The 57,671-nt window shown below is 66.4% G+C and carries 42 protein-coding genes and 3 pseudogenes (1 of these 45 running past the window's edge); 10 read left to right on the top strand and 35 right to left on the bottom strand.

The window, feature by feature from the left end; translation table 11 throughout:
* On the top strand, positions 1-486 hold the 3' portion of the coding sequence (locus IX761_RS21760) for a tellurite resistance TerB family protein (protein ID WP_194791571.1). 234 nt of this gene lie to the left of the window's left edge; 486 of the gene's 720 nt are visible here — the last part of the coding sequence; its start codon lies beyond the left edge, outside the window; it ends in the stop codon at positions 484-486.
* A 7-nt stretch (positions 487-493) separates the two neighbouring features.
* Here IX761_RS21760 and IX761_RS21755 read toward each other — a convergent pair whose 3' ends face one another.
* Entirely contained in the window at positions 494-1,294 is an 801-nt protein-coding gene (locus IX761_RS21755; protein ID WP_194791570.1) for a transporter, read from the bottom strand.
* 191 nt (positions 1,295-1,485) lie between these two features.
* Between IX761_RS21755 and IX761_RS21750 the strand changes: the two genes are divergently transcribed.
* Both IX761_RS21750 and IX761_RS27360 read left to right on the top strand, forming a co-directional pair.
* Complete coding sequence (locus IX761_RS21750) at positions 1,486-1,641, top strand: DUF1214 domain-containing protein (protein ID WP_194791610.1); 156 nt, start codon at positions 1,486-1,488, stop codon at positions 1,639-1,641.
* Positions 1,642-1,764: 123 nt separating this feature from the next.
* Positions 1,765-1,893 (top strand): hypothetical protein, encoded by a 129-nt coding sequence (locus IX761_RS27360; RefSeq protein ID WP_267241138.1) that lies wholly within the window; start codon positions 1,765-1,767, stop codon positions 1,891-1,893.
* 113 nt (positions 1,894-2,006) lie between these two features.
* Here the strand turns inward: IX761_RS27360 and IX761_RS21745 are convergent.
* The 14 genes and pseudogenes from IX761_RS21745 to speB form a co-directional block, all read right to left on the bottom strand.
* Positions 2,007-3,017 (bottom strand): annotated as a pseudogene (locus tag IX761_RS21745) (chitinase); the annotation flags it as partial.
* Between the two features lie 36 nt (positions 3,018-3,053).
* Positions 3,054-3,689 carry a lytic polysaccharide monooxygenase auxiliary activity family 9 protein gene (locus IX761_RS21740; protein WP_194791568.1) on the bottom strand — a complete coding sequence of 212 codons (636 nt, stop codon included), beginning with the start codon at positions 3,687-3,689 and terminating at the stop codon, positions 3,054-3,056.
* A gap of 231 nt (positions 3,690-3,920) precedes the next feature.
* Positions 3,921-4,892 carry a lipoyl synthase gene (gene lipA, locus IX761_RS21735; protein ID WP_194791567.1) on the bottom strand — a complete coding sequence of 324 codons (972 nt, stop codon included), beginning with the start codon at positions 4,890-4,892 and terminating at the stop codon, positions 3,921-3,923.
* A 14-nt stretch (positions 4,893-4,906) separates the two neighbouring features.
* Positions 4,907-6,031, bottom strand: a complete 1,125-nt coding sequence (gene gcvT, locus IX761_RS21730; protein ID WP_194791566.1) for a glycine cleavage system aminomethyltransferase GcvT — start codon at positions 6,029-6,031, stop codon at positions 4,907-4,909.
* Between the two features lie 25 nt (positions 6,032-6,056).
* A pseudogene (gene glyA / locus IX761_RS21725) lies at positions 6,057-7,314 on the bottom strand (serine hydroxymethyltransferase).
* Between the two features lie 197 nt (positions 7,315-7,511).
* The gene (gcvP, locus tag IX761_RS21720) at positions 7,512-10,379 is read right to left on the bottom strand and encodes an aminomethyl-transferring glycine dehydrogenase (RefSeq protein ID WP_194791565.1); all 2,868 of its coding nucleotides are present in this window, start codon (positions 10,377-10,379) and stop codon (positions 7,512-7,514) included.
* A 14-nt stretch (positions 10,380-10,393) separates the two neighbouring features.
* The gene (gene gcvH / locus IX761_RS21715; protein WP_194791564.1) at positions 10,394-10,771 is read right to left on the bottom strand and encodes a glycine cleavage system protein GcvH; all 378 of its coding nucleotides are present in this window, start codon (positions 10,769-10,771) and stop codon (positions 10,394-10,396) included.
* A gap of 259 nt (positions 10,772-11,030) precedes the next feature.
* Positions 11,031-12,563 carry a sigma-54-dependent transcriptional regulator gene (locus IX761_RS21710; protein ID WP_194791563.1) on the bottom strand — a complete coding sequence of 511 codons (1,533 nt, stop codon included), beginning with the start codon at positions 12,561-12,563 and terminating at the stop codon, positions 11,031-11,033.
* A gap of 81 nt (positions 12,564-12,644) precedes the next feature.
* Positions 12,645-14,069: a D-serine/D-alanine/glycine transporter gene (gene cycA / locus IX761_RS21705; RefSeq protein WP_194791562.1), complete on the bottom strand. Its 1,425-nt coding sequence runs from the start codon at positions 14,067-14,069 to the stop codon at positions 12,645-12,647.
* Positions 14,070-14,628: 559 nt separating this feature from the next.
* Entirely contained in the window at positions 14,629-16,314 is a 1,686-nt protein-coding gene (betA, locus tag IX761_RS21700; protein WP_194791561.1) for a choline dehydrogenase, read from the bottom strand.
* A gap of 3 nt (positions 16,315-16,317) precedes the next feature.
* The gene (locus IX761_RS21695; RefSeq protein WP_194791560.1) at positions 16,318-17,787 is read right to left on the bottom strand and encodes a purine-cytosine permease family protein; all 1,470 of its coding nucleotides are present in this window, start codon (positions 17,785-17,787) and stop codon (positions 16,318-16,320) included.
* Positions 17,784-17,963, bottom strand: a complete 180-nt coding sequence (locus IX761_RS21690) for a hypothetical protein (RefSeq protein WP_194791559.1) — start codon at positions 17,961-17,963, stop codon at positions 17,784-17,786. The genes IX761_RS21695 and IX761_RS21690 overlap by 4 nt, the downstream gene beginning before the upstream one ends.
* A gap of 92 nt (positions 17,964-18,055) precedes the next feature.
* Complete coding sequence (locus IX761_RS21685) at positions 18,056-19,564, bottom strand: aldehyde dehydrogenase family protein (protein WP_194791558.1); 1,509 nt, start codon at positions 19,562-19,564, stop codon at positions 18,056-18,058.
* A gap of 15 nt (positions 19,565-19,579) precedes the next feature.
* On the bottom strand, positions 19,580-20,551 hold the full coding sequence (speB, locus tag IX761_RS21680; RefSeq protein WP_194791557.1) for an agmatinase: 972 nt from the start codon (positions 20,549-20,551) through the stop codon (positions 19,580-19,582).
* A gap of 265 nt (positions 20,552-20,816) precedes the next feature.
* Here speB and IX761_RS21675 point away from each other — a divergent pair, with 265 nt between their 5' ends.
* Positions 20,817-21,731 (top strand): LysR family transcriptional regulator, encoded by a 915-nt coding sequence (locus IX761_RS21675; protein WP_194791556.1) that lies wholly within the window; start codon positions 20,817-20,819, stop codon positions 21,729-21,731.
* Between the two features lie 63 nt (positions 21,732-21,794).
* On the opposite strand, the gene IX761_RS21670 is transcribed toward IX761_RS21675, so the two are convergent.
* The 9 genes from IX761_RS21670 to IX761_RS21630 all read right to left on the bottom strand — a co-directional run bounded on the left by IX761_RS21670 (position 21,795) and on the right by IX761_RS21630 (position 32,687).
* Complete coding sequence (locus IX761_RS21670) at positions 21,795-22,427, bottom strand: response regulator (protein ID WP_194791555.1); 633 nt, start codon at positions 22,425-22,427, stop codon at positions 21,795-21,797.
* Between the two features lie 31 nt (positions 22,428-22,458).
* A complete protein-coding gene (locus tag IX761_RS21665) occupies positions 22,459-23,805 on the bottom strand; it encodes a cache domain-containing protein (protein ID WP_194791554.1) in 1,347 nt (448 codons plus the stop codon).
* Between the two features lie 127 nt (positions 23,806-23,932).
* The gene (locus tag IX761_RS21660) at positions 23,933-24,136 is read right to left on the bottom strand and encodes a YbdD/YjiX family protein (protein WP_194791553.1); all 204 of its coding nucleotides are present in this window, start codon (positions 24,134-24,136) and stop codon (positions 23,933-23,935) included.
* Positions 24,137-24,144: 8 nt separating this feature from the next.
* On the bottom strand, positions 24,145-26,202 hold the full coding sequence (locus IX761_RS21655) for a carbon starvation CstA family protein (protein WP_194791552.1): 2,058 nt from the start codon (positions 26,200-26,202) through the stop codon (positions 24,145-24,147).
* 180 nt (positions 26,203-26,382) lie between these two features.
* Positions 26,383-29,256, bottom strand: coding sequence for an HD domain-containing phosphohydrolase (locus tag IX761_RS21650; protein WP_194791551.1), 2,874 nt, complete (start codon positions 29,254-29,256; stop codon positions 26,383-26,385).
* A 9-nt stretch (positions 29,257-29,265) separates the two neighbouring features.
* Positions 29,266-29,802, bottom strand: a complete 537-nt coding sequence (locus IX761_RS21645; protein ID WP_194791550.1) for a PqiC family protein — start codon at positions 29,800-29,802, stop codon at positions 29,266-29,268.
* A gap of 23 nt (positions 29,803-29,825) precedes the next feature.
* Positions 29,826-31,466, bottom strand: coding sequence for an intermembrane transport protein PqiB (locus IX761_RS21640; protein WP_194791549.1), 1,641 nt, complete (start codon positions 31,464-31,466; stop codon positions 29,826-29,828).
* Positions 31,456-32,094, bottom strand: coding sequence for a paraquat-inducible protein A (locus IX761_RS21635; RefSeq protein WP_194791548.1), 639 nt, complete (start codon positions 32,092-32,094; stop codon positions 31,456-31,458). Before IX761_RS21635 ends, IX761_RS21640 begins: the two co-directional genes overlap by 11 nt.
* Positions 32,091-32,687, bottom strand: a complete 597-nt coding sequence (locus IX761_RS21630) for a paraquat-inducible protein A (RefSeq protein ID WP_194791547.1) — start codon at positions 32,685-32,687, stop codon at positions 32,091-32,093. Before IX761_RS21630 ends, IX761_RS21635 begins: the two co-directional genes overlap by 4 nt.
* Positions 32,688-32,875: 188 nt before the next feature.
* On the opposite strand from IX761_RS21630, the gene aspT reads away from it, so the two are divergent.
* The 4 genes from aspT to IX761_RS21610 all read left to right on the top strand — a co-directional run bounded on the left by aspT (position 32,876) and on the right by IX761_RS21610 (position 37,907).
* Positions 32,876-34,558: an aspartate-alanine antiporter gene (gene aspT / locus IX761_RS21625; RefSeq protein ID WP_194791546.1), complete on the top strand. Its 1,683-nt coding sequence runs from the start codon at positions 32,876-32,878 to the stop codon at positions 34,556-34,558.
* A 260-nt stretch (positions 34,559-34,818) separates the two neighbouring features.
* Positions 34,819-36,096, top strand: a complete 1,278-nt coding sequence (locus IX761_RS21620; RefSeq protein ID WP_194791545.1) for an OmpP1/FadL family transporter — start codon at positions 34,819-34,821, stop codon at positions 36,094-36,096.
* 49 nt (positions 36,097-36,145) lie between these two features.
* Entirely contained in the window at positions 36,146-36,814 is a 669-nt protein-coding gene (locus IX761_RS21615; RefSeq protein WP_194791544.1) for a DUF3313 domain-containing protein, read from the top strand.
* Positions 36,815-36,893: 79 nt separating this feature from the next.
* Positions 36,894-37,907, top strand: a complete 1,014-nt coding sequence (locus IX761_RS21610; protein WP_194791609.1) for an AraC family transcriptional regulator — start codon at positions 36,894-36,896, stop codon at positions 37,905-37,907.
* A gap of 165 nt (positions 37,908-38,072) precedes the next feature.
* Here the strand turns inward: IX761_RS21610 and IX761_RS21605 are convergent.
* The 11 genes and pseudogenes from IX761_RS21605 to IX761_RS21555 all read right to left on the bottom strand — a co-directional run.
* Positions 38,073-39,671 (bottom strand): annotated as a pseudogene (locus IX761_RS21605) (mechanosensitive ion channel family protein); the annotation flags it as partial.
* Positions 39,672-39,726: 55 nt separating this feature from the next.
* The gene (locus IX761_RS21600; RefSeq protein WP_194791543.1) at positions 39,727-42,255 is read right to left on the bottom strand and encodes a fused MFS/spermidine synthase; all 2,529 of its coding nucleotides are present in this window, start codon (positions 42,253-42,255) and stop codon (positions 39,727-39,729) included.
* Positions 42,256-42,656: 401 nt separating this feature from the next.
* A complete protein-coding gene (locus tag IX761_RS21595; RefSeq protein WP_194791542.1) occupies positions 42,657-44,225 on the bottom strand; it encodes an arylsulfatase in 1,569 nt (522 codons plus the stop codon).
* A 106-nt stretch (positions 44,226-44,331) separates the two neighbouring features.
* Positions 44,332-45,336: an HAD family hydrolase gene (locus IX761_RS21590; protein WP_194791541.1), complete on the bottom strand. Its 1,005-nt coding sequence runs from the start codon at positions 45,334-45,336 to the stop codon at positions 44,332-44,334.
* A 3-nt stretch (positions 45,337-45,339) separates the two neighbouring features.
* Positions 45,340-46,662 (bottom strand): BatD family protein, encoded by a 1,323-nt coding sequence (locus IX761_RS21585; RefSeq protein WP_194791540.1) that lies wholly within the window; start codon positions 46,660-46,662, stop codon positions 45,340-45,342.
* Positions 46,659-48,260, bottom strand: a complete 1,602-nt coding sequence (locus tag IX761_RS21580) for a VWA domain-containing protein (protein WP_194791539.1) — start codon at positions 48,258-48,260, stop codon at positions 46,659-46,661. Before IX761_RS21580 ends, IX761_RS21585 begins: the two co-directional genes overlap by 4 nt.
* A complete protein-coding gene (locus tag IX761_RS21575; protein ID WP_194791538.1) occupies positions 48,257-49,258 on the bottom strand; it encodes a vWA domain-containing protein in 1,002 nt (333 codons plus the stop codon). The genes IX761_RS21580 and IX761_RS21575 overlap by 4 nt, the downstream gene beginning before the upstream one ends.
* Complete coding sequence (locus IX761_RS21570; protein WP_194791537.1) at positions 49,245-49,742, bottom strand: DUF4381 domain-containing protein; 498 nt, start codon at positions 49,740-49,742, stop codon at positions 49,245-49,247. The genes IX761_RS21575 and IX761_RS21570 overlap by 14 nt, the downstream gene beginning before the upstream one ends.
* Entirely contained in the window at positions 49,739-50,689 is a 951-nt protein-coding gene (locus tag IX761_RS21565) for a DUF58 domain-containing protein (protein WP_194791536.1), read from the bottom strand. Before IX761_RS21565 ends, IX761_RS21570 begins: the two co-directional genes overlap by 4 nt.
* An 11-nt stretch (positions 50,690-50,700) precedes the next feature.
* The gene (locus IX761_RS21560) at positions 50,701-51,675 is read right to left on the bottom strand and encodes an AAA family ATPase (protein ID WP_194791535.1); all 975 of its coding nucleotides are present in this window, start codon (positions 51,673-51,675) and stop codon (positions 50,701-50,703) included.
* Positions 51,676-51,974: 299 nt separating this feature from the next.
* Positions 51,975-54,281: a tetratricopeptide repeat protein gene (locus IX761_RS21555; protein ID WP_194791534.1), complete on the bottom strand. Its 2,307-nt coding sequence runs from the start codon at positions 54,279-54,281 to the stop codon at positions 51,975-51,977.
* A gap of 188 nt (positions 54,282-54,469) precedes the next feature.
* Between IX761_RS21555 and IX761_RS21550 the strand changes: the two genes are divergently transcribed.
* Both IX761_RS21550 and IX761_RS21545 read left to right on the top strand, forming a co-directional pair.
* A complete protein-coding gene (locus tag IX761_RS21550; protein WP_194791533.1) occupies positions 54,470-55,396 on the top strand; it encodes a cation diffusion facilitator family transporter in 927 nt (308 codons plus the stop codon).
* Between the two features lie 303 nt (positions 55,397-55,699).
* Complete coding sequence (locus tag IX761_RS21545; protein WP_194791532.1) at positions 55,700-57,070, top strand: APC family permease; 1,371 nt, start codon at positions 55,700-55,702, stop codon at positions 57,068-57,070.
* Positions 57,071-57,671 lie beyond the last annotated feature (601 nt).

Raw genomic sequence — 57,671 nt, 5'->3', positions numbered from 1 at the left:
GGCGGCACCAACTACGCGGCCCTGGCATCGTTGGGCATGATGGCGTTCCAGGCCTATCAAAGCTGGCAGCGCAGCCAGGCGGCCGCTGCGCAACCGGCGATGCGCACGGTCGATCAATTGTCCGGCGCCGAAGCCGATGAACACAGCCATGCCATCCTGCGTGCGCTGATTGCGGCGGCCAAGGCGGACGGTCGCATCGACAAGCAGGAAGAACAGTTGATCTACGCCGAAATCAAACGCCAGACCAACGACCCGCAACTGCAGCAATGGCTGGATGAGGAAGTCAGCAAGCCACTCGATGCCGCCGAGGTGGCGCAGTCGGCTCGGGACCCGGCCATGGCCGCGGAAATGTACCTGGCCAGCGTGATGCTGGTGGATGACCAACAGGACGCAGAGCGAGCCTACCTCGACGAACTGGCCGGCGCATTGCAACTCGACCCAACATTGCAGGTGCACCTGGAGCAGCAGGCCAAGGGCGCCGCCTGACGGGCGGCTATCGCGGGAACAGCAACGTCAGCGCCACTCGAAAACCCCAGCCTTCGGGGCCGTTTTCCGTACTGTCCAGCCAATAGCGTGGGCCGGCCTGAACCGTCAGGGGCTGGCCGCCCAGCTTGAACAGCTGGGTGACCGTGAGGTTGACCGGCACCGACCACTCCTTGGCCTGCCAATCGTAGGTCGACTCGCTGTTGATGCCCCAAGTGGTCAGGCTCGCCGTGGTGTACGAGAGGAACGGTTGCACGAAGCTCTGGTTGACCTTCTCCTTGTCGTCCGCCGGGCTGCCTTCCAGCCCCCAGAGGTGGTTGGCCAGCACGCCACGGGTCCAGCCGTTGGACTGCTTCAGGGCCACCACCGTCGGCCCGGCCCCCCATTGCTCGGCACTGAGGCGCTCGTCACTGCCCACCGGGATCAGCAGCACCGGGCCCGCGCCCAGGATCCAGCCGTTGGCGGTGGGGTTCTTGGGCGAGAAGAAAAAACTCTGGGTGATGTCACCAACGCCCTCCTTGTCTGCTGCACCAAGCCCGTGCTGATCGATGAACGGCAGGATGGTACGGGAGATCAGGTTCCAGTCTTCGTTCAGGGAGAACGGCAGTACCGGTTGCAGGTTGGTCAGGCTGCGCTTGCCGTCGTTGCCAGGGCCCAGCTTTTGGTCCCAGTTGTACTGCACCGGCAGGCTGTACATCGCGGCGACGGGGTTGAGGGCTTTCTTGGCCAGCTCCGCCGCGTCTTCGGCCTGGGCCTGGCTAGCCATGCACAAGGCCGCAGCCAATGTGGGTAACCCATAGCGTGCCTTCATTGCGATAACCCTCTGCCAGGACGAATGCCAGTGACAGCCATGAAGCATAGGCAAAACCGACGGGAATTCATCCGCTCCGCGCGCCTGCGCGCGTAACGCGAACACCGCCCCGCACTGTCGTGAAAAGCCAATAGCCGAACCTGCCGTACCACCTAGACTCGGTGCATCCTGCATGAGCGAAGGGCGTGAAGATGCATGTCGGCCCGACCTCACCCGGCAAGGACAAAGAGAGCAACTGGCTGCCTTCGCCCAAGGAGCCGATCTCGTTGTATATCCGTGCCTACTGGGGCGAGCAGCCGATCCTCGGCGGCAGTTGGAAACCGCCGGTGATCAAGCGGCTCGACTGATGCGGTGGTTCCCGAGGCTGCCTTGCAGCCCTTCGCGGGTGAACCCGCTCCCACAGCATCGCGCAAAACCTGAGCCCAGCGCTGTACCTGTGGGAGCGGGTTTACCCGCGAAGGGCCGCAGAGGTGGCTGACGCTGCCTTCATCCAGACCCTTCCCGGCCGCCATTTCCTGGTCGCCCTGCGCCTGTATGGCAGCGAGGATGCCTTCTATGACCAGACCTGGAAACCGGATGACGTGGTGAAGGTGAAGTAACCGGCGCCAGGCAAAAAAATCCGATGCCTCGCGGCATCGGATTTTCATTGCAGGCCTGGAACGACTCAGCGGGCAGCGTGCGCCTGAGCCTCATCCAGCGCCAAGGAGGCCGACTGGCCGCCGTGGATCAACGGCCCATAGCGCCGGCTGAACTCCAGGTTGTAGGGCACGTGGTCCTTGTTGAGCCCCTTGTCCCAGTTGACCGACCAGGTCATCAGCCCCTTGATCGACAAGCCTTTGGCCTGCAGGCGCTTGAACGCATTGGCCACCGCCGCCGGGTCGATCACATAGCCGGTGGCTGCGGCATCGACGTTGGCCGGCAGGCCGATGACGAACTTATCGGCCGGTATGCGGGTAAATCCACGGGTACCGCTGACCAGGCTTTCAGTCAGGTAGTAGAGGAAGTCCTCTTTCAGGGCATCGTTGTTCTGCGCAATCCACGCCCCTTTGCCGTTGTTGGCCTGCTCCACCCACAAGCCGTCACCGCCCTGGTTGTAGAACTGCGGGGCGATGAAGTCGTAGTAGCCTTCCAGCGCCTTGAGGTAGTCGACGTACTTGCCGGCGGCGGTCAGATACGGGAACTCCGGCGCCATGCTGATGATGAAGTGCTTGCCTTCACGGGCGTAGTGGTCCTTGACCAGTTTAAGCGCGGCGGGCAGCACGGTCTTGTTGCTGGCGAAATCGATCGCGCTCTGCTCAAGGTCGATGTCCAGCCCATCGAAACCGTAGGTTTCCACCAGCCGGATGATCTCGTTGGCCAGCGGCTGCTCCTGGCCTTGGTTCAACGCGATATGGGCGTCGGCCCCGCCCAGGGACATCAGCACCGCCCTGCCCTGGCCGTTGAGCACGCCCACCTGGCGGCGGAACTCGGCGTCGGACAGGTTGTACGGCTTGAACGTCGGGATACCGCTGCCCTTCATGAATGCCACGACCACCACGTTGTAGTCGCGGGGCACCTCCTCCAGGCTCATGTTGGCGAATTGCCCACGCTGGTAGCCGTCCGCAGGGCCGGCCGGCCAGTTGTGCCAGTAGCCCATGAGGATGTTCTTGCCCGCAAGGCTCGGCATCTGCGATGCGGCATCGTCCTGCTGGGTTTTCAGTTGGGTGAAATCAAAATTTGCCATGTTCTAATCCTTCAGAACGTGTGGTTGATGCGCCGCTTACTGGAAGTCGACGTCGAAGGCTTGATAGAAGGCGTTGCCGGTGTTGGCCACGATCCACATCAGCACGATCACGTGACGGCCATGCTTGTTGGCTGGCAGTTTCACTTCATGCTCGACCTTGGCCTTCAGTTCGTTGGCGTGGCTGTAGTAAGGCACCTGCGGGTAGAAGTCCTCGGCGAAGGGTTGCGCCTCCAGTTGCGCGCGGCTGATGCGTTGCTGCGGGTCCCAGCCGTCCTTGGTGATCAGCCAGCGGTAGCCACGGGTGGTGTGCGGAGCGGTGTAGTTCCAGGTCACCCTGAAGATCTGCCCTGGATCGACGCTCAGCAATGGCCAGATGAATGCGCGGCCCAGCTTGGTGCTCATTTCCTGCTCGGTGAAGTTGACGCAGTCACGGGCATCGGCCTTGCCGCCGCTTAGGATGAAACCGTCAGCCGGGGGCGTGACGCTGGGGTTGTCGGTTTCGAAGGGCGGTGGGAACGGGCCTGCCGCCAGGGCCGGGAAGTTCTTGCCGCCTTCCATCTCGTTGACCTGCCAGCCGCCAAGCAGGCCAAGGTCGATGGCGACGGCGCCGCGGGAGGATGGGGTGATGACGCGGCCGTGGCGCAGCGGGTTCTGGGTTTGTGGTTGGTTCATGGGTAGTGCTCCATTTGATTTGAGAACTCTCCCTTTCCAAAGGAGAGGCCTTCAAACTAACCGAGCAGGATTTTCTGTCCACGTGCCCCATTTTCGTTGCTCACCCCGTCAGCAGATGAATCGCCCAACAAATACTGGATATGCAACCAGTAATAATGAGCTTCTCGTACCCGCATTGACGCAAAACACCTACACGCCCAGGTGACACATGCCCCCGCCTGCGCCGTGGCCTCACCCCACCCGCACCACCTGCTGCTCGGCATGGTAGGACGAGCGCACCAGCGGCCCCGATGCCACATTCGCAAAGCCCATCGCCCGGGCCTGCTCGGCCAGCCAGGCGAAGCTGTCCAGGTGCACGAAGCGCTGCACCGGCAGGTGGCTGCGCGACGGCTGCAGGTACTGCCCCAACGTCAGCATGTCGACCTGATGTTCACGCAGGCGCTGCATCACCTCGATCACTTCTTCATCCGTTTCGCCCAAACCGAGCATCAAGCCGGACTTGGTCGGCACCCCCGGCACGCGCTGCTTGAAGCGCTCCAGCAAATCCAGCGACCACTCGAAGTCCGAGCCTGGCCGGGCCGCCTTGTACAGGCGCGGCACGGTTTCCAGGTTATGGTTGAACACATCCGGTGGCTCCTGGGCGGTGATGGCCAGGGCCACGTCCATACGGCCCCGGTAATCCGGCACCAGGGTTTCCAACTGGATGCCCGGCGACAATCTGCGGATCTCGCGCAGGCAGTCGACGAAATGCTGGGCACCGCCATCACGCAGGTCGTCGCGGTCCACCGAGGTGATCACTACGTACCTCAGGCGCAGATCCGCGATGGCGATGGCCAGGTTCTTCGGTTCATCGACGTCCAGCGGACGTGGCCGGCCATGGCCGACGTCGCAGAACGGACAACGACGGGTACAGATGTCGCCCATGATCATGAAGGTCGCCGTACCGCCGGCGAAGCATTCACCCAGGTTCGGGCAGGCGGCCTCTTCGCAGACGCTGTGCAGCTTGTGCTTGCGCAGCAGCGCCTTGACCCGCGCCACCTCGGGTGAGGTGGCGATCTCCACGCGGATCCACTCGGGTTTGCGCGGGATGTCCTCGGTGGGCAGGATCTTCACCGGGATGCGCGCCACCTTCTCGGCGCCGCGCAGTTTTACCCCGACCTGCAGGGGCTGGGGTTTGTTCTCGACAGCCTGGGGCTGGGTCATGGGCAGGCTCCTGTTCAACCGCGGTAGTAACGGGGAGCGACGAAAGGTGTACGCACCACCTGCATCGGCACCAACTTGCCACGCACCTGGGCGAAGACCTCGGTCTCCAACGCCGTGTACTCGCTCTGCACGTAGCCCATCGCCAGCGGCCCGCCCAGGCTTGGGCCGAAGCCACCGCTGGTGACCCGACCGATCACCGCCTCCTGGGCATTGACGATCAACGCCCCTTCACGCACCGGCACCCGCTCGCGTGGCAGCAGGCCCACCCGCTTGCTGGCCACGCCTTCGCGCTGCTGGGCCAGGATATGCGCGGCCCCCGGGAAGCCACCGGCGCGCTCGCCGTCGGCACGCCGGGCCTTGGAGATCGCCCAGGCCAGGCTGGCCTCGATCGGCGTGGTGCGCGCCTCCATGTCATGGCCATACAGGCACAGGCCGGCCTCCAGGCGCAGCGAGTCGCGAGCCCCCAGGCCGATGGCCTCGACCTCGGGTTCGGCCAGCAGGGTGCGGGCCAGCAGCGCCGCCGCCTCCACCGGCACCGAGATTTCATAACCGTCCTCACCGGTGTAGCCCGAGCGGCTGACATAGCAATCGACACCCAGCAACTTGACGCTGGCGAACTGCATGAAGGTCATGCCACCCACCTGCGAGGCCAGGCGCCCGAGCACCTTGGCTGCCGCCGGCCCTTGCAGGGCCAGCAGGGCGCGGCTGGCGAACAGCGACTCGACCTCGCACTGGCCCTCCAGCTGCTGGCGCAGGTGGGCCAGGTCCTGCTGCTTGCAGCCAGCGTTGACCACCAGCAGCAGTTCGTCGCTGGCCAATTTGGCCACCATCAGATCATCGAGGATGCCGCCATCGGTGTTGGTGAACAGCGCATAGCGCTGCATGCCCACCGGCAGGTCGATGATGTCGACCGGCACCAGCGCTTCCAGGGCCTGGCCGGCATTGGCGCCGCGCAGGCGGATCTGGCCCATGTGCGAAACATCGAACAGGCCGGCCTGCTCGCGGGTGTGCAGGTGCTCCTTGAGCACCCCCAGCGGGTACTGCACCGGCATGGCGTAGCCGGCGAAGGGCACCATGCGCGCGCCCAGTTGCAGGTGCAGGGCGTGCAGCGGGGTGTGTTGGAGTTCTTGTGTGGACATGGGTGACTCCTTGGGTTCTAGGGGTTCAGGCCGGGTACACCGGGAAGCGCTGGCACAGCGCGCCGACCTGGCGCGCCACCTGGGCCTCGACGTCGGCATCGCCGAGGTGTTCGAGGATGTCGCAGATCCAGGTGGCCAGGGCGCGGCATTCCTCGACCTTGAAGCCACGGGTGGTCACCGCCGGCGTGCCGATACGCAGGCCTGAGGTCACGAATGGCGACTGCGGGTCATTGGGCACGGCGTTCTTGTTCACCGTGATTTGCGCCCGGCCCAATGCGGCGTCGGCGTCCTTGCCGGTGATGCCCTGGCGGATCAGGCTGAGCAGGAACAGGTGGTTGTCGGTGCCGCCGGAGACCACGTCGAAACCGCGCTGCATGAACACCTGGGCCATGGCCCGGGCGTTGTCGATGACCTGCTGCTGGTAAACCTTGAAGCCAGGTTCCAGCGCCTCTTTGAAGCACACCGCCTTGGCCGCGATCACATGCATCAGCNCCCACAAGACCCTGCCCGCCCGGGAACACCGCCGAATTGAGTTTCTTTTCAAGCGCCGGGTCGGCCTTGGCCAGGATCAGGCCACCACGCGGGCCGCGCAGGGTCTTGTGGGTGGTGGTGGTGACCACATCGGCGTAAGGCAGCGGGTTGGGGTACAAGCCTGCGGCCACCAGGCCTGCGACGTGGGCCATGTCGACGAACAGGTAGGCGCCAACCTGGTCGGCGATCTGCCGGAAGCGCGCGAAGTCCAGGGTCTTGGAGTAGGCCGAGAAGCCGGCGACGATCATTTTCGGCTTGTGCTCCAGGGCCAGGCGCTCGACCTCGGCGTAGTCGATCAGGCCATCGGCATCGATGCCGTACTGCACGGCGTTGTACAGCTTGCCCGAGGACGACACCTTGGCGCCGTGGGTCAGGTGGCCGCCGTGGGCCAGGCTCATGCCCAGAATGGTGTCGCCGGCCTGCAGCAGCGCCAGGTACACCGCCGCGTTAGCCTGGGAGCCGGAGTGCGGCTGGACGTTGGCGTAACCGGCGCCGAACAGCTGGCGGGCACGGTCGATGGCCAGTTGCTCGACCACATCGACGTGCTCGCAGCCACCGTAGTAGCGCTTGCCTGGGTAGCCTTCGGCGTACTTGTTGGTCAGCTCGCTGCCCTGGGCCTGCATCACCTGGGGGCTGGTGTAGTTTTCCGAGGCGATCAGCTCGATGTGGTCTTCCTGGCGTTGCGCCTCGCGCTGCAGGGCGACGCAGAGTGCTGGGTCGAAATCGGAGAGGGTCAGGCTTTTGTGGAACATGGTTTTTTCCTTGTTATTCGTGTTTGACCGCGTACCTGTAGGAGCGGGCTTGCCCGCGAAGCAGGCGACTCGGTGGCTGGCACCGGCTTTGCCGGTGTTCGCGGGCAAGCCCGCTCCCACAGGTACAGCGCAGGCCTTAAGCGAGGCGCAATCCCTGTGGGAGCCGGCTTGCCGGCGATACAGGCGACACAGGGTTATCAGGCGTCCTGGTAGCTCGACAGCGGCGGGCAGGCGCAGGCCAGGTTGCGGTCGCCGTAGACGTTGTCCACGCGCCCCACCGGCGGCCAGTACTTGCTTTCGCGCAGGGTCGCCAGCGGGTACACCGCCAGGTCCCGGCTGTAGCCGTGGCGCCATTCGCCGACCAGTTCGAAGGCGGTGTGCGGGGCGTTCTTCAGCGGGTTGTCGAGTGTGTCCAGGGCGCCGTTCTCCACCGCGCGGATCTCTTCACGGATGCAGATCATGGCGTCGCAGAAGCGGTCCAGCTCCTCCTTCGACTCGCTCTCGGTCGGCTCGACCATCAAGGTGCCGGCCACCGGGAAGGACATGGTCGGGGCGTGGAAGCCGAAATCGATCAGGCGCTTGGCCACGTCTTCGACGCTGATGCCGCTGCTGTCCTTGAGCGGGCGCAGGTCGAGGATGCACTCGTGGGCCACCAGGCCGTTGTCGCCGGTGTACAGCACCGGGTAGTGCTCCTCCAGGCGCCGGGCGATGTAGTTGGCGCTGAGGATCGCCAACTGCGAGGCGCGCTTGAGCCCTGCCCCGCCCATCATGCGCATGTACATCCAGGTGATCGGCAAGATGCTCGCGCTGCCATAGGGCGCGGCACTGACCGCGCCGTGCTTGTTGGCCATATGCCCGTGGCCGGGCAGGAACGGCGCCAGGTGCGCCTTGACGCCGATCGGGCCGACGCCGGGGCCACCACCACCGTGGGGGATGCAGAAGGTCTTGTGCAGGTTCAGGTGCGACACGTCGCCGCCAAACTTGCCCGGCGCGCACAGGCCGACCATGGCGTTCATGTTGGCGCCGTCCAGGTACACCTGGCCGCCGTGTTCATGAATGATCGCGCAGATGCGGCTGATGCCGTCCTCGAACACCCCATGGGTCGAGGGGTAGGTGATCATCAGCGCGGCCAGCTGCGTCGCGTGCTGCTCGGCTTTGCGCTGCAAGTCGGCGACATCGACGTTGCCCCGCGCATCGCAGTCGACCACCACCACACGCAGGCCGGCCATCTGCGCCGTGGCCGGGTTGGTGCCGTGGGCCGAGGACGGGATCAGGCACACATCGCGGCCCGCCTGGCCACGGCTGGCGTGGTAGGCGCGGATGGCCAGCAAGCCTGCGTACTCGCCCTGGGAACCGGCGTTGGGCTGCAGTGACATGGCGTCGTAACCGGTGGCCGCGCAGAGCATGGCCTCCAGCTCATCGGTCAGTTGCCGGTAGCCCTGGGTCTGCTCGGCCGGGGCGAACGGATGCAGCGCACCGAACTCGGGCCAGGTGATCGGGATCATCTCGCTGGCGGCGTTGAGCTTCATGGTGCACGAACCCAGCGCGATCATGGTTCGATCCAGGGCCAGGTCCTTGTCGGCCAGGCTGCGCAGGTAACGCATCAGCCCGGTTTCGGAGTGATGGCGGTTGAACACCGGGTGCTGCAAGAAGACTGATTCGCGCAGCAGCGCGGCCGGCAGGCAGTCGCCCGCGTCGGCGGCCAGGGCGCAGAAGTCCGGCAGTGCCTGATCCTGCGCTGCGAACACCTGCCACAGAGCCTCGACGCTGGCCTGCTCGCAGGTTTCATCCAGCGACACGCCCACCCGCACCTCATCGATCAGCCGCAGGTTCAGGCGTGCGCCCTTGGCGGCGGCCAGTACCTCGGCCACGGGCTGCGCGGTCAGCACACTGACGGTGTCGAAGAAGTGCTGCTGCTCGACCTGATGCCCGAGCTGTTGCAGCCCGCGCACCAGGATCGCGGTCAGGCGGTGCACCCGCCGGGCGATCTGGGTCAGGCCGTGGGGGCCGTGGTAGACCGCGTACATGCTGGCGATGTTGGCCAGCAGTACCTGCGCGGTGCAGATGTTGCTGGTGGCCTTCTCGCGGCGGATGTGCTGCTCGCGGGTTTGCATGGCCAGGCGCAGGGCCGGTTTGCCGAAGCGGTCGATGGACACCCCGACCAGGCGCCCGGGCATGTCGCGCTTGAACTGATCGCGGGTGGCGAAATACGCCGCATGCGGGCCACCGAAGCCCAGCGGCACGCCGAAGCGCTGGGCGCTGCCCAGCACCACGTCGGCATCGAACTCGCCCGGCGGGGTCAGCAGGGTCAGCGCCAGCAGGTCGGCGGCCACCGCCACCAGCGCACCGGCGGCGTGGGCACGCTGCACCAGGCTGCGCGGGTCGCTGATGGCGCCGGTACTGGCCGGGTATTGCAGCAGCACGCCGAAGTAGCCGTCCAGCGGCTGGTCGTGCAGCGCTGCTTCGTCACCGATCACCACTTCGATGCCCAAGGGCTCGGCGCGGGTGCGCAGCACGTCGAGGGTTTGCGGGTGGCAGTGCTGCGAGGCGAAGAAGGCCGGGGCCTTGTTCTTCGCCAGGCGCTTGCAGAAGGTCATCGCTTCGGCGGCGGCGGTGGCTTCATCGAGCAACGAGGCGTTGGCGATCTCCATGCCGGTAAGGTCGCTGACCAGAGTCTGGAAGTTCAGCAGCGCTTCCAGACGGCCCTGGGAAATTTCCGGCTGGTACGGCGTGTACGCGGTGTACCAGGCCGGGTTTTCCAGCAGGTTGCGCAGGATCACCGTCGGCGTGTGGCAGGGGTAGTAGCCCTGGCCGATATGGTTGCGGAACAGCTGGTTGGTGCCAGCAATGGCCTTGAGTGCGGCCAGGGCCTCGGCTTCACCCTGCCCTTTGCTCAGTTCGAGCACACTGCTGCCCTTGATGCTGGCGGGGATGACGCTGTCGATCAGGGCGTCCAGCGCGTCATGGCCGGTGAGCGCCAGCATGGCGTCGATATCGGCCTGGCGCGGGCCGATATGCCGGGGGATGAACTCGTTGTCGGTGCCCAGTGGGAGGGTGTTGATCATGTCGGCACCCAGGTTCAGGCGTTGTCGGCCAGGAAGCGGTCGTAACCGTCCTGGTCCATCAGGCTGTCGAGGTCTGTCAGGTCGCGTGCCTGGATGCGGAAGAACCAGCCATCCTGCATGGGCGAGGCGTTGACCAGTTCGGGGTCGTCGGCCAGGGCCTGGTTGACCGCCACCACCGTGCCGTTGAGCGGCATGCCGATGTTGCTGGCGGCCTTCACCGACTCCAGCACCGCCACTTCACTGCCCTCGTCGTACGCGCCGGGTTCGGGCAACTGCACGAACACCACATCACCCAGGGCCTGCTGGGCGTAGCTGGTGATACCTACGGTCAGCTCGCCGCTCGCTTCCAGACGCAGCCATTCGTGTTCGGGGGTAAAACGCAGAGTGGTCATGGATGTTCCTTTCTTGTTATCAGATGGGTCCCGGGACAGGACTACCAGTAACAGAGCAAGGGCAATGCCAACTCAATAAAACCGTTATCTTTCAATTCGTTATCGATATTTAATCGATATCAACCGGCCTGTGCAGCGGAGCGAAATCACTCCGTCTCAAGTGCCCGTCTGCCACCGTTGGGCTGGCGGGCCAATGAACCCGGAGTTCAGGCCCGGCTGGAGCACAAACACTCCAGTGGAGCGAAGCGGCTCCAGCCTTCTACAAAGCCCGGCTGGCAATGCCGTACTTGCGCAGGCGCTGGCCGATGGCCGTGTGCGAAGTTTGCAGGCGCAGGGCCAATTGCCGGGTCGAGGGATAGATGGCGTACAGCTTCTCCAGCAGGTCCTTTTCGAACCCCTGCACTGCCGCCTCCAGGCTGACCACCTCCTGGGCGTCGGGTTGCTGGTTGTTCAGGGCGGTGCCGGCCAGCTCCAGGTCATCGCAGTCGATCACCTCGCCCTCGCAAATAGCCGCCGCGCGGAACAGCACGTTCTGCAACTGCCGCACGTTGCCCGCCCAGCGGTTGCCCAGCAGCAATGGCTGGGTGGCCAGCGCCAGCCGGCACGGCGGGCGCTGGATCTGCGCGCAGGCCTGGCGCAGGAAGTGCTCGGCCAGCAGCAGGATGTCCTTGCCGCGCTCGCGCAGCGGCGGCACTTTCAGGTTGAGCACGTTGAGGCGGTAGTACAGGTCTTCGCGGAAACTGCCTTCGACTACCATGGCCTCCAAATGGCGGTGGGTGGCGCAGACCACCCGCACATTGACCCGCACCTCACCGCCGCCACCGACCCGGCGGAAGCTGCCGTCATTGAGAAAACGCAGCAGCTTGGCCTGCAGGTAGGGCGACATCTCGCCCACTTCATCGAGGAACACCGTGCCGCCGTCGCCCAGTTCCAGCAGGCCCGGCTTGCCGCCGCGCTGGGCACCGGTGAAGGCCCCGGCGGCGTAGCCGAACAGTTCGCTCTCGGCCAGGCTCTCGGGCAAGGCCGCACAGTTGAGCGCCAGGAACGACGCATCGCGCCGGGCGCTGAGGGCATGGCAGGCACGCGCCACCAGTTCCTTGCCGGTGCCGGTTTCGCCCTGGATCAGCAGCGGCGCCTCAAGGCCAGCCACTTTGTGCAGGCGCACCTTGAGTTCCTTGAGCGGCGTCGACTCCCCCAGCAGCGCCTCCAGCCCGTCGGTGGAATCATGCAGCAACGACGCCAGGCGCTCGCCGATGCGGCTGGGCGGGTACAGGGTCAGCAGGCCACCCACCAGGCCATCGGCCCCGCCGCTGATGGGCGTCGCTTCGAGCAGCAGCGCCTGGCCCTGGAACTCCACCTCGCACATGGGCAGGCGAAAGCCCTTGGCGATCAGGCCCTTGGCCAGGTCAGGCGCGGCGAACAGCCGCGACAACGGTTCACCGGCCGGTTCACGACCGATAAGGCTGACCAGGGTGGGGTTGGCCAGCAGCACATGGCCGCTCGGGTCCACCGCCAGCACCGGGTCGCTCATCGCCGCCAGCAGCGCCTCCAGTTGCAGGCGCCGGCGGTGGCCGGGCAGGAAGTCGACCAGTTCGACCGCCTGCACGCCGTCCAGGCCCAGCAATGCCGCGTGGAGTTCGTCCAGCACTGCCTGCGACAGCGCCGGGGCATCGATATAGACGTTGGGCGGAACCATTTCCACCGCGTCCAGGTTGAGGTTGCGCGCCCCCAGCAGTGCCAGGATCTCTTGGGTGATGCCGACGCGGTCGACGAAGGTGACGTGGATTCTCATCGCAACTCCCTGCTTGGCAAACGACAACAGGGGGACGGCGCACGGCGCGCTGCCCCCCTGGCTAAGACGTGAACGTGAAGATCAATCGCTATCGAGGGACAACTGCCCGTTCTCCTGGCGTTTCTGCCGCAGGGAGCGGTAGGCCAGGCCCAGCACGGCAAACCACACCGGCACGGCGTACAGCGCCAGGCGGGTGTCCGCCTCCAGGGCCAGCAGGCCGAGGATGAACACGAAGAACGCCAGGCATACCCAGCACATCAGCGTGCCGCCGGGCATCTTGTACTTCGAAGCCTGGTGCAGGTGAGCCCGCTGTTTGCGGTAAGCCAGGTACGACAGCAGGATCATCGACCAGACGAACATGAACAGGATCGCCGACACCGTGGTGATCAAGGTGAAGGCATCGAGCATGTTCGGCACCAGGTAGATCACCAGCGCCCCCGCCGTCAGGCAGACACAGGAGAAGATCAGGCCATTGGACGGCACCGCGCGGCTGGACAGCGCACCGAACCTGCCGGGCGCATCGCCGTCCACCGCCAGGCCGTAGAGCATGCGGCTGGTGGAGAACACGCCGCTGTTGGCCGAGGACGCCGCCGAGGTCAGCACCACGAAGTTGATGATCCCCGCTGCCGCCGGCAGCCCGGCCAGCACGAACAGCTCGACAAACGGGCTCTTGTTGGCCACCACTTCGCGCCAGGGGGTCACGGCCATGATGGCGACCAACGCCAACACGTAGAAGATGATGATACGCAGCGGGATCGAGTTGATCGCCCGTGGCAGGTTGCGTTCCGGGTTCTTGGTTTCGGCGGCGGTGGTGCCCACCAGCTCGATGCCGACGAAGGCGAACACAGCGATCTGGAAGCCGGCGAAGAAGCCCATGGCGCCATGGGGGAACATGCCGCCGTCATTCCACAGGTTGGCCAGCGAAGCGACGTTGCCGGCCGGCGACTGGTAGGCCGCCGCCACCATGTACAGCCCGGTGCACACCAACGCGCAGATGGCCACGATCTTGATCATGGCGAACCAGAATTCCATCTCGCCGAACAGCTTCACGGTCATCAGGTTGAGCGACAGCAGCACCCCGACGCAGGCCAGCGCCGGCAGCCACAGGGGAATATCCGGGAACCAGAACTGTGAATAGGCGGCGATCGCGATCACATCGGCAATACCGGTGACGATCCAGCAGAACCAGTAGGTCCAGCCGGTGAAAAAACCAGCCCAGGGCCCCAGCAGATCGGCGGAGAAATCGATGAAGGATTTGTACTTCAAGTTGGACAGCAATAACTCGCCCATCGCCCGCATGACAAAGAACAGCATGAAGCCGATGATCATGTAGACGAAGATGATCGACGGGCCGGCCAAACTGATGGTCTTGCCCGAGCCCATGAACAGGCCGGTGCCGATGGCACCGCCGATGGCGATCAACTGGATATGGCGATTGGACAGGCTGCGCTGCAGTTCGTGGCCTTCAGCCTCGGGCGGGCGTTGGCCATGTGGCAAGTTGTTCATTATTTTTACCTTGCTAGTTTAATTGTTTTTATAACGTCACAAGTTCAACTTTCCGAGCCGGGCTTTTGGTCTGAAAGTCCGGCCGAACGCAAGGGAAAGAGCAAGGTATGTGCCAAGGGCCAGAGGCCGCTGGATTCGGTGTTTGTTATCGGTTTCGCACTAGTGTTCCGTAATGAAGTCACTCCAATAAAACCGGTTTATTCACCTTTCAATTGCTGTGAAGGCGTAGTAAACCCTGCCCTCACCCGCCCTGTAGCGATATCGCTACAATGGAGCGCATTCGGTCCGCGCCATTGGCAGCACCTCATGCTGCTTGTACTGGCCTCATCGCTGGCAAGCCAGCTCCCACCCCGACCGCATAACCCCAGGCCATGCGCTAACCCTGTGGGAGCCAGCACCTTTTGTTGCTTGTACCGGTCTCATCGCCGGCAAGTCGCAGCGGCGAACCGCGCCTCCCACAGGAATCGCACAGGCCTTGGGCTTATGCGGTCAAGGTGGGAGCTGGCTTGCCAGCGATGAGGCCCGGACTGGCAANCCACAAAGTCATCCCTACCCTGCTTCAGGCACCGACCTTGCGCACCGGCGCACGGCTGCGCTGCTGCTGCTCCCAATCCCCCACCAACCCCACCGGCATATCGCTCGGCGCCAGCGGCTCACGCCCGCGCACCAGGTCGGCGGCGCGTTCTGCCAGCATGATGGTCGGGGCGTTGAGGTTGCCGTTGGGCTCGGTCGGGAACACCGACGAGTCGATCACCCGCAGCCCCTGCAAGCCATGCACCCGTAGCGTCGAGTCAACCACCGCCATGTCATCCTCGCCCATGCGGCACGAGCCGCAGGGGTGCATGGTGCTTTCCATGTTGGCGCGCACGAAGGCGTCGATCTGTTCGTCGGTCTGCACCTGCGGCCCGGGCGCCAGCTCCTCGCCGCGGAAGCGGTCCATGGCCGGCTGGGCAAGGATCTCGCGGGTCAGCCGTACGCAGCGGCGGAAGCCCTCGCGGTCCTCTTCGCTTTCCAGGTAGTTGAAGCGGATTTCCGGGTGCTGGTACGGGTCGGCCGACAGCGCCCGCACATGGCCACGGCTCTTGGGTTTGTTCGGCCCGGTCAGCACCATGAAGCCGTGGCCCTTGAACGGCTTGTCACCGTCGTAGCGCATGGCCGCCGGCAGGAAGTGGAACTGGATGTCCGGCCAGCGCAGCCCTTTGGAGGAGCGGATGAAACCGCCGGCCTCGAAGTGGTTGCTGGCGCCCAGGCCATCCTTGAACAGCAACCAGCGCAGGCCGATCATCGCCTTGCCCAGCAGGCTCATCTTGCCGTTGAGGGTGATCGGCTGCTTGCAGGCGTACTGGATGTAGATTTCCGAGTGGTCCTGCAGGTTTTCGCCCACGCCCGGCAGGTGATGGCGCACCTCGATACCGGCCTCTTTCAACACCGCCTCGGGGCCGATGCCGGAGCGCTGCAACAGGTGCGGCGAGCCGATCGGGCCGGATGCGACCAGCACCTCACGGTTGCACAGCACCTTGTGGGTCTGCCCGCCTTCGTCGTACTCCACCCCCACCGCGCGCTTGCCGTCGAGCAGGATGCGCCGGGTCATGGCGTGGGTGACCACGGTCAGGTTGGGCCGGCTCATGGCCGGGCGCAGGTAGGCGTTGGCGGTGGACCAGCGCACGCCGTCCTTGACCGTCATGTGCATGGCACCGAAGCCTTCCTGCATGTAGCCGTTGCAGTCGTCGGTCTTGATGTAGCCGGCTTCGGCACCGGCCTCGACCCAGGCGCCATACAGCGGGTTCTGCATGTTGTTGCCATTGTTGGTGGCCAGCGGCCCGGCGCCGCCACGGTAGTCATCGCCGCCGAACTTGAAGTTTTCGGCGCGTTTGAAGTACGGCAGGCAATTGCGGTAGCTCCAGTTTTTCGCGCCCAGGCTTTCCCATTCGTCGAAGTCGCAGGCATGGCCACGGATGTAGACCAGGCCATTGATCGACGACGAACCACCCAGCACCTTGCCTCGCGGGCAGTGCAGGCGCCGACCGTCCAGGTGCGGCTCGGCCACGGTCTCGTAGCGCCAGTTGTACTTCTTGGTGTTCATCGGCAGGGAGAACGCGCTGGGCATCTGGATCAGCACGCTGCGGTCGCTGCCGCCGAATTCCAGGACCAGCACCGAAGTACCGGCGTCCTCGGTCAGGCGGTTGGCCAGGACGCAGCCGGCCGAGCCCGCACCGATGATGATGTAGTCGTATCGCTTGTTCATGGTTCAGTCCTGTACGCGAAGGCCGGCGGCCTGATCGTGGTGTTGATTGCCCTTGGGGTAGCCGCCCCAGCCCAGGCGCGCCGCCAGCAGGCGGGTCAGGCCGTAGTGCACGAGCCCGGCCAGCAGGCAGGACGGCAACGAGGCGGTGGCGAAGGTGAAGAAGCTGGTGTGGGCCAGGGTTTGCGGGTTGAACACCACCACGTAGATGGCGAAACCCGCCACCAGTGCCAGCAGCGCGATGGGGTTGAAGCCCTTGCAGAAGCGCAGTGGCGAGCCGCTTTGCTCGGCATAGAGGTGGCGCAGGTTGACCCGCTGGCGGCGAAGGAAGAAGTAATCGGCGATGCCGATGCCGGCCAGGGCGCTGTTCAGTGCCGAGGTCCACACCAGGAAGATGAAGAAGCCGTCATAGATCCCCGGCAGCAGCACCACGATGGCCACCGGGATGATGCAGAACAGCCCGATCAACACTGCCCAGCCCAGGCTGCGCAGGCGCTCCCCGGCCAGCTGGCGCAAACCGATCACCGCGGTGTAGAGGATGTTGACCATGCCGGTGAGGTTGGCCAGGGCCAGAAAGCCCAGGGCGATCACCCCGAAGGCCATGCCACCGGCCACGCGCATCCAGGCGGTGGGGTCGCTGCTGCCCAGGGTGGTGGCGGCGAACAGGCTGACCGATTCGCCCAGCACCGCGGCGCCGAAGATGCCCACCAGGTTCGGCCAGAAGGCCGTGCGCTGGTTGCTGCACAGGCGCGACAGGTTGCCGATGTAGGGCCACCAGGAGAAGCCGGCGGCGATGTTGATTTCCACCGCGATCATGAAGTTGACGTGGGGGTTCTCGAACGGTGGCTGCAAGGGCGGCATGGCCAGCAGTTCGGCGAGGCTGTGGCTGCGCAGGATGAAGTACATCAGCGCCAGCATGATCAGGATCAGGCTGGGTGCGATCAGCGCGCTCAGCAGGCGGATCATGTCCGGCCCGCGAATGGCCACCAGCGCCGCCAGCACAATCGCCAGCAGGGCCCCGGCGGTCACCAGCCAGCCATCGCCGTCGGGCTGGGCGTGCTGTACCAGGGTTTCCAGGTTGTCCAGCGCCCGCCCGCACATCAGCCCGAGTACCGCCAGCCAGCCCATGGTCAGCACCACCACCGAGAGGAAGTACACCAGGCGGCTGCCATTGAGGCCGAACATGCTGCGCAGGTAGGTGAACTGCTCGACGCCGTACTTGCCGCACGGCAGGCAGGTGGACGCCGAGGCCAGCACCACCCCGAGAATATTGCCGATGACGATCGCGGCAATGCCCTGCAGCGGGCCGACGAACAGCGCGGTGGCACCGCCGATCAGGAACACCCAGGTAGCCACTGCCAGCGCCGAGTTGGCGTAGGCGTAGCCCCAGAAGCCCCAGACCCGCTCATTGGGCAACAACGGCGTGTCGCCACGTTCGGCGGCCAGGCGAAACTCCTGTTGCCGAGACCCGCTCATGGCTGGCCACCGAGCAGGTAGGCGCCGGCAACCATCACCAGCGTCAGCAGGGCCAGGGCGACCACATCACGGGCGGTCAGTGCACCGGGCCAGTCCGCCCGCTTCTCCATCTCCTCGTAGGCGCGCAGGCGCCGTTCCAGATCTTGTTCACGCTCGACATCCACTTGGCTGTTCATTGGGCATCACCTCGACAGGTTCTTATTGTTGAAATTCGATGCGTTGATGAACCTGCGCCACACGCCAGGCGACGCAGGCCGGCCTTGCTACCTCAAGGCAAGGTGATCCAGACCGCCTTGGTCTCCAGGAAGAACTCCAGTTGCTCGGCGCCCATGTCCTTGCCATAACCGGACTGCTTGTAGCCACCGAACGGCATGGACGGGTCCAGGGTGCTGTGGGCATTGACGTACACCGTGCCGGCGCGCAGGCGCGGGATCAGCCCGTGGACCTTGCCCAGGTCGTTGCTGTACAGCGCCGCCGCCAGGCCGTACTCGGTGTCGTTGGCCAGCGCCAGGGCCTGCTCCGGGGTGTCGAACGGCGCGGTCACCAGCACCGGGCCGAAGATCTCCTCGCGCACGATGCGCATGCGGTTGTCGCAGTTGGCGAAGATCGTCGGCTGCACGTAGTAGCCCGGGCCTTCGACCGGCTCGCCGCCGTAGTACACCTGCGCCCCTTCGGCCTTGCCCAGGGCGATGTAGTCCAGCACCCGTTGCTGTTGCTGGCGCGACACCATGGGGCTGATGAAGCAGTCCGGGTCCAGGCCGGGGGCGATCTTCAGGGTCGCCGTGTAACGGGCCAATGCTTCGAGGAAGGCTGGGTACACGCTGCGCTCGACATAGGCGCGGGTACCGGCATCGCACACCTGCCCTGAGTTGAAGAATACGCCGTTGGCCACCGCTTCGGCGGCGGCCTCGATGTCGGCGTCGGCAAACACGATCACCGGCGACTTGCCGCCCAGCTCCAGGGTCAGGCGCTTCATCTGGTCCATCGCCGCCTTGCCCACCGAGCAGCCCACGGGGGTGGAGCCGGTGAAGCTCAGCTTGTCGATGCCTGGGTGGCGCGACATCGCCTCACCGACCACGCTGCCGCGCCCGGTGACGATGTTGATCACCCCATCGGGGATGCCCGACTGCTGGACCAGCTCGGCAAAGCGCAGGGCCGACAGCGAGGTCAGCTCCGCCGGCTTGACCACCACCGTGCAACCGGTGGCCAGGGCCGCGCCGAGCTTCCAGGCCATGGTTTGCAGCGGGAAGTTCCACGGCACGATGGCGCCCACTACACCAACCGCCTCCTTGCGGGTGTAGGCCAGGTAGTTGCCGGGCAGCGACGGTTCGACGGTACGGCCGTGCAGCTTGCTGGCCCAGCCGGCGAAATAGCGCAACGTATCGACCGTGCCCTGGATATCCACGGCGCGGGCCTGGGCCACCGACTTGCCCATGTCGATCGACTCGATCTGCGCCAACTCCTCGCCATGGGCTTCGATCAGGTCGGCCAGGCGATGGATCAGGCGCTCGCGCTCCAGCGGTTTGAGCTGGCTCCAGGGGCCGCCATCGAACTGTGCGCGGGCAGCCTGCACCGCGCGGTCGAGGTCATCGGCGGTGCCCATGGGAAGGCGTGTGAGCACGCCCTCGGTGGACGGTTCGATGACCTCGGCGCTGGCGCCGTCGCTGGCTTCGAGCCACTCACCGCCGATGAACATGCGCTGCGCTTTGCACAGGAATCGCTGGGTGGCCTCGCTAACGCCAAAGGCCTGCAGGTAGGATTTGACCTTGTTGTCCACTGTCGAAGCTCCGGGTCAGCGCGCCTTGGCGCGGGCATGGAAGATGAAGCCGAGGCTGTTCATCAGCAATTGCGCGGCGAGGATCGAGGTGACGCCGGCCGGGTCGTACGCTGGGGCCACTTCCACCAGGTCCATGCCGACGACGCGCCCCTGGCTGCGCCGGGCCAGTGCCTGGATGATCTCCAGCACTTCGTAGTACTGGAAGCCGCCATGGCTGGGGGTGCCGGTGCCCGGGGCAATGGACGGGTCGAAGCCGTCGATGTCGATGGTGATGTAGTAGTCACGGCCCTCGGGGATTTTCGCCAGCACGCCTTCGCAGCCCAGGCGGCGCACATCGCGCACCGAGAGGATCTGCGAGCCGGCGTCGCGGGCGGCGTCGTAGTCGTCGCGGTTGGACGACGACACGTTGCGGATGCCCAGCTGGGTCATGCCGACGATGTGGTCCAGCTCCGAGGCGCGGCGCAGCGGGCTGCCGTGGCCGTAGCGCACGCCGTGGCGTTCGTCGACGAAGTCGAGGTGGGCGTCGAAATGCACGATATGGATCGGCCCGCGGCCCTCGAAGGCCTTGATCACCGGCGCGTGGATCGAGTGGTCGCCACCCAGCACCACCGGCATGGCACCGGCCGCGAGGATCTGGCGCACGGCCGACTCGATGTTGGCGTTGCTGGTGGCCATGTCGGTGTGGACGATATCGGCGTCGCCGACATCGACCATGCGCAGCTGGTCTTCGGTCAGGTAGGTGGCGTCGTCTTCGAAGTCGTAGGCGCCGGAATGGCCGAATGAGAACAGCGTCGATGCCTCACGAATGCCGCGCGGCCCGAAGCGTGCGCCGGAGCGCCATTGGGTGCCCATGTCGTTGGGCGCGCCGAGGATCGCCACATCGGCATCGATGGCCGCCCAGTCGGTGCAGATGGGCGCCTTGGCGAAGGTGCAATGGCCCACGAAGGGCAGGTTCAGGCGGCCGGATTCATAACCGTGCTTAGCCATGTGCGGGTTTCTCCACTTATTGTTCTGGTCAGGAGACGGCGTGCCTGGGCACCGCCGTTGCAGCCACTATGGCGCCAGGCGGAACCTGGAAAAATGCGCAAGTGCAGATGCATACATCGCCGCAGCCGAAGTATCTGCCGGCAGGCCGCTGCCCGACGCCCCAGGCATTGCGGTGATCAGCCGCACATGGTTAGCTGCGCAAAAAAACAGTGCGCGGACACTCATATCAGCCTCGGCGATGTGAGCAACCGCCCAGGAGGCCAGGGTGATCCAGCTCCACGATGTCGATCTGAAGCTTCTTAGGGTATTCACCACCATCGTCAGGTGCGGCGGATTTTCCGCAGCGCAAGCCGCGCTCAACGCCGGCCAGTCGACCATCAGCGAACAGATGACCCACCTGGAAACCCGCCTGGGGGTCAAGCTCTGCCAGCGCGGGCGCAGTGGCTTTCGCCTGACCGAGCAAGGGGTGGCCATCCATGAGGCCACCCTGCGCCTGCTCAGCGCCGTGGAAAGCTTCTGCCTGGACGCCGACGTGCTCAAACAGCACATCAGCGGCAAGCTCAACCTGGGCATCATCGACTCGACCCTGACCGACACCGCCTCGCCGCTGCCGCGCACCACCCAGCGCTTCGTCTCGCGCGGGCACGACGCCCACCTGCACATCTACATCGGCGCCCCGGCGGAGCTTGAGGAGCGGGTGCTGGACAGCCGGCTGCACCTGGCCATCGGCCACTTCCCCCTGCGGGTGCCGGGGCTGTCCTACCTGCCGCTCTACGATGAGGCCCTGGGGCTGTACTGTGGCCGGCGCCACCCGCTGTATGGGAGCAAGGCGGCCAGTGGCCGGCTGCTGGAAGAGGTGCGGGGCTGCCATATCGTCGTGCGCGGCTACATGCAGCAGTACGACCTGGCGCAACTGGGCGTGAGCAAGGCCGCCGCCACCGTGGAGAACATCGAGGCGGCGGCGATCCTGATCATTTCCGGCGCCTACATCGGTTTCTTGCCGGTGCACTTCGCCGAACAGTGGGTGAAGACCGGCGACATGCGCCGCCTGGGCGCCAGCAGCCTGGACCTGACCTCGCCGTTCGACGTCGTCACCCGCCGCGGGGTGTCGCCACCGCCGATCCTGCAGGCGTTTCTCGAAGACCTGAACGCCTGCCTGCATCAGCCCGGGCTGGGCTAGTTCAGCGCACGAACACGATCCGCTCGGCAGCACTGCGTTGCTTGCTCAACAGCCCCATGGGCCTCAGATCGAAACCAACCCCTGCTCGATCGCATACTTGACCAGCGCCGCCGGCGTATCGATGTTCAGCTTGCGCCGAATGCTCAGCCGATAGGTTTCCACCGTGCGCACGCTGATCCCCAGCTCGCGGGCCATCTCCTTGTTGTTCGCGCCCTTGGCGATCATCGACAGCACCTGCACCTCGCGCGGCGTGAGTTCGGCCTCTTCACGCGGGTTGCTGACCAGCTTGCGGGTGATTTCCGGGCTGTAGAAACTGCCGCCGGCCGCAATCGCCTCGATGGCGGCGATCAACTCGGTGGAGGGGGCGTTCTTCAACACATACCCCAGGGCTCCCGCGTTGATCGAGGTACGCACGTACTCCTGGTTGTCGTACATGCTCAACATCAGGATCTTGATCCCCGGGTACAGCGCCCGCAGCCTGCGGGTCAGCTCCAGGCCGTTGATGTCCTGCAAGCCCACATCCACCAGCAGGATGTCCAGTTCGATGGCCGCCACCAGCTCCAGGGTCTGGGCGCCGGACTCGGCCTGGCCGACCACCTGGAACTGCGGCATCGCGTTGAGCAACGACTTGACGCCATCGCGCACCAGGGCGTGGTCATCGACCAGGGCGATGCGGATGGGAGGGCTAAGGCTCATGGGCAGTCTCGAAACAGGGGATTGGGGGCGTTTAAACGCGGCGGATCGGGATCTGCACCTGCAACTCCGTACGGCCGTTGCTCGATGCAATGCTGAAGCTACCACTGTGGTGGTCGACACGCTCGCGGATGTTGCGTAAGCCAATGCCATGGCTCTCGTCGGCGGCACCCGGGTCGAAGCCGACGCCGTCATCCTGCACCCGCAGCAGGATCTGCCCGCGGTGCACCGCCAGCGCAATGAACGCGGTGCTGGCCTGGGCATGCCGTTCGATGTTCGCCAACGCCTCCTGGATGATGCGGAACAGGGTGAGCGACAGGTCCGCGTCCACTTCAATGTCGTGCAGGTTGCAGGTGCAGTGGGTCCGCACACCCGTGCGCTGTTCGAACTCGCGCACATGCTGGTCGATGGCCGGCGACAGCCCAAGGGTGTCGAGCAACGACGGGCGCAGGTCGTGGGAAATACGCCGGATCTCACCAATGGCGGCGCCCAGCCGCGCGGTGCCCTTGTGCAGGTTCTCCAGGCCCTGGTCGAGGCCGTTGGCCAGCTCCATCGCCGCCAGCTCGAACTGGAACTTGATCGACACCAGCAACTGACTGATGCCGTCGTGCAACTCGCGTGACACCCGCGAGCGCTCCTCCTCCTGGAGGTTGACGATGCGTTGGTTGAGCGCCGACAACTTGCCGTCGGCCAGGCGATGCTCGCTGACATTGAGCATCAGGCCACCGGCGAAGATCACCAGCACCGCCAGCAGCGAGAACGAAGCGATGGCCAGCACCGTGGTCAGCACGCCCGACGCCACCTCCTGGCGCGACTTCAGCGTGGCCACCTCGACATCATCGATGTAGATGCCGGTCCCCAGCATCCAGCCCCAGCGTTCGAGCATCACCACGTAGGCCAGCTTGCCGGTGACCTGCCCGCTGGAGGGCTTCTGCCAGGCGTACAGCTGGTAGCCGTCGCCCTGCTCGGCGCTCTTGAGCAAGGCCTGGATCACCGGCAGGCCGTTGATGTCGGTCATGCCGATCAGCTCCTTGCCGACCAGCTCGGCCTGGCGCGGGTGCATCAGGTTCTTGCCGTTGCGGTCATAGACGAAGAAATAGCCGTCCATGCCGAAACTGGCGTGGGACAGGATCTGCAACGCCTGTTGGCGGGTCTGTTGATCATCGGCGCCACTGCCGTACAACGGCGCGATCAGGCTCATGGCCAGTTGCAGGTAGTTCTTCAGCTCCGCCTTCTTGGCGGCCATGATGCTGCTTTCCACCAGCCGGGCCTGCTCTTCCTCGAGCTTGCGGCTCTGGGCGAACACCAGGACGCAAATGAACAGCACCGACACCAGCAGCGGCAGGACGCTGAGGGTGACGATCTTGTGTTTGAGTTGCATGGTCGTTTCCGCGGAATGGAAAAGGGGCCGCTGCACGCCCCATCGTCAGCTCGCCCCGCTCCCTGTGGGAGCGGGCTTGCCCGCGATGGGCCGCAAGGCGGCCCCGCTTTATGCCACGTTCAACCGCTCAGCAGCAACGCACCGGGCGACCGCTGCCGCCCCCATAGCGCGCATCCTGCCGCTCGCGGAAAAACACCTCGTAGCTCATCACCGGCTGGTCCGGATGCTTGGCCTGCATGTGCTCGACGTAGTAGTCATAGTCGGGCATGCCCACCAGCATCCGCGCGGCCTGGCCGAGGTACTTGCCCATCTTGCTCAGGTCATTGAACATCAGCCACCTCAGGCATCAGGAATGGGCTGGAACGGCGACTCGCGGTCGGTACGCTCCGGCTTGACCCAGGCCCGACGCCCCACCTGAATGGCGAAGAACAGCACGCTCAGCACCACGAACAGGAACAGCACGGTCAGCGTGGCGTTGGTGTAGGCGTTGAAGATCACGTGCTGCATCTGCCCCAGGTCCTTGGCCGGGGCCAGGATCTGGCCGGCGTCCAGGGCGGTGCTGTACTTCTTGGCCAGGGCCAGGAAGCCGACCGCAGGGTTCGGGTCGAACAGCTTGATCAAGCCGGCGGTGGTGGTGCAGATCAGCAGCCACACCGCAGGCAGCAAGGTGACCCAGACATAGCGCTGGCGCTTCATCTTGATCAGCACCACGGTGCCGAGCATCAGGGCGATACCGGCCAGCATCTGGTTGGAAATGCCGAACAGCGGCCAGAGGGTGTTGATGCCGCCCAGCGGGTCGATCACACCTTGATAGAGCAGGTAACCCCAGAGGGTCACGCAGCCCGCGGTGGCCAACAGGTTGGCGCCCCACGACTCGGTACGCTTGAGCGCCGGCACGAAGCTGCCCAGCAGGTCCTGCAGCATGAAGCGCCCGGCACGGGTACCGGCGTCCACTGCGGTGAGGATGAACAGCGCCTCGAACAGGATCGCGAAGTGGTACCAGAACGCCATGGTGTTCTCACCCGGCAGCACCTGGTGGAGGATCTGCGCGATACCGACGGCCAAGGTCGGGGCACCACCGGCGCGGGCCAGGATGGTGTGCTCGCCGATGTCCTTGGCCACCGCTTCGAGCTGCTCGGGGGTGATCAGGAAGCCCCAGCTGCTGACGGTGTTCGCCACCGACACCACGTCGGCGCCGACCACGGCGGCCGGGCTGTTCATGGCGAAGTACACGCCCGGCTCGATCACCGAAGCGGCGACCATGGCCATGATGGCGACGAACGACTCCATCAGCATGCCGCCGTAGCCGATGTAACGGGCGTTGGTTTCGTTGTCCAGCAGCTTGGGCGTGGTCCCCGAGGAGATCAGCGCGTGGAAGCCGGACACCGCGCCGCAGGCGATGGTGATGAACAGGAACGGGAACAGGGTGCCCTTCCATACCGGGCCGGTGCCGTCGGTGAATTGCGTGAGCGCCGGCATTTTCAGCTCGGGCGCGAGGATCAGGATGCCGATGGCCAAGCCGACGATGGTGCCGATCTTGAGGAAGGTCGACAGGTAGTCACGCGGCGCCAGCACCAGCCATACCGGCAGCACGGCAGCGACGAAACCGTAGCCCACCAGCATCCAGGTGATCTGCACGCCGGTGAAGGTGAACGCCGGGCCCCACACAGGGTCCGCCGCAACCAGGCCACCGGCCCAGATCGACAGCAGCAACAGCACCACGCCGATCACCGAGATCTCGCCGATACGGCCCGGGCGGATATAGCGCATGTACACGCCCATGAACATCGCGATCGGGATGGTCGCCATCACCGTGAACATGCCCCACGGGCTCTCGGCCAGGGCCTTGACCACGATCAGCGCCAGCACCGCGAGGATGATGATCATGATCAGGAAGCAGCCGAACAGGGCGATGGTGCCGGGGATGCGGCCCATTTCCTCACGCACCATGTCGCCCAGCGAGCGGCCGTTGCGGCGGGTGGAGAGGAACAGCACCATGAAGTCCTGCACCGCGCCGGCCAGCACCACACCGGCGATCAGCCACAGGGTGCCGGGCAGGTAGCCCATCTGCGCGGCGAGCACCGGACCCACCAGTGGGCCGGCGCCGGCGATGGCGGCGAAGTGGTGGCCGAAGAGGATGTGCTTGTTGGTCGGCACGTAGTCCAGGCCGTCGTTGTTGAGCACGGCCGGCGTGGCGCGAAGGGGGTCGAGCTGCATCACCTTGGTGGCGATGAACAGGCTGTAGTAACGGTAGGCAACGAGGTAGAGGGCGACGGCGGCGGTCACGATCCACAGGGCATTGATCGCTTCGCCCCGGCGCAAGGCCAGGGTGCCCAGCGCGAAGGCGCCAAGCAATGCAACGGCGAACCAGGCAATTCGGGTAGCCAGTTTGGACATTGGAGGGTCTCCTGCCACGGGCGGATGGCCTGCGGCGGTTTTTGTTGTTGTGTGCGCCCGGGTAGGACGTTGCACACTTTCGGCTCAGTCCGCCACGGAAAACAGTCGCAGTACTACGCGCAAGGACTAAGTAGTACTACGTAGAAACCAGCACCGCCGACGCAGAGCTCGCCGCGTCAGTCAGCGTCCTTGAGCGGCCATTGTGCAGCCAGCGCCCAGTTGCCCCAGCCAATACCCCACATCCACCTCATCGATCTGCTCCGGGCGCAGGAAGCGCTCGGCATACTGGCGGTACACCCCGCTTTCGAGGAACAGCCCCAGCAACTGCCCGTCGATGTGCTGGTCACGGGCCATGGCCACCATGATCTTCACCGACTCGGACAAGGTCTTGGCCGGTTTGTAGGGCCGGTCGGCGGCGGTCAGTGCCTCGAAGATGTCGGCGATCGCCATCACCCGCTCGGCAATGCCCAGGTCGTCCCGGCCCAACCTGCGCGGGTAGCCGGTGCCGTCGAGCTTCTCGTGGTGGTTGCCGGCGATGGCCGGCACCCGGCGCAACGGGCGCGGGAACGGCAGCGCGCTGAGCATGACGATGGTCTGCACGATGTGCTCGTTGATCTTGAAACGCTCCTCGTCGTTGAGCGTGCCGCGGCGGATCGACAGGTTGTACAGCTCGCCGAAGTCGCTGGCGTGGGCCGGCAGGCGCATGTCGAAACCCCAGACGTTGCGCGGATCGTCCCGTGCCACCGGTGGCTTGCGCGCGCCCCAGGGCACCCGGTGCTCGGGGCGGTCGGCCAGCAGCGGCTCGGCCACCGGCAAGGTGGGCGCAGGCATGCCGGCATAGCGCTCCTGCTCGTCACGGGAGATCCCCAGGCGGTTGTCGAAATGCCGCAGCCAGCGGCGCTGGGCGATGCGCTGCAAGCGCTCGACAGCGTCGTCGCCCATGAACTCGCCACCGATATTGGCCTTGGCGACGAAGGCGAATTCCGCTTGCAGTTCAGCGCGACACTGTTCCAGGGTGCGCTGCAACGGCCCCTGCGGCGCACCGTCGGCCAGGCCCTGCCAGTAACTGATCTCGGCATCGCGCCACAGCACCTCGAAGCGCATCCGCACCTCGTGGATGCGGTTGTACAGGGTCTCCAGCTTGGTCGCCTTGTCCACCACGTACTCGGGGCTGGTGACCTTGCCGCAGTCATGCAGCCAGGCGGCGACGCGAAACTCGTAGCGCTCGGCCGCGCTCAGGGTGAAGTCGGCATAGGGGCCGCTGTCGGCCTGCACCGCCTGGTCCAACAGCATCTGCGCCAGTTGCGGCACCCGTTCGCAATGGCCGCCGGTGTAGGGGCTCTTGGCGTCGATGGCATCGGCCAGCAGCTTGATCATGGCGTCCAGCAGGCGCTGCTGGGCCTCGACCAGCTGGCGCGTCTCGATGGCCACGGCGGCCGCACCCGACAACTCCTCGACGAAACGGCGAAACGGCTCGCCCCCCTGCCCCTCGTCCGCCAATTGCAACACCAGGATGCCCAGCAGCGCCTGGCCGCGGTCGTCAAGCTGCACCGCCAGGCTGCGTTCGCCCAGTGCCAGGGCCCGGGTCACGACGCCCGGCAGGTCTGCACGGGCCTGGTCATCGACCGCCAGCTCAGTGGGATAGTCCCGGCGCCGGCAGGAGGCGGCCAGGCGCAACCGCCCGTGCGCTTCTTCGTACAGGTACACCGCGCCGCCAGCGACCCCGGCGGCCTCCACCAGGTGCCCCAGCACGCCGTCGAGCATGCGCTCCAGGTGGTTTTCACGGCTGAGCGTGAGGGTGATCGCCTGGAAACTGCGGATCGTCCCGGACATGCGCCCGAGCACCCGGCTCAGTTCGCGCACCTCCGACACCCGCGAACGCACCCCCACTTCGCGGCTGAAATCGAAGGCGGCCAGGCCACGCACCTGGTCGGCGAGCTGGCGCAACGGCCGGCCGATGCGCTGGCCGAGCATCGCGCCGAGCAACAGCAGCACGGCCATCAACCCGGCGGTGAACAGCAACTGCTCGAACAACACCTTGCGCGCCCCGGCCAGCAGTTCATGGGCCGGCACCGCGATCAGCACTTGCAGGTCTTGCCCGGCCAGATTGGTCAACTGCACCCGCATGCCGTACCAGGCCTGCCCTTGCACCTCGTAGCGCTGCGGCTGGCCGCCGGCAGGCATGTCGGTGTGGATGCGCGCCAGGCTGGGTACGCCCAGTTCGGCAAGGCGCGACAGGCGCACCGCCTCCCCGTCGCGAACGATCACCCGCGCCAGGTCCGGGTAGGCCACCACGCTGCCCTGGTCATCGACCACGGCGATTTCGGTACCAGGGGTCATGCGCAGGCCGCGGCTTTCGCTGGCCAGGTCGTCGACCGAGACGTCCATGCCCACCACGGCCGCGCCGTCGGCGCTGCGCTGGGCCATGGTCAGGCCGATCTCGCGGGTGGTGAAGAACACGTAGGGGTGGGTCAGCACGGTGGTGGCCTGCGCCGAGGCCTCGACGAACCAGGGGCGCTGGCGTGGATCGTAGTGATAGTCGGGCCGCGGCTCGACCTTGAGCAGGGTCAGCGCCTGGTCGTAGAAGCGCCACTGGCCGAGCATCGCGCCGTCTGCGCCCAGGCTCATGCTCTGCACCAGCAAAGCGCTGCCGGCTGGCGCGGCGAAGCGTTGCCGCATCTGCCCGTCGCGCAACGGCCGCACCAGCAGGAACTCGCCATTGGCGTAGCCCATGTAGGCGGCGCTGAGCATGGGGTTGGCGTTCAGGCTTTCGACCAGTTGCCCAAGCTGGGCAAGGCGCAGGTCCAGGTTGCCGGCGGCCGGGTTGACGGCGAGCAGGCGCAGGCTGCTGTGCACCGGGTCGACCAGGCGCCTGGCACGTTCCTCGATGGTCCTGCCGGCCTGCTGGGCGGTATCGCCGGCAGCGGCCACCAGGGTCTGGCGCAGGCCGGCGTAGCCTTGCCAGGCCAGTGCCACGCCGAGCACCAGCATGCCCAGCACGATGGCCAGCGCTACCAGCAGTTGCAGGGAGATGCCCCGGCCCGGGTTGTTCATGGCGGCGCCTCAGCCACGACTGGCAGGGCAACCTGCGCGGCTGCCGCGCACGGCGTCGGCGAGCTTGCGCAGGTTGGCCTGCTGGGCCTCCACCAGGCTGGCCACACTGTTCTGTGCCGGGGTCTGCACCGAGGTGCGGCAGGTCAGTTCGGCCTGGCCTGGGCGGGCCAGCCGCCACACCGCCTCCAGCAGTGCGTACTGGCCCGGCACCGAGTCGAAGCGTTGCACGTCCACCCGCAGCACGGCCCGCTGCTTGCCGCCGACCGGGCCGCCCAGTAGGTCCTGCAAGGCGCTGCGCAGCTCGTCCACCAGGCTGGCACCCCACCATTCGGTCTCCAGGATCACCAGGCCGCTGGTGCCCTGGCGCACCACCAGTTGCGGGCGGTCCACCTGCGGCGGCAGGCTGACCCGCTCCACCAATATCGCCTCGCCGCCATCGCGCACCGGCTGTGGGGCGACCAGGGTGTGGTAGGTGTTCGGCGTACTGCGACAGCCCAGCGTCAGCGCCACCAGCGTGCCCAGCAACAGGAAATGCAGCGTACGCATCGGCGCTTGCTCCTTGGCCGTGTTCAGGGTTGCACGTCGTCCGCGCCGGCGGCCTTCGGCCGGCCACGGATCAGCGATTCAGGGTGGCGGCCCAGGTAGTCGGCCAGGTCGCGCAGCGAGCGCGACATGCGCTCCAGTTCCTGCAGGGTGTCGCCGAGCTTCTCCCGTTGCGGCGAGTCTTCGGCAATCGCCGAATTGGCCGTGCGCAGCGTGGTCTGCACCTGCTCCAGGGTGGCCTTGACCCCCGGCAACGTCTGCCCGTCGAAGCGTTTGAGGGTGACGCGCAGCTCGCGCAGGGTGCCGTCGAGGTTGCCGGCGATGCTCTCCAGCGGCAGCTTGCCGATACGCTCGACCACATGCTGCAACTGCTCCTGGAGTTTCTCCAGGCTGCCCGGCACGGTGGGAATGACGATGGGCTCAAGGCTGGGGTCGAAGGCGACTTTCGGCGCCTCGGGGTAGAAGTCCAGCAAGACGAACATCTGCCCGGTGATCAGGTTGCCGCTGCGGGCCTGGGCACGCAGGCCGTGGTCGACGAAGGTACCGATCAAGCGGCGGGTGCCGGCGTCGTCATCTGGGCTGTGGTGGAAGGCCTGCAGCATCTTCTGGTGCACCGGCCCCAGCCGCTGCGGGTAGATCACCGCATCGACCACCACCGGGAAGGTTTGTTTTTTAGCGTCGTAGTCGAGGGTGACGGCAATCACCTTGCCGAACTCCACGCCCTTGAATTCCACCGGTGCCCCCGGCGACAGGCCGCGCATCGACTGCTCGAAGCGCAGGCGCAGGTACTGGGACTTGCCGGTCGGCGGCGCCAGGGCCGCGTCGCGATCGACGAACAATTCGAAGGCCTGCTGGTCGGCGGCGGGCGCGGTGGCCACCGCATAGTCCGGCGTGCCGAAGGCCAGCCCGCCCATCAGGATCGACGACAGCGACTGGGTCTCGACCTTGAGCCCATTGGCGCCGAGCTGCATGTCGATGCCGCTGGCATTCCAGAAGCGCGTGTCGGTGGTGACGAAGGCGTCGTACGGGGCCTGTACGAATACATCGATGTCGACGCCCTGGCCGTCTTCCTTCAGCGCATAGGACACCACCTCACCCACCGCAATGCGCCGGTAGTAGATCGACGAGCCGATATCCAGCGAACCCAGGTCACTGGCGCTCAGCACGAAACGCTTGCCCTTCTCGCCATAGGTGATCGCGGGGGGCGCTTCGAGGCCGACGAAGGTCTTCTCGGGGCTTTTCGACTCGCCCGCATCGGCGCCGATAAAGGCCCCCGACAGCAGCGTATCGACCCCGGACACCCCGCCAGCGCCGATGCGCGGGCGCACCACCCAGAAGCGCGCGCCCTGGGTGGCGAACGATTCCGCCTCCTTGGACAGCTCGACCTTGGCCACCACGCTCTTGCGGTCCGCGGCCAGCTCCACCGAGCTGACCTCGCCAATGGTCACGCTGCGGTAGCGCACCTGGGTCTTGTGCGCCACCAGCCCTTCCCCGGTGCGGAACGAAATCGAGATCACCGGCCCTTGTTCCATCCAGTTGCGCACCACCAGCGAGGCGCCGACCAGCAGTGCCAGGATCGGCACGATCCACACCAGCGAGACGTTCAGGCGCCGTGTGCGTACCTGGGCCTGCCCCGGTTCGCCAGGGGTCTGGGTTTCATGCGCCATCGCGGTGCTCCCGGTCGTGTGGAGTGTCATCCCAGATCAGCCGGGGGTCGAAGCTCATGGCCGCGAACATGGTCAATACCACCACCAGGCCAAAGAACAGGATCCCCGGACGCGGCTCGATGGTGCCCAGCCCCCGCAACTGCACCAGCGCGGCCACCAGCGCCACCACCATGACGTCGAGCATCGACCAGTAGCCGATCAGCTCGACGAAGCGAAACAGCTGCGAGCGCTGGCGCCGCGCCCACTGGCTACGGCGCTGGGCGGTGAGCAGCAGCAGGCCGAGCGACAGGAACTTGATTGCCGGCACACCAATGCTGGCGATGAAGATGATCAGCGCGATATCCCACGCCCCCGCCTCCCAGAACTCCAGCACCCCACCACCGATGGTGCTGTCGCTGCCCTGGCCGAGCATCTCGGTACGCATCACCGGCAGCACGTTGGCCGGTACATAGAAGATCAGCGCGGCGCACAGGAACGCCCAGCCCCGGGCGATGGGGTTGGCCTTGCGCCGATGCAGCGGTGCGCCACAGCGGCCACACTGATGCCGGTCGTGGGCCAGCTCGCAGGCCTGGCCACAGCCATGGCACAGGCACAGGTGCAGGTCGTCGGCCAACGTGGGCGTACTCATAGCTGCCCCCAGAGGTCGCGAATATCCTTGCCGGCAATGAAGATCAGCAACAGGCTCAGGGCCGCCAGGGCGATCAGGCCGATACCCGGGATCACGTCGAGCAGCCCCGCCAGCTTGATCACCGCCACCATGGCGCCGAGCAGGCACACCTCGAGCATGCTCCAGGGCCGCAACCCTTCCAGCGCGCGCATGCAGCGGGCAAAGCCCGGCGCGCGCCGGCCGCCCAGGGCGAAGCCCAGCACCCAGGCCAGCAGGGTGATCTGCAACACCGGGGCGAAGATGATCGCCAGGGCCAGCACCAGGGCGATGAAGGTGATGCTGCCGCTGCTCAAGATCAGCACCGAGTCCCACAGGGTGGCCGAATTGCTCAGGCCGCGCATGCTGATGGTCATCACCGGGTAGGCGTTGGCGAACACCAGCAGCACTGCGCCGGTCACGCACAGCGCCAGGCGCTGCTGCACGCTCAAGGGGTTGTGCCGATACAGCACGCCGCCACAGCGGGTGCACAGGGCACTCTGGTGACGGTGCAGGGGCGAGCGCCGGTAGACGGCGTCGCAGTACTCGCAAATGATCAGGTTGTCCGCCTGGGCCATGGGTATTCCCGATGACAACTCCGAGGGCCCGCCACAGGGGGCAGGTGCTGGGGTTCAAGACTAGTCAACAGACGTGACATCTGCGCCACCTCGACGTTGGCATTTGACGACAGCCATGGCCAGCGTCTGGATTGCGCACATACTCAAGCCGAACCGTCGGCGCAGGCCGTTGCAACGAGGGGTGAGCGATGATCGAGCTGGTGCTGGGCGCGCTGCGTGCCAATCCGGAAATTGCCGTGTTCCTCGCCATTGCCCTGGGCATCCTGCTGGGCCGTGTGAAGCTGGGCAGCTTCCACCTGGGTTCGGTGGCCGGCGCCCTGCTGATGGGGCTGGTGATCGGCCAGATCGGCCTTGAAGTGCCCCATGAACTGAAATCGGTGTTCTTTGCCCTGTTCATCTACGCGGTGGGGTTCAAGAGCGGCCCGGAATTCTTCGGCAGCCTCAACCGCGGCACGCTCAAGCTGGTGCTGCTGTCGGTGGTGCTGTGCGCCACCGCGCTGGCGGTGATCCTGGCGATGAACGCCCTGTACGGTTTCGATGCCGGCTTCACCGCAGGCCTGGGTGCCGGTGCGCTCACCGACACCGCGATCATGGGTACCGCCAGCAGCGCCATCGCCCAACTGCCCCTGGACGCGGCGGCCAAGGCCCAGCTCAACAGCCATATGGCGGTGGCCTACGCCATCACCTACGTGTTCGGCACCATCGGCCTGGTGGTCTTCGTCGGCAGCCTGGCGCCGCGCCTGCTCGGTGTTGACCTGCGTGCCAGTGCCCAGGCGCTGGAGCGCGAACTGGGCATCGAGCGTGAAGAGGACGCGATCAGCATCCCCTACACCCGTATCGTCGTGCGTGCCCACAGGCTGGCGGCACCCCAGGCCTCGGGCCTGAGCATCGAAGCCTTCGAGGCGCGCCACCCGGCCTTGAGCATCGAGCGGGTCACCCGCGCCGGCCAGTACCTGGACCGTGATCCGGCGCTGGCGCTGCAGCCCGGCGACATCCTCGGCATCTATGCGCTGCGCGATGCCGTCAGCGACCTGCATGACTGGATCGGGCCGGAGGTGGACCACCCCGACAGCCTGTCCTTCCCCACCCGCAGCGCCGACATCGTGCTGACCAACCGCCAGTTGGCCGGGCGCACCTTGCACCAGGTCAAGGCGGCGTTGATCGGCGCCGACCGCATGGGTTGCTTTCTCACCGGCATCACCCGCCAGGGCCTGGACTTGCCACTGCTGCCGCAAACTGTATTGCGCCGTGGCGATGTCATCAGCCTCACCGGCCGGGCCACCAGTGTCGAGGCCCTGGCCGCGCAACTGGGGCGGATCCGCGAGCACAGCTACCGCAGCGACATCGCCTTGCACTCCCTGGGCCTGGTGCTGGGGTCGCTGGCCGGGCTGTTGTCCACCCATGTCGGGATGATCCCGGTGGAGCTGGGGGTCGGTGGCGGTGTGTTGCTGGCCGGTTTGCTGATCGGTTGGTACAACTCACGACACCCCGAGCTCGGCGCCCTGCCCCCGGCGGCGCAGTGGGCGTTTTCCGAGTTCGGCCTGACCGCCTTCGGTGCCGTGGTGGGCCTGCTGGCGGGGCCTGCGGCGTTGACGGCGATCCGCGAACAAGGCCTGGCGCTGCTGCTCGCAGGCGCGTTGGTCACGCTCATCCCACCGCTGGTCACGCTGTATTTCGGCCGCTACGTGCTGCGCCTGCACCCGATGATCCTGTTCGGTGCACTGGCCGGGGCGCAAACCGAAGCGGCCTCGATGAACAAGATCATCGAACAGTCCGGCAGCAATACCCCGGTCATCGGCTTCACCGTTTGCTACGCCATTTCCAACGTGTTGCTGGCGGTGTGCGGGCCGATCATCGTCGCGTTCGCCTGAGTTGCACCTGAGCGGGCTCAACCAAAGTTGCGGGTCGAAATGTGTCGTCTAAAGTATCAACGCTGGTGATCGGCGTTTGCTTCTCATTCCGTGGCACCGCGGGTGTCGCCAAAGGAGCATGTCACCGGGTTGCAATACAGCTAGTCTGCCTTGCTGCACAACGGCGTTCGCTGGCAGTTGCCGAAAAGGTACAGCGCTTCCATTCAAGAGGAGCCTGTGATGAGCGTGTTCGAGAAACTGTTCCGCCGTGCCGACCTGCCATGAAGCGCCTAGCCAGGCTCACTGCAACCTTGGGGCTGTGCTGCGTGGGCCACAGCGCCTGGGCCGGCGGCATCCTCATCTACGAGGCCGGCCAGGAAGGCAACGGCCTGGCCAATGCCGGGGCTGCGGCGCTGGCCAACGACCCCAGCGTGCTGATGAGCAACCCGGCCGGCATCACCCAACTCAAGGGCACGCAGATCAATGCCAACGCACAGGTGATCCTCGGCGACCTGGGCTTCTCCCGCGACAGCGGCAACCAGTTCGATGGCAACGAGGGCGGCAACGCCCTGCAGTACCTGCCCGGCGCCAGCCTGTTCGTCAGCCACCAGCTAGACGAGCGCTCGGCCATCGGTTTCGGCATGTACGGCAACTTCGGCCTGGCCCTGGACTACGACGATGACTGGGCCGGCCGCTACTTCACCCAGGAAGCCGCGGTCATCGGCGTTTCGCTGCAACCCACCTGGGCCTACAAGTTCACCGACGACCTGTCGATCGGCATCGGCCCGCGGATCATGGTCGGCTACTACCGCACCGAGATGGCCATCAACAACAACCTGCTGGGCCTGGCCGACCGCCCCGATGGCCAGCTGGAGTACAAGGATACCGACGTGGGCGTCGGCGCCAACCTTGGCCTGCTGTACCAGCTCGATGCCCGTACCCGCCTGGGCCTGGCCTACACCAGCAAGGTCAAGCTGGAGTTCAAGGACAAGCCGCACCTGAGCGACATCAGCAACCCCCTGCTCAACGTCGCCCTGCGCCGCCTGGACGTGGACGACCTGGAGCTGGACCTCAATGTGCCGCAGACGGTGACCTTCAGCATCGCCCACCAGCTCGACGACCAGTGGACCCTGCTCGGCAGCCTCAATTGGCAGGACTGGAGCGACTTCGGTGATGTCGGCGTGGAGGTCGACAGCAACGCCGGCGGTACCAGCCGCACCGTCGACCGCAAGTACAAGGATACCTGGCACGCCTCGATCGGCGCCCAGTACCAGGCCAGCAAACAGTGGCGCTGGAGCATGGGCCTGGGCTACGACAGCTCGGCGGTCGACGACAAGGATCGCACCGTCGACAACCCCATGGGCGAGGCCTGGCGCCTGGCGGCCGGGGTCAACTACCAGGTCGACGAAGGCCTGGACCTGCACCTGGCCTACACCCTGGTGTGGCTCGGCGACATGGACGTACAGCAAACCAAGGCGCGCTCCGGCAACACCCTGTCCGGCAGCTACGACAACAGCGCCCTGCACATCATCGGTGGCGGTGCCACCTGGCGGTTCTGAGGCTCCCCGCGCGGGCGGGGCACCGTTCATCGAGAGAAGGAGAAGCTGCATGAACACCAAGACGTTGGCCGCCTCGCTGTGCCTTGCCACGCTCATGCTGCAAGGCTGCGCGAGCAAGTACGTGGAGTCCGACCAGTATTCGGGCTTCCTCAAGGACTACAGCGTGCTCAAGGAAGACAAGTCGCCCTCGGGCGCGCCGGTGATGCGCTGGATCAAGCCGGGTGTCGATGCCAAGCGCTACAAGAGCGTGTACATCGAGCCCAGCCAGCTCTACCCGAAACCGCAACCGACCGAGAAGATCCCGCAGTCGACCTTGCAGGGCATCACCCAGTACTACGACCAGACCCTGAAGAACCACTTCGGCCAGGTACTGCCACTGGCCACCAGCCCAGGCCCGAATGTACTGGTGGTACGCCCGGCCATCACCGCGGTCAGCGCCAAGACCAAGAGCCTGCGCCCCTACGAGGTGATCCCGATCGCCCTGGTGGCTGCCGGCATCAGCACCGCCACCGGTATTCGTGACCAGGACACCAGCATCGCCACCGAGGCGGTGTTCATCGACGGCGACAGCAACCAGGTGGTCGCCGAGGTGGTGCGCAAGGGTGCCGGCACGGAGCTGGATAACTCCTCGCAGGTGATGCAGGCCAAGGATGCCAAGGCCGTGCTCGATGGCTGGGCCAAGGACATGGTCAGTTCGTTCCAGGCCCTGAAGAAGTAAGCCGCCCTGCCCCCACTGCGGCGCCGGGCTGCAGTGGGGGGCTTTCGCATGCACCCGGCACGATCGGAGACGCGATCCCATGGACAGCATTCGCGGCAGCGCCCTGCTGCAGTTCGACCGGCTGCTGGCCGAGCATGGTGCTGTGCAAAAAGAGTTCCTGGCGCCACTGCACATCGGCGAGGAGGTGGTCGGCCACTATGGCAGGACCCTGCCCTACCTGAGCCTGGTGCAGTTGTTCGAAGGCAGCGCCCGGGCCCTGAGCCTGCCGCGCTTCGGCCTGGAGCTGGCGCTGCGCCAAGGTTCGACCCTGGTCGGGCCGCTGCGCCACCTGGCGAGCTCGGCGCCCACCGTGGGCCATGCCTTGGTCGCGCTGATCCGCTACATGCGCCATTACAGCCCAGCGCTGCACTACCGCCTGGAGCACCGCGCCGGGCAGGCATTGCTGTATTTCGACAATGGCCAACCCTGCGCCGATCAGACGCCGCAGATCATCGAGAAGTCGGTGTTGGGTGCCTTGCTGCTGGTCGGCGAGCTGCGTGGCACGCCGCTGCGTCCCCGGGCGGTGACCTTGCGCCATGGGGCGCTGGGTGATGCCACCGGCTACCAGCGCTATTTCGACTGCCCGGTGCTGTTTGGCCAGGCACACAACTGCCTGGTGATGCCAGCGGATGTGTTGCTGGAAAACTGCATCCGGCATGACGCGGCCTTGCATGCCATCGTCCGGCATTACCTGGAGGCTCACCAGACGGCAGACGACAGCCTGCGCACGCAGGTCGAACGCAGGATCCTGATGCTGCTGCCCAGCCAGCGCTGCACCCTGGAGCAGGTGGCCCTGGCCCTGGAATTGAACCCGCGCACGCTGCAGCGGCGCCTGGCCAGCGACGGTATCGATTTCGAGGACTACCTGGACGGGATTCGCCGGCGGCAGGCGCAGCAGATGCTGCGCAAGACCAGCCTGAGCGTGGGGCAGATCGCCGGGGAGCTGGGGTATCGGCGCACCACGTCGTTCTGCCGTGCCCACCTGCGCTGGTTCGAGATGACGCCGTTGGAGCATCGGCGGCAGTATGGCGATCCGGTGATTGCGGGGTTGTGAGGTTTTTTTGGGGGGGCGATAGGGGCATGGCTTGAGATTGCATGTGGGCCAACAGGTGCATGCCTTGAGATTGCATGTGGGCCAACAGGTGCATGCCTTGAGATTGCATGTGGGCCAACAGGTGCATGCCGATAGGTTTGCAGCGCTCTCAAGATCGAGCGCCGCCCGCGCCGGCGCTGTATACCACTGCTCACGCGGCACCCACTTCTCCTGCGCAGGATCCCCCAGGTAATGCGGCGACATGATCTGCACGCCATATTCGTTGAACACATCCTGGATATTGGCGTGCAACAAGCTCAACAGCTCCGCCCGTGGCCTGGGTTCGCTGGGCACCGCCTGCGCCACCAGGCGGTACTCGGGATAGAAGTCCGAAAGCCCGGTCTGAAACACCTGCGGCCGTGGCTTCTCGAGAATGCCCTCGGTACGCCCGGCAGCCTCCACCAGCATCGCCTCCACCTGGCGCCAGGGCGTGTCGTAGCCAATGGTGACCACGGTGTCGACGATGTACCCCTGGCCCTGCACCGCGCGTGAATAGTTGCGGGTCACGGAGCCGGTGATCATCGAGTTGGGCAAGGTCAGCACCTCGCCAAGGCCGGTGCGGATCGTGGTGTTGAACATGCCCACCTCGGTCACCGTGCCTTCGTTGTCGCCCACCCGCACGTACTCGCCCGCCTTCAACGTGCGCGAGTAGGTCAGGATCAGGCCCGCCGCGGCCTGCCCTACCACGCTGGAGGCGCCCAGGGAAATCATCAGGCCGAGCAGCACCGACAAGCCCTTGAACGCGTCGGTGCCGGAACCCGGCAGGTACGGGTAGGCCATCACCAGGGCGAACAGCCAGATGGCCAGCGAGGTCAGGCGCGTGGTCGGTTGCAGGGTCTCTTCGGTCAGCCACTTGACCGTGCCCGGGCGCGCCAGGCGCTCCAGCAGGCGCCGGCTGAAGCCACTGATACCCTTGGCGATGAAGAAGATCAACACGGCCACGGCGATGCCGGGGATGGCGTGCAGGATGCCGTCGAGCAGGTAGCGCAACAGGTCGAGCAGGTGCACGTTGAGACTTTCGCCCCAGGGCCGGGTGTAGGGGAACTGCGACAGCACGAAGCTCAGCCACTGGTAGCTGAGCAGCAGCACCACCGCCCAGTAGAGCAAGCGCAGCAGGCGGTCGATCAGCAGGTACACGTACTGCATGTCCAACAGCGGCAGCTGCCCCACGCGGATCTGGTGCGCCCGCTCGCGCATCAGCTTTGGCAACAGCCCGCGCAGCTTGCGCCGGCCCAGGTTGGCGCCCTTGATCAGCGCCACGAACAGCAGCGTGGCCAGCGCTGAATAGCCCAGCGCCTTGAGCAGAAAACGCAGGCTGCGCGCCTCGCCAGTCTCATCGACCACCTGGCGCAGCAGGGCTGCGGCCTGCTCGGCGGCCAGGCGCGTATCGCCGCCGTCCAGCCCGAGGTCCTGGGGCGCGACGATGAAGGCACGCCGCCCACCCAGCAGCACCATGTGGCTGTTGAGGATCGAGTCGGTGCTCACCTTGAGCTCGTCGGTGCCGCGCAAGGCCTCTTCGATCACCGCCGTGGCCCGCTGGGCGCGGGCCGTCGGCGACTCGCCGAGCAAGGTGGCGTGGAAGGTGAACACGGTACGGTTGGCGATGCGCAGATCGGCCGGCTCGCCCGGTATGCCTTCGGTGGCGCTGCCCACGTTGTCATTGCCCTGTCCCGCCAGCGGCAACAGGGTGAGCAGCACCAACAACAGGTGAAAAAGGCGATTCATTGCACACTCCCTGGCCTGTGGGGCGAACGGCATGCCTGTAGTGATAGCACAGCCCTCACTGGCCGGCGCCGGGGCCCAGGAACCAGCGGAAGTAAGGGTTCTGGCCGTCGCTCAAGGCCAGCTCGCGGGCCTCGCGGGCCCAGGCCTGGCGGTTGCCGTTGTAGGCGTGCAGGCTCAGGCTGTAGAAGCGTTGCAGGCTGCGCCAGCGGTCGTTCAGCGCAGCGCCGAAGGCGGGTTCTGCATTTTCCAGGGGCGGGGCCTGGCGCAGCGCCAGCAACGTCGGCAGCACCCGGGTGATCTCCCGTGGCCGCACCCAGGCGGCGTACTCGATGCCCGGCTGGTCGTCGGTGACCGGTGGTGTATCCCCGGCAAAGCGCTGCAAGCCGGCACGGTCGGTGATGAAGGTCGCCAACAGTGCCTGCGCCGAATCGACCCCGACCTCGGCCAGCGCGGCGGCTACCGCAGGCGCTGCCAGGCGCTGGCGAATGCGTGGCAGGTCCAGGCGCTGCGGCTGCAATGAACCAATCAACAGCATTTCGTGGAATTCGGTGGTCCACAGCGTGGCATGGGGGAACACCTCGATGAAGCTCTGCACCAGTGCACGGCTGTCTTCTTCGTTCTGGGTCGGCAGTGGCAGCCACTGGGCCACCAGCCCGCCGGGTTGCAGGCGCGCGGCGGCCAGCGCGTAGAAATCACGGGAATACAGGTTGACCACCCCGGCCGCCGAAGGTGGCGGAGGCTCCAGGGTCACCAGGTCATAGCGCTCGTCGCTACGCAGCAACTCGCGGCGGCCATCGCGCAGGCGGATCTGCAGGCGTGGGTCGGACACGGCGGCGAAGTTGCCGTTGAACAGCGGCGCCGCCTGCAACACTTCGGGCAGCAATTCGGCCACTACCGGCCGCTCCAGGCCCGGAAAGCGCAGCATGGCCCCGGCGGTGATGCCAGTACCAAAGCCGATTACCAGCGCCGAACGGGGCTCACCGCTGTGGATCAACAGCGGCAGCAACGCTTGCAGGCGCATGTAGCGCAATGACGGCATGGCATCGCCGGTATTGGACACGCCCTGGATATACAAGCGGCTGAAGGTCTGCCCGCCGCGCCCCTGGCTGACCACCGCCACCGTGCCGCCCTTGCCCTCGTGGTAGAAGGTGAGCTCGCCGTTGCGTGCCCCTGGCAGCAGTTCAGCCAGGCGTTGTGGCGGGGTCAACAGCGCCACCAGCAGGGACGCCAAGGCGACGGCGCCCACGGCGATGGCCGTCGGCCGGCGCACACCTTGACCACGCCAGACCGCGACCAGGCCCACCAGCGCCGCCAGGCCGGCCAATACGCCCAGCGCGCGCACCAACCCCAGCTGCGGCACCAGCACGAAGCCGGTCAGCAGCACCCCGACGATGCCGCCCAAGGTGTTGAGCGCAACCACCGCGCCCACGTCACGCCCGACATGGCCGCTGTCCACCGCCAGGCGCAGGGCCAACGGAAACGCCGCCCCCAGCAACGTGGTGGGCAGGAACACCATGCTTAGCGCCGCCACTGCGAACCGTGCGCACATGCCGGCCAGTTCGCTGCCGGACACCTGCAGCACGAGCGCCTCGACCTGGGTTTGTGCCAGCACCAGCCAGCGCCCGAGCCCGGCGATCTGCAACAGGGCGAGCAGGCCGGCAACGGCGATCAGCAGACCGAACAGCCCCCACGGGTCACGCAGGCGGTCGGCCCGCCGGGCATACAGGGCGCTGCCGGCGAGCAGGCCGCCGAGATAGGTGGCCAGCACCACCGCGAAGGCGAAGGCCCGGGTGCTCATGAACGGCACGATCGCCTGGCTCCAGACCACTTCGTAGCCCAGTGCCACGCCACCGGCGAGGCAATACAGGCCGATGGCCAGCCGGGCTTGCGCGGTGCGCGTCGCCGACGGGCTGTGGACCGGCGCCGGCAAGGCCGTGTCACGCCGACGCGCCAGCCAGCCGCCGCCTGCGGCCAGCAGGTTGAGCGTGGCCGCAGCATAGGCGCTACCGGTCACGCCCAGGCGCGGCAGCAGTACGAAGGCCGCCAGCAAGGTGCCGGCGATGGCGCCCGCGGTGTTGGCCGCATACAGGCGCCCGCCCGCCTGGGCCAACTGCCCGGTGGCCGGTGCCAAGGCGCGCACCAGCACCGGCAAGGTGCCGCCCATGAGCAGCGCGGGCAGCCCGACCAGGGTGAAGGGCAAGGCCCAGGCCAGCAGGCCGGCGCTGGCCTCGAGGCGAGCGAAGGGCCCGGCAGCGCGGGCCAGGCCCAGGGTGGCTGCCACGCCGAGTACGGCGACCGCGAGTTCCAGCAGCATGTACAGCAACACCGGGCGCCGCAGGCGGTCGGCCCAGCGCCCGAACAGCAGGCCGCCGAAGGCCAGCCCGGCGAAAAACGCACTGATGCCGGTGGCCACGGCGTGCACTTCCACACCGACCACCAGCGACAGTTGCTTGATCCACAGCACTTGGTAGATGAGGCCGGCGGCCCCGGAGAGCACCAGCAGCGTGGCGGGCAGCGCCAGTGCCAGACGGGCCTGGGCCACGGGAGCGGCGGTGACAGTGGGGGATGTCGCGGGTGATGCCATGCGTGGGACGCCTTGTCGGGGTGGACGGATGACGTGCTTGAGCCGGGCTGCGTTGCCGCCCATCGCCGCGGGTAGTCGCCACGATGAATCGGCTCCTACGGGTATAGCGCATGGATTGGGATTTGTGCCGGCCGCTTCGCTGGCAAGCCAGCTCACACAGCGATCGAGCAAGACATGAGATCAACGCGGTCGGGGGGGAGCAACGGTCTTGCGCATGAATCTGTAGGAGCGGCCTTGCCGGGGCGCCGGACCGGCCGGAAAGGGCCGCAAAGCGGCCCCGGCAATCTGCGATGTACTTGAAATCCTGGGGCCGCTTTGCGGCCCTCTCGCGACACAAGGCCGCTCCTACAGGTGACGTGCAAGCTTCAGGGGGGCTTGCCGGCGATAGGCCTGCACAAGCACTACTGCTTCTTCATCTTCTCCTCGATCTTCTTGTCCACATCGGCGCGGATCTGGTCGATGCTGAAGCTGGCCGGGCGCTGGCTTGGCGGGTAGTCGACGAAGGTCTGCAGGAACGCCGCCGATTTCTTGACCCCATTGAAGATCAGGAAGTCGTTCTTGGTGAGCCAGTCGTAGTACTGGTCCGACACCACGTCGGCACGCTCGTAGGGGTCCATGCGCAGGTTGAACAGTTTCGGCACGCGCAGGCAGGTGAAGGGTTCGCTCCAGACTTTCAGGCCACCGGGGGCGCGCTGTTCGCAGAACACGATCTTCCAGTTGTCGTAGCGCATGCCGACCAAGTCACCGTCGTCGCTGAAGTAGTAGAACTCGTTGCGGGCGCTCTTGTCGGTCTTGCCGGTCAGCATGTCCAGCTGGTTGTAGCCGTCCAGGTGCACCTTGAAGTTCTTCCCGCCCACATCCGCGCCCTTGAGCAGGCGTTCCTTGATGTCGGTGTCGCCCACTGCGGCCAACAAGGTCGGGAACCAGTCCATCCCCGACATCATCTGGGTATTGATGGTGTCGGCCTTGATCTTGCCCGGCCAGCGAACGATGGCCGGCACGCGGAACGCCCCTTCCCAGTTGGAGTTCTTCTCGTTGCGGAACGGCGTGGTCGCCGCATCCGGCCAGGACCATTGGTTCGGGCCGTTGTCGGTGGTGTAGACCACGATGGTGTTGTCGGTGACCTTCAGGTCGTCCAGGGTCTTGAGCAGCTTGCCGACATCACCGTCGTGCTCGAGCATGCCGTCGGCGTACTCGTTGCCGGGCATGCCACTCTGCCCTTGCATGGATTCGCGCACGTGGGTGAAGGCGTGCATGCGCGTGGTGTTCATCCACACGAAGAACGGCTTGTTGGCCTTGACCTGCTTGTCGATGAAGTTGATCGCCGCCTGGGTGGTCTCGTCGTCGATGGTTTCCATGCGCTTCTTGGTCAACGCACCGGTGTCCTCGATCTTGCCGTCGGCGCTGGACTTGATCACCCCGCGTGGCGAAGCGGCCTTGACGAAGCTTTCGTCATCCTTGGGCCAGAACGGCCGCTCCGGCTCTTCCTCGGCGTTGAGGTGATACAGGTTGCCGAAGAACTCGTCGAAACCGTGGTTGGTGGGCAGGTATTCGTCGCGGTCGCCCAGGTGGTTCTTGCCGAACTGGCCGGTGGCATAGCCCTTGGCCTTGAGCGCCTGGGCAATGGTCACGTCGCGCGCCTGCAGGCCCACCGGCACCCCTGGCATGCCCACCTTCGACAGCCCCGTGCGCAGCGATGCCTGCCCGGTGATGAAGGTCGAGCGCCCCGCCGTACAGCTGTTTTCGGCGTAGTAGTCGGTGAACATCATGCCTTCCTTGGCGATGCGGTCGATGTTAGGCGTCTGGTAGCCCACCACCCCCTTGCCATAGGCGCTGATATTGGTCTGGCCGATATCGTCACCGAAGATCACCAGGATGTTCGGCGTGTCCGCCGCGCAGGCGACGCCCGCGGTTAATGTCGCCGTGGCCGCGAGGGCGGCCGCCGACAACCATGCTCTACTGGACTTCATAGCTACGCTCTCCGTTTCACGTCACTGCTGTCGTCCACGACTTCGGGCACCTGGGTGGCTGGCGGCTGGCCAGGCCCTGTGCTCCTGCGGTTTTTTTGATACCTCTTCACTGCGCTTCGAAGGGGTAGACACGGCGCCATGCCTGCGCCATGTCGACCACTGTCCAACCCTTGGCCTGGGCCTGGTCGAGGGCCTTGTCCAGGCGCCCGACGTTGCTCTTGCGGTCATAGGCCCATTCGCGGTGCCCATCGGTGTGGTGCACCAGCCCGGCAAAGCGCGGCCCCTGCCCGGCCTTGGTCCACTGCAACATCTGCAGGTCGCCGTCGGAATTGCCGAAGGCGAGGATCGGCCGGCGGCCAATGATCGCGTCGATGCTTACCGGTTTGCCGGGGCCATCGTCGTTGTGCTGGATCTTGCCTTGGCGCTGGATGCTCAGGCGGCCTTGCTGGTCCTGGAAGGTGGCGCCCAGGGTGGTGCCGATCACCTGCTCGGGGGGGATGCCATAGACCTCCTCGGCGAAGGCGCGCATGAACGCCACCTCGCCACCGGAGACGATGTAGGTCTTGAAGCCGTGGGCCCGCAGGTAGGCGAGCAGTTCGAGCATCGGCTGGAACACCATCTCGGTGTAGGGCTTGCCGCTGCGCGGATGACGGGCGCTGGCCAGCCAGTTGCGGCTGCGGGCGATGAAGTCTTCGCTGCTCATGCCCGAGTGGGTGGCGGCGATGATCTTGAGCAGGCCATCCATGCCCTGTTTGGCCAGCGCCTGGTGGTCGTTCTCCAGCACCGCCTTGAACGGCTGCTGGCTGCGCCATTGCGGATGCTCGGGGGCCAGGCGCTTGACCTCGTCCATGGCGAACAGCACCTCGAAGTACATCGGTTGCTCGCTCCACAGGGTGCCGTCGTTGTCGAACACGGCGATGCGTTGCGCCGGGGCGACGTAGCCAGGCCCACCGTCCTTGGTCACGGTCTCGACGAATTCCACGATGGCCGTGCGCGCCGGGCCCTCCCGCCAGGCCGGCAGCGGGTCGGCCGCCTGGGCCAGCAGCGGCAGCATCAGCAGCAGGTACAACAGGCCGCGTAATAGAGAGGTCCGACCCTGTGTGTGGCGCATGGGCTACCGTCCTTGCTGAGGGTTCAGGGGGTTGAGCCCATGCTTGGCAGGACGCTCGGCCTTGCCTGACTCAACGCGTTGGCGCAGGCCTTGCAGCAGGTGCCGACGGTCAGTGGCGCGGTGTTCGCCATCACCCTTGACGCCATACAAAGCCTGGAAAAAGGCTAGCAAATCCGCCTCGGTTTTCCCGGCCTGGGGATGTTCACTTGACGACAGCGTGCAGCGCCCGGTGGCACGCCGCAGCCACAGGTACAGGCCATCGAGCCTCAGCGGTTCGGCGGCCCACTGGCGGCGCGCCTGCCGCCAGGCGTAGCCCGGCGAGTCGCGCCACGCTTGCCGGCGGCGTGCCCGCCAGTTGCACAGGCGCTGCCAGGCGGCCCGGCCCCAGGCGCGTCCCGCCCAGGCCAGCGCCCCCACCAGCACCAGCAACACCGTAAGCTCCAGCCAGTGGCCGTTAATGCGCAGCTGCGCGCCCTGCCCCAGGGCGCGCAGGTCTTCGCTGAGCGAGAACGGCGCCTGGTAGGCGCCCTGCTCGGCCTTGAGCTCTATTGCCGGCACCGAGGCGCTGTGCCGCTCGCCGCTGGTGGCGTCCGACCATTGCACGTCGATGGCCGGCAAACGGTAGCTGCCTGCGGCCGAAACCACGTAGGTCACGCTGTCGGTGCGCTGGCCGCCCAGGGTGCCACCGCGACCATCGCTGAGCGGCGTGACGCTGGGCGTCTGCACATAACGCTTGAGGCCTTTGACCTCGACGAAGGTGGGTGGCGGGATAAGCATCGCCTGGGCGCCCTGGGCGACGATATGCAGGCGGCGGGTAATGCTGTCGCCGGCCCGCAGGGGCGTGTGCGAGCGCTGGATGTCCTGGGTCAGTTCCAGCTGCCGGGCCACCAGGCGCTGCTCGCCAGTGCCGCCGGCCGGGGCCTTGGCCTCGAACGACAGGGGCTGGCTGTGCACCGTGATCGCCACGTTGTCCGGGCCGGGCTGCACGCTGAATGCCAACGCCGGCACGCTGAAGCGCTGCGCCACGCTGGGGGTGATCTGGTAGGTGTAACGCAGGCCGAAGAAGGCCTTGCCGTCGAGCTTCAGGTTCAGGTGCCGCGCCTCGCCCGTGGGTGGCGTGACCACTGCGCCGGGCAGTTGCAGGGTGGGCAGCACGGGGGCGTCGGTGAACCAGGTGTCGACCAGCAGGTCCACCTCCAGGCTGACCGTGGCCCCGGTCATCACTGCGCTGTCGGGCGCCAGGCGCGCCTGCACCCGCACGTCAGGGGCGGCGGCATTGGCCAGCGCGGCCAAGCCCAGCAGCGCCAGCAACAGCCAACGGCTCATGGCGCCTCCTTCGCCGCCTGCTGGCGCGCGGCATCCTGGATCGAAAACTTGCGCTTGAGAAACTGCGCGGGGGATGTGGTGAGGTTGTTCAGCCACAGCTGGTCCGAGGCGGCCTGGGGCGTCTTCTGCTGCTGCGGCTTGCCACCGGCGGCGGGCGTCTGGTCTTCGACCACCTTGTCGGGCTTCTCATCGGGCGGCCCGGCCTTTTGCTGGTCGGCGTAGTCCTTGAGCAGGGCCTGGGCCAACGCCAGGTTGGCCTTGGCTTCGGCGAATTCAGGTTGCAGGCGCAAGGCCTGCTGGTAGGCCGCGATGGCCTGGGGGAACTTGAACAGGCGCACGTAGCTGTTGCCCTGGTAGAACCAGGCCGGTGCGCTGTCCAGTTTGCCCAGGCTGGCCAGCGCCGCCTGGTAGTCCGCCGCCTCATAGGCGGCGACGCCTTTCCAGTAGGGGTCGTGAAAATGCGCGGCGGCCTGGGGGTAGTGTTCATGCTCGAACGCCCACCGCCCCTGCTGGTCGGCGGTGAAGAACGCATCGGCCAGCGGCCCGGCTCGCGCCGGCTCCGCCGCCCCCGACAGTGACAGCGCCAGCAGCAGCCCCGGCAGCCAGCTCACTCGCCAGCCACGGCGAACGCTCAACAGCACCAGCAGCGCCAGGGGCCAGCACAGCCAATAGCCGGCATCCTTCCAGTGCAGCTGCGCGCTGTCGCCGCTGGCGGCCTTGAAGTGCCGTTGCGCGTGCAGCTCGATCCAGTCCAGGTCGTCGTCGTCCAGGGTCAGGCTGCCCAGCGGCGCTCCGGCGGCCTTGGCCAGCCCCTGGAGCGCCTGTTTGTCGAAGTCCCCGGCCACCGGCCGCCCTTGGCTGTCCAGGCGTGGAAGGCCCTGGGCGTCGCGCAGGGGCCCGGTGGCCTGGCTGCCGACGGCCAGCACCAGTACCTGCAAGGCCGTGCCGGACAAGCGTTTTTCGATGGCTGCGAACTGGCTGGCATCGGCGCCATCGGTGAGCAGCACCAGGGTGCCGGGGGTGTTTTCGGCCGCCAGCAACTTCAGCGCCAGGTCGATCACCCCCAGCGCATCCTTGCCGGGGGTGTCCATCAAGTCGGTGGCCAGGGCCTGGATGAAGGTGTCGAGCAGCGTCGGGTCTTCGGTGGCCGGCAACACCAGGTGGGCGCTGCCGGCATAAGCGATCAGCGCGGTGCGCGCCCCGGCGCGGCGCAGCACCAGGTCGTGCAGGGTGTGCCGGGCCGCCGCCAGCCGGCTGGGTGGCACATCGTCGGCCTGCATCGACGGCGACAGGTCGACGGCAATGATCAGCGGCGCACGGTCATCGAGAAAGTCCGGGACATCCTGCTCCCAGGTCGGCCCGGCCGCCGCCACGGCGCCGAGCACCAGGGTGGCCGCCAGCAGGTGCACCGGCCGCAACCGCCGTTGCTGGCGGGGCGCGATCATCAGGTGGTCGACCAGGTGCGGGGCGATGATGCCGTCCAGCTGGCGGTGCAGGTCGTGCCAGCGCAGCCACAGCCAGGGCAGCAACAGCCCCGGCAGGATCAGCAGCAGCCACCAGGGCCGCAGGAAGTGCAAGGCGCTGAGGTCGATGTTCATGCCGGCGGCTCCAGGGGCATGGCCCGGCGGGCGCCCAGCCGCGCCCACACCAGCGCCAACGCCTGCCCCGCCAGCAACAGGCCGAGGGCACCGCCCAGCGGCCAGACGAACAGGTCACGCTTGGGCTGGTGGCTGAAGGTGCGCACCTTGTGCGGGGTCAGGCGGTCGAGGGTGGCGTACACCTGTTGCAGGGCCTGGCGGTCGTCGGCACGGAAGTACTGCCCGCCGGTGGTGCGTGCGATCATCTGCAAGGTCGCCAGGTCGACCTTGTCGTCGCCGCTGGCCTGCGGGTCGCCGATACCGATGGTGTGCACCACGATGCCCTGCTCATGCGCCAGCTGCGCGGCGTGGTCCGGGGTGATGGCGCTGCCGGTGTCGTTGCCGTCGGTCAACAGGATCAGCACTTTTTCCTGCTCCTTGGTGTTGGCCAGGGCCTTGATGGTCAGGCCGATGGCGTCGCCCAGGGCGGTGTTGGGCCCGGCCATGCCGATGCCGACCTCGTCGAGCAGCATCAGCAGGCTGGCGTGGTCCAGGGTGGGCGGCGCCTGCGGGTAGGCGCCGGTGCCGAACACGATCAGGCCGATGCGGTCGTCCTTGCGCTGGCCGATGAAGTCGCGCACCACCGACTTCACCGCGCTCAGGCGGTCGGTGCGCTCGCCGCTGGCAGTGGTGTAGTCGGTGGCGGCCATGGACTGGGAGATATCGAGCGCGAGCATCAGGTCGCGGATCGGCTGCTCGCGCTGGATCGGCCGCTCCACCAGCACCGGCCTGGCGCAGGCCGTCACCAGCAGCGCCCAGGCCAGCACATTGAGCAGCAATTGCCAGCGCCCGCCGCTGGCGCTGGCCTGGCCCGGCTGTTGGCCGACGGCGCGGCTCATCGCGGCGAAGAACGGCACCCGCAGCGCACTGCGGCCTTCCTCGTAGCGCCCGAGCAGGCGGTAGCCCAACCACGCCAGCGGCAGCAGCAGGAACGCCCAGGGGTAGTCAAACTGCCACATGGTGCCCCTCGATCCACTGCCGTGCGTGGCTGAACAACGCGTTGACCTGCTGTGGGTCCAGGCTGCGCAGCCAGCTATCGGGGGCGTAGGCGACCTGGTGGAGGTCGTCGGCGAACCCGGCCGGCAGCGGCTGGCGCGCGTGGCGCTGAAGAAACGCCTGCCATGGCGCGCCGCCGAGGCTGGCCACTGCCGGTGCGCCCGGTAGCGACAAGGCCACGCGCTTGAGCAGTTCGGGCAACTCGCGCAGGGCCGCCAGGCGCTGCTCGCCGTCGCCCCCTGCCAGTTGGTCGAGGCGCAGCAGCGCCTCGCGTCGATAGCGATCACGCTGCCAACGCCGCCAGCGCAGCGCGCCCCACAGCACGGCGACGGCCAGCAGCAGCAACCCCAGCGCCAGCCAGGCCCAGGTCTGCGGCCAATAGGCGAACGGCGGCGTGCCCGGCGCCAGTTCGCGCAGCTGGTCGATGGACGGCACGGCGGCGCTCATCGCGGCACCTGGGCCAGCCGGCCCAGTTCGCGGCGCAGCTGTTCCTGGCTGTCGTCGCCGGTACTGACGAGCATCAGCGGCACCTGGCTGCGCCGCAGCAGGTCGGCGACGTCACGCAGGCGCCCGGCCAGGAACTCGCCCAGGGGCCGGTTGATGCGCCGCTGGCCGATTTCCAGCTCGACCTGCTGGGCGCCCTGGGTCACGTTCAGCCGCCCTTTTTCCGGGAGTTGCAGGGCGATCGGATCAAAGACCTGGATCGCGATCACATCGTTGTGCCGGCTCAACTGGCGCAGCAAGGCCAGGGTATCGGCGCTGGTCCCGGCGAAATCGCTGATGATGCAGATCAGGTGGTCATGCCCGGCGTGGGCGACACAGCTGCGCAGCACCTTGTCCAGCTGCGCGTCGTTCTCTTCATCGGCGGCGTAGGCCGACAGCGCATGGTTGGCCTTGACCACCGCGCTGCACAGGGCTTCGACCCGGGCCCGGCTGCGCAGCGGGCGCACGTAGTCCACCTGCTGGTTGCCGAACACCAGGCCGCCGACCCGGTCGCCGGCATGGAACGCCATCCACGCGCACAGCGCCGCCAACTGCGCGGCGGTCACCGACTTGAAGTAGCGCTGCGAGCCGAAGTACATGCTCATGCGCTGGTCCACCAGCACCAGCGTGGGGCGGTCGCGCTCCTCGGTGAAGGTGCGCACGAAGGGTTTGCCGTAGCGCAGCGACGCCCGCCAATCCAGGTGGCGCAGGTCGTCGCCGGGGATGTAGTGACGCAGTTCGTCGAAGCTCAGCCCGCGCCCGCGCAGGCGCGAGGCGTGGTTGCCGGAAAGGATGCTCGAAAGCGGCTGGCGGGCGACGAAGCTCAAGCCCCGGGCACGCCCCTCCAAGGCCATCAGCTCGGCGAGCGAGGCGTACACGAAGCCGTCCGGGGCAACACTGTTCACGGGCATGGGCGAGTCCGTCAGGCGGGTATGGCCACCTTGTCCAACAACCTGTCGATGACCTGGTCGGCCGCCACGCCATCGGTGACTGCGTCGTACGACAGCTGCAGGCGGTGGCGTAGCACCGGGTGCACCACGGCGCGCACGTTGTCGGGTGAGACGAAGTCCTGGCCGGCGAGCCAGGCATGGGCGCGCGACACGCGGTCGAGGCTGATGCCACCGCGTGGGCTGGCACCGATATTGATCCAGCGCGCCAGGTCGGCGTCGTGCTCCGCCGGGTGGCGCGTGGCGTTGATCAGGTCGATCAGGTAGCGATCGATGGCTGCCGACACGTGCACCTGAGCCACTTCGCGGCGAGCATCGAAGATCACCTGCTGGGCCAGGCGTGCCGGTTGAGGGGCGCTGCCGTGGGCGGCCTGGTCTTCTTCGCGCACCAGGCGCAGCACCTGGGTTTCGTCTTCCGGGCGTGGGTAGTCGAGTTGCAGTTTCATCAAAAAGCGGTCCATCTGCGCCTCGGGCAGCGGGTAGGTGCCCTCCTGCTCGATGGGGTTCTGGGTGGCCAGCACCATGAACAGCCCCGGCATCGGGTAGCTCTGCCCGGCCACGGTGATCTGGCGCTCTTCCATGGCCTCCAGCAAGGCGGCCTGGACCTTGGCCGGGGCGCGGTTGATCTCGTCGGCGAGGATCACGTTGCCGAACAGCGGGCCGGGCTGGAAGCTGATCTTGTTGCCCTCGGCTGTCTGTTGCAGGATCTCGCCGCCGGTGATGTCCGAGGGCAGCAGGTCGGGGGTGAACTGGATGCGCCGCATCTGCGCCTCCAGGTGGGTGGCCAGGGCCTTGACCGTGCGGGTCTTGGCCAGGCCCGGGAGGCTTTCCAGCAGCACATGGCCGTTGGCCAGCAACCCCAGCAGCACGTGGCGGATGGTGGCGGCCTGGCCCAGCACCTTTTCGGCGACCGACGCTTCCAGCGCCTGGACTTGCTCGCGGGTGTTCACAGCAATGGCCCCTGTGTGAGGTTGACGGTCAGGTAAATCTAGCCGCATCGCCCCTGAGCGCCATGGTTTGTCGTGAAGAGAACATGGTGCGGCTGTTGCATTGCCAGCGCAGTTTTTCTGTAGGAGCGGCCTTGCCGGGGCGCCGGACCGGCCGGAAATGGGTGCGCAGCGCCTCCAGGATCTCGATTACACCCCAAGATCGCCGGGGCCGCTTTGCGGCCCTTTCGCGACACAAGGCCGCTCCTACAGAAAACCTGCGCAAGACCGTTGCTCGCACAGGTTCGCGGTGCGCCTGGAGGTCACTGGCCGTTGCGCCAGTAGGGTTCGATCGCCTGCAAGCGGGGGTCGTCCGGGGCCGCCTGGCGCAGGCGCTGGACGTAGGGGTAGGCGTCGGCGCGCTCGCCGGCCAGGGCGTGCAGGTAGATCAGCGAGTACAGCAGGTCGGCGTCGTCGGGCGATTGCTGCAGGCCGCTGCGCAGGGCTTGCAACGCTTCGTCGCGACGGTTCATGCGCGACAGCAGCAGCCCTTGGTTGTAGCGGATGCGCGAGTTGCCCGGCAGGGCCACGGCAGCCTGCTCCATCCAGCCCACGGCCTCCTCTTGTCTGCTGCGTTCGACCAACAACAGCGCCAGCATGTACGCCAGGTTGCCGCGGTCGGCGGCCGGCATCTTGTCCAGCGCCACGCCTTCGCGCAGCAGGGTTTCGGCGTCGTCCAGGCGCTGCTGGCTGCTGGCCAGGGTCACCAGGTTGACCCTGGCCGGGACGAAGAACGGGTCCATGGCCAGGGCCTGGCGATACTGCGCCATGGCCTCGTCGTCGCGCCCCTGGCGCTGCATCAGCACCGCCAGGTTCAAGCGCCCGCCCGGCAGGTCGGCGTTGCCGCGCAGGCGTTGCTCGTATTCGGCGAGCATGGCCGGGAATGTTTGCGGCAAGCGGTCGACGTGCACATCGGCCAGGGCGCGCACGGTTTCGTCGCGCACGGCACGGGTGGGGTCTTCGAGCAACGGCAACAGGGGTTCGAGGCGCTGCTCGGGCGGCAGGCTGGTGAACCCGGCCACCGCATAGGCACGCACCAGCGCGTCGTTGTCCTTCAGCGCCCAGCGCAGGTTGCTGGCTGCGGCTGGGCCAAGGTCGGCCAGCTGGTCGGCGGCGGTTGCGCGCACGATGGCGGGGTTGCGCTTGTCGGCGAGCAGGTAGCCCAGGCGGCTCAGGGTGGTGCCGGGGTCCTGTTGCACGGCATGGAAGCTCTCGCCGTAATGCGCCGGCCGCTTGGGCGTACCGAACCACTGGGTGATCGCCGTGGCGGCCCACTCGGGCTTGCGGTCCTGGTGGCAGGTGGTGCAGGCGTCGGGGCCGATGCCCTGGGCGGCAAGGTCCGGGCGTGGGATGCGCAGGCTGTGGTCGCGCCGGGGGTCCACCACCATGTAGGTCTTGCTGGGCATGTGGCAGTTCACGCATTGGGCGCCGGGCGAACCGGCGGTGTGGTGATGGTGGGCGGAGCTGTCGTAGTCCTTGGCTTGCAGGCCGGCGAAACGCGCGGTGTTGGGTTGGCTGTTGTGGCATTGCAGGCACAGGCCATTGCCTTCGATGCGCACCTTGGTGGTGTGGGGGTTGTGGCAGTCGGTGCAACCGACACCGGCAGCGAACATGCGGCTCTGGCTGAACGAGCCGTACTCGTAGACCTCACCGTCGATCTGGCCGTCGGCGTGGTACAGCCCGCTGCGCAGGGTGGTCGGCAGGCTCTGGTCCAACTGCGGGTGGCCCGGCAGTTGGCCGCTGCCCAGGCCCTGACGCCGGCTGTGGCAATAGGCGCACTGCTCGACCAGCCCCTGGCTGCCCAAGGCCTTGAAGTCCACCGCCAGGCCCTGGGCCGGGGATGTGCCGGGGTGCTGCTTAGCCCAGTCGACATGGGCCTGGCCCGGGCCGTGGCAGCCCTGGCAGCCGACGGTCTGCTCCTGCCAGGTGCTGGCGAAACTGTCCTTGGCGTCGTTGTAGTGCTTGGCCAGGCCCGTGGAGTGGCAGTCGGCGCACATGCCGTTCCAGTTCTGGTAGCGGCCGGTCCAGTGCAGCGGGTCGTTGGGGGCGAAACGCTGCCCGGGGTACAGCGAGAACCAGCGTTGCCCGCCTTGGGCCCCCGGGCGGCTGTCCCAGGCCAGGGTCAGGGCTTGCAGGCGCCCGCGCGACAGGGCCACCAGGTATTGCTGCAACGGTTCGAAGCCGAAGGTGTAGAGCACTTTGAAGTCGGTGGGCTTGCCGTCCTCGCCTTCGATGTTGACGAAAAACGCGTCGCCCTTGCGGTAGAAGCGCGCCTGCACGCCATCCTGGTCGTAGCTCACGTCATCGAAGTTGCCGAGTACATTGGCGGCGCTGGCATCGCGCAGGGCCCAGGCATGGTCGGAATGCTGCCACTGCTTGGCCTGCTCGGTATGGCAACCCAGGCAGCTGGCGGCCTCGGCATAACCTTCACGGTCCTTGGCCTGAACAGGCAGCCTACCCGTGTCGGCCCTGACCACACCGTTACTGCATAGCGCCCAGGCCAGTACCGCCAGGCCGATGACCGCGCGCAACCACTGCACACCCCGCACTACCTGTGCACCACTCCCCATCGGCTCGCTCCACGGTCGGTCCTGCTCGCCCTTTGCGGGCTGTTGTCGGCTTTGCACGGCCAGCCTTCACCCTAGTACAACATTGGCTGTACTTCCGCGATGCAGCTGCTGCTTGCAGGGCTGCGCATTGACGCCCTTTCCGATGGCCCCGGAAAATCTGCCATTTACCCAACAGAGACGTGTGCCCTATGTGGAGCGAACAAGCTGTACTGAAGATCTCCATCGCCTTCACCCTGTTGCTGGCGGCGTTCGGCATCGTCTGCGGCCTGCTGTCCGGGTCGTTCTCCATCGTCTTCGACGGTTTCTACTCGCTGATCGATGCGGCGATGAGCGGCCTGGCCCTGGCGGTGACCAGCCTGATCAGCCGGCACACCAGCAGCGGTGAGTCCAGCCAGCGCCTGGCCGAGCGTTTCAACATGGGCTTCTGGCACCTGGAACCGATGGTGCTGGTGCTCAATGGCACGCTGCTGTGCGCAGTGGCCTTGTACGCCCTGGTCAACGCCGCCGGCAGCCTGCTGATGGGTGGCAAGCCGCTGCATTTCGACTTCGCCGTGCTGTACGCGCTGATCGCCGTGGCGGTGTGTTTCGCCATGGCCGCCTACGCCCACAAGGCCAACCGCACCTTGCGCTCGGACTTCATCGCCCTGGACGTGAAGACCTGGATCATGTCCGGGAGCATCTCGGCGGCGTTGCTGGTGGCGTTCGCCATCGGCATGGCGCTGGAACACACGCCGCTGGCCTGGCTCATGCCTTACATCGACCCGGCCGTGCTGCTGGTGATCTGTGCCTGCCTGGTGCCAATGCCGCTGAAAACCCTGCGCAAGGCGTTCGCCGATGTGCTGATGGTGACCCCGGCGGACCTCAAGGCCAAGGTCGGCGCCATTGCCGAGCGGGTGGTGGCCGAGCAGGGGTTCGTCGGGCACCAGGCCTATGTGGCCAAGGTCGGGCGCGCCCGGCAGATCGAGATCTACTTCATCGTGCCCAGCCACTGGCCGGCGAAGACCCTCGAAGAATGGGACGCCTTGCGTGATCAGATCGGCGAGGCCATCGGCGGCGACAATGCCGACCGCTGGTTGACCATCGCCTTTACCACCGACCCTGCCTGGACCAAGTAGCCTCGGGCACTGGACTGGCCCACTCTGAAGTCCTGGGGCCGCTTTGCGGCCCTTTCCGGCCGGTCCGGCGCCCCGGCAAGGCCGCTCCTACAGGATCCTGTGCACACCCCACCAAACGCATTGCGCAGCCAGGTCGTCTCACCCCATCGGGTGATTTCTGGCAAGGCCGGACTGTGGGAGCATCATCCCGCCCCACCCAGCCGCTGACGCGGGTGCCGGCCCCGCCTCCTCCCAATACCCCCAGAACGGTATCGAGCCCGCTCGCATACCGCGGCGTCCTGCAACCTGTTTCAGGAGTTCGCAATGCATACAACAACAAATACAGCCTCTACGCCCGACCATCCTGCCACCGCGCAACCAGGACGTTTCCGCAAGTCCATGAGCATGACCGCGCTGGTGCTGTTCGGCCTTGCCTACATGGTCCCCCTCGCGGTCTTCACCACTTACGGGCTGGTCACCCAGATGACCAAGGGCCACCTGCCCACCGCCTACCTGCTGACCCTCGCGGCGATGCTGCTCACCGCCTACAGCTACGGGCGCATGGTCCAGGCCCACCCCTACTCCGGTTCTGTCTACACCTACACCCGCAAGGCCTTCGGCAGCCATATCGGCTTCATGGCCGGCTGGACGCTGCTGCTCGACTACATCTTCCTGCCATTGCTCAGCTACCTGCTGATCGGCATCTACATGTCGGAGTACTTCCCGGCCATCCACGCCTGGGTATGGGTCGCCGGCTCCATCGCCCTGGTGACCTTCCTCAACCTGATCGGCATCGAGTCGATCACCCGGGTCAACTGGATCCTGGTGGTGGTGCAGCTGGTGTTCATCGTGGTGTTCGTCGCCCTGTCGGTGCGCCACCTGGGCGGCCAGGCGCAGCCGGTGTCGCTGTTCGCGCCCTTCCACCACGAAGGCTTCAGCGTGCCGCTGATCATGACCGGCGCCGCCGTGCTGTGCCTGTCGTTCCTGGGCTTCGACGCGGTGTCGACCATGGCCGAGGAAACCAGCAACCCGACCTTCCGCATCCCCATGGCGATCCTGGTGGTGTCGCTGATCGGTGGCCTGTTGTTCCTGATCGTGTCGTACTTCGCCCAGCAGGTGTTCCCGGACTGGGGCAGCTTCGCCGACCCCGACTCGGCCTCGGTGGACGTGATGCGCCGGGTGGGTGGCGAGTTGCTGGTGACCGCCTTCACCGCCACCTACGTGGCCGGCTGCTTCGCCTCGGCGATGGTGTCCCAGGCCAGCGTGTCGCGGGTGCTGTTCGCCATGGGCCGCGATGGCGCGCTGCCGCGGGTGTTCGGCCAGCTGGTGGGCAAGAAGCGTGTGCCGGCCACCGCCATCCTGCTGGTCAGCCTGCTGTCGCTGATCGCCCTGTTCATCAGCCTGGACACGGTGGCCAACATGATCAGCTTCGGTGCGCTGTTCGCCTTCTCGGCGGTCAACCTGGCAGTGGTCAAGCACTACCTGGTCGACCAGCAGCTGCGCGGTGCGCGCAATGTACTGCTGTATGGCGCGATCCCGGGGCTGGGCTTTCTCAGCACCCTGTGGCTGTGGAGCAGCCTGACCCACCTGTCGTTCACCATCGGCCTGGGCTGGATGGCGGTGGGCTTCGTCTGCCTGCTGGGGCTGACCAAGGCGTTTCGGGTGAAGCTGCCTGAGTTGCAGATGGCGGAATGACAAGTTCCTTTAGCGTGGGGTGGTATTGCCCTTAGGCCCAAGCCTTTCAGGATATTCGCGTGAGGGCCACAAGGTGCTCGCCGGAAGTCTTGCAGTGCCTATGAGATCGAGCGCCGCNCGNGCGGCGCATCGCTGGCAAGCCAGCTCCCACATCTGTTTCGGGCCAGTTACTCCTGGCCCATCTCCACTGTCCGCCCTGTTTGTACGACGCGGTTTTTGCATGGACGCTACCGCCGCCCCACATGACTCAAGACATGCACCAAGGCGGACAGTGGAGACCTCACAGGATGGATTGGCCCGAAACAGATGTGGGAGCTGGCTTGCCAGCGATGCGCCGCGCGGGCGGCGCTCGATCTTGAGAGCGCTACAAAGTTTTCGACAAGCGCCTGGTCGCCCCCATGCGTTAGCCGTCAGGACGCTAGTGCCACCACCCACATGAACGATTCTTCACAATGGTTGCATCCCTTGATACATAGGGTGCCCCAGCCATTGCCCCACGCGCCTCCCCGGTCTTTTCTTGAGCCTGCCACCCTGGTTGCGTAGCATCGCCGGCCAATCTGCACACTCACAACCCGATACTGCTGGAACGTTGTCCCCCCCC

The sequence above is a fragment of the Pseudomonas sp. UFMG81 genome, assembly GCF_015354575.1.
Classification (GTDB): domain Bacteria; phylum Pseudomonadota; class Gammaproteobacteria; order Pseudomonadales; family Pseudomonadaceae; genus Aquipseudomonas.
This window is presented reverse-complemented; position numbering and strand designations above follow the sequence as displayed.

Coding starts and splice junctions, on each gene's coding strand:
- IX761_RS21575 (WP_194791538.1), bottom strand. CDS start 49,258: ATGTGGCAGTTTGACTACCCCTGGGCGTTCCTGCTGCTGCCGCTGGCG.
- betA (WP_194791561.1), bottom strand. CDS start 16,314: ATGAACAAGCGATACGACTACATCATCATCGGTGCGGGCTCGGCCGGC.
- IX761_RS21750 (WP_194791610.1), top strand. CDS start 1,486: ATGCATGTCGGCCCGACCTCACCCGGCAAGGACAAAGAGAGCAACTGG.
- IX761_RS21665 (WP_194791554.1), bottom strand. CDS start 23,805: ATGCAACTCAAACACAAGATCGTCACCCTCAGCGTCCTGCCGCTGCTG.
- IX761_RS21615 (WP_194791544.1), top strand. CDS start 36,146: ATGAACACCAAGACGTTGGCCGCCTCGCTGTGCCTTGCCACGCTCATG.
- IX761_RS21585 (WP_194791540.1), bottom strand. CDS start 46,662: ATGAGCCGTTGGCTGTTGCTGGCGCTGCTGGGCTTGGCCGCGCTGGCC.
- IX761_RS21740 (WP_194791568.1), bottom strand. CDS start 3,689: ATGAACCAACCACAAACCCAGAACCCGCTGCGCCACGGCCGCGTCATC.
- IX761_RS21650 (WP_194791551.1), bottom strand. CDS start 29,256: ATGAACAACCCGGGCCGGGGCATCTCCCTGCAACTGCTGGTAGCGCTG.
- gcvP (WP_194791565.1), bottom strand. CDS start 10,379: ATGATCAACACCCTCCCACTGGGCACCGACAACGAGTTCATCCCCCGG.
- lipA (WP_194791567.1), bottom strand. CDS start 4,892: ATGACCCAGCCCCAGGCTGTCGAGAACAAACCCCAGCCCCTGCAGGTC.
- IX761_RS21690 (WP_194791559.1), bottom strand. CDS start 17,963: ATGAACAGCCAAGTGGATGTCGAGCGTGAACAAGATCTGGAACGGCGC.
- IX761_RS21620 (WP_194791545.1), top strand. CDS start 34,819: ATGAAGCGCCTAGCCAGGCTCACTGCAACCTTGGGGCTGTGCTGCGTG.
- gcvH (WP_194791564.1), bottom strand. CDS start 10,771: ATGACCACTCTGCGTTTTACCCCCGAACACGAATGGCTGCGTCTGGAA.
- IX761_RS21595 (WP_194791542.1), bottom strand. CDS start 44,225: ATGAAGTCCAGTAGAGCATGGTTGTCGGCGGCCGCCCTCGCGGCCACG.
- aspT (WP_194791546.1), top strand. CDS start 32,876: ATGATCGAGCTGGTGCTGGGCGCGCTGCGTGCCAATCCGGAAATTGCC.
- IX761_RS21645 (WP_194791550.1), bottom strand. CDS start 29,802: ATGCGTACGCTGCATTTCCTGTTGCTGGGCACGCTGGTGGCGCTGACG.
- gcvT (WP_194791566.1), bottom strand. CDS start 6,031: ATGTCCACACAAGAACTCCAACACACCCCGCTGCACGCCCTGCACCTG.
- IX761_RS21610 (WP_194791609.1), top strand. CDS start 36,894: ATGGACAGCATTCGCGGCAGCGCCCTGCTGCAGTTCGACCGGCTGCTG.
- IX761_RS21655 (WP_194791552.1), bottom strand. CDS start 26,202: ATGTCCAAACTGGCTACCCGAATTGCCTGGTTCGCCGTTGCATTGCTT.
- IX761_RS21570 (WP_194791537.1), bottom strand. CDS start 49,742: ATGAGCGCCGCCGTGCCGTCCATCGACCAGCTGCGCGAACTGGCGCCG.
- IX761_RS21565 (WP_194791536.1), bottom strand. CDS start 50,689: ATGCCCGTGAACAGTGTTGCCCCGGACGGCTTCGTGTACGCCTCGCTC.
- IX761_RS21580 (WP_194791539.1), bottom strand. CDS start 48,260: ATGAACATCGACCTCAGCGCCTTGCACTTCCTGCGGCCCTGGTGGCTG.
- IX761_RS21755 (WP_194791570.1), bottom strand. CDS start 1,294: ATGAAGGCACGCTATGGGTTACCCACATTGGCTGCGGCCTTGTGCATG.
- IX761_RS21660 (WP_194791553.1), bottom strand. CDS start 24,136: ATGTTCAATGACCTGAGCAAGATGGGCAAGTACCTCGGCCAGGCCGCG.
- IX761_RS21640 (WP_194791549.1), bottom strand. CDS start 31,466: ATGGCGCATGAAACCCAGACCCCTGGCGAACCGGGGCAGGCCCAGGTA.
- speB (WP_194791557.1), bottom strand. CDS start 20,551: ATGGCTAAGCACGGTTATGAATCCGGCCGCCTGAACCTGCCCTTCGTG.
- IX761_RS21635 (WP_194791548.1), bottom strand. CDS start 32,094: ATGAGTACGCCCACGTTGGCCGACGACCTGCACCTGTGCCTGTGCCAT.
- IX761_RS21710 (WP_194791563.1), bottom strand. CDS start 12,563: ATGAGAATCCACGTCACCTTCGTCGACCGCGTCGGCATCACCCAAGAG.
- IX761_RS21545 (WP_194791532.1), top strand. CDS start 55,700: ATGCATACAACAACAAATACAGCCTCTACGCCCGACCATCCTGCCACC.
- IX761_RS21555 (WP_194791534.1), bottom strand. CDS start 54,281: ATGGGGAGTGGTGCACAGGTAGTGCGGGGTGTGCAGTGGTTGCGCGCG.
- IX761_RS21550 (WP_194791533.1), top strand. CDS start 54,470: ATGTGGAGCGAACAAGCTGTACTGAAGATCTCCATCGCCTTCACCCTG.
- IX761_RS21600 (WP_194791543.1), bottom strand. CDS start 42,255: ATGGCATCACCCGCGACATCCCCCACTGTCACCGCCGCTCCCGTGGCC.
- IX761_RS21590 (WP_194791541.1), bottom strand. CDS start 45,336: ATGCGCCACACACAGGGTCGGACCTCTCTATTACGCGGCCTGTTGTAC.
- cycA (WP_194791562.1), bottom strand. CDS start 14,069: ATGAACAACTTGCCACATGGCCAACGCCCGCCCGAGGCTGAAGGCCAC.
- IX761_RS21695 (WP_194791560.1), bottom strand. CDS start 17,787: ATGAGCGGGTCTCGGCAACAGGAGTTTCGCCTGGCCGCCGAACGTGGC.
- IX761_RS21670 (WP_194791555.1), bottom strand. CDS start 22,427: ATGAGCCTTAGCCCTCCCATCCGCATCGCCCTGGTCGATGACCACGCC.
- IX761_RS21630 (WP_194791547.1), bottom strand. CDS start 32,687: ATGGCCCAGGCGGACAACCTGATCATTTGCGAGTACTGCGACGCCGTC.